Origin of the sequence: Burkholderia sp. AU39826 (assembly GCF_020419965.1) — a bacterium.
Lineage (GTDB): Bacteria > Pseudomonadota > Gammaproteobacteria > Burkholderiales > Burkholderiaceae > Burkholderia > Burkholderia semiarida.
The window spans coordinates 115,344-163,954 of record NZ_JAIZQG010000016.1 but is presented as its reverse complement, the minus strand read 5'-3'; the positions used below and the strand labels follow the sequence as shown (position 1 = coordinate 163,954).

Sequence of the window (48,611 nt, the reverse complement as noted above, 5' to 3'; positions counted from 1 at the left end):
GCGCCGCCTCCGACACCCCGCCGGCTCGCCGCGGCCGCAAGCTGACCGTGCCGCTCGCGGCCGCCGCACTCGCCGCCGCGCTGCTCGCGCTCGGCATCGTGCCGCGTATCGACGCGCGCGCCGCGCAGCGTGCGCAGGTGGCCGCGCAGCAGGCGCTGCCAGTGTCGGTCGTCGTGCCCGGCACGGCGCCGGCCGACCAGACGCTGACCCTGCCCGGCGCGGTGACGCCGTATGCGGACGCATCGATCTATGCGCGCACGAGCGGCTATATCGCGCACTGGAGCGCCGATCTCGGCACGCACGTGAAGGCCGGCCAGACGCTCGCGCAGATCTCGGCGCCCGATCTCGACGCGCAGTTGCGCCAGGCGCGCGCGGACGAAGCGAGCGCGCAGGCGAACTACGACTATGCGAAATCGACCGCGCAGCGCTGGCAGGACATGCTGAAGACGCAATCGGTGTCGCAGCAGGACACCGACACGAAGGTCGCGGACATGAACGCGAAGCGCGCGATGCTCGCCGCCGCGCAGGCGAACGTCGCGCATCTTTCCGAACTCGTGTCGTACGAATCCGTCACCGCGCCGTTCGACGGCGTGATCACCGCACGCAACGTCGACGTCGGCACGCTCGTCACCGCGGGCGGCACGCCGGGCAGCCCGGGCCTGTCCGGCGAACTGTTCCATCTCGAACAGACGGACACGCTGCGCGTGTTCGTCGACGTGCCGCAGGACAGCGCGACGGGCGTGTCGACCGGCACGCCGGTCTACCTGACGACGCCGCAGTATCCGGGGCGGCGCATCGCCGCGCGCGTCGCGCGCAGCGCGGGCGCGATCGATCCCGTCACGCGCACGCTGCGCGTCGAGATCGACGTCGGCAATCGCGACGGCGCGCTGATGCCCGGCGCGTATGCGCAGGCGCATCTCGTCGTGCCGAGCGCGGCGCCGGCGCTCGAGTTGCCGGTCAGCGCGCTGCTGTTCCGCCCGAACGGCGTGACGGTGGCCACCGTCGGCGCGAACGGGCGCACCGCGCTGAAGACCGTGCAGATCGGGCGCGATTTCGGCACGCGGGTGGAGATCGTCGCGGGGCTCGCGGCAACCGATCGCGTGATCGACAACCCGGGCGATGCGATCACGGCAGGGGAGACCGTGAAGATCGTGTCGACCGCGCACGATGCGGCGCCGGTCGCTGCTTCGCCGGCTTCGGCCGCTTCCGCCGTGCAGGCTGCGCAGGCCGCGCAACCGGCGTCTGCGGCCGATGCACGCAACGTGCCGCCGCCGCGCGCGGCCGGCGCCGCACCGGCTACGTCAACGCCCGCTGCCGCGCCCACCCGCGGCTGACCCATCGACGACGAATCACGAGATACCTGCCATGCGCCTCCGTCATCCGCTTCCGCTCGCACGCCGCATCGTCGCGCTCGCCGCCACCGCCGCACTGACCGCCTGCTCGACGCTGCCGCCCTATTCGCCACCCGCCGTCGCGGTGCCCGCGCACTACGCGGGCGCGCCGGCCGCACCTGCCGCGCAGGCCGGCTGGCACGTCGCGATGCCGGCCGACGCCGCCGCGCGCGGCGCGTGGTGGACCGTGTTCGGCGACGCCGCCCTGAACGCGCTCGAAGCACGCGTCGACGTGTCGAACCAGACGGTGAAGAAAGCCGTCGCCGATCTGCAGCAGGCACGCGCGATGGTCGACTATCAGCACGCCGGATTCCTGCCGACGATCACCGCGGGCGTCGCGCAAAGCCGCGCGCGCGTGTCGCAGAACCGGCTCGGCTCGTCGCTCGCCGGCAAGACGACGCCCGACTACCAGGCCGGCGTGGCCGCGAGCTGGGAGCCCGACGTGTTCGGCCGCGTGCGCGATGCGGTGACGGGCGCGCAGGCGAACGCGGCCGCGAGCGCGGCCGACCTGCAGGCCGTGAAGCTGTCGGTCACGGCCGAACTCGCGACCGATTATTTCGCGCTGCGCTCGCTCGACACGCAGAAGCAACTGCTCGACGACACGGTCCGCGCGTACGCGGACGCGCTGACGCTGCTCAAGCAGCAACTCGCGGCCGGTGCGATCGACGCGTCGGCCGTCGCCCAAGCTCAGACGCAACTCGAATCGACGCGCACGCAGGACACCGACATCGACGCGTCGCGTGCGCAGTTGCAGCACGCGATCGCGACGCTCGTCGGCGAAAGCGCGTCGACGTTCGCGCTGCCGCCCCGCGTGCAGGCGTTCCACGTGCCGGCCATTCCGGCCGGGGTGCCGTCGCAACTGCTGGAGCGGCGGCCCGACATCGCGGCGGCCGAGCGTCGCGTCGCGGCCGCGAACGCGCAGATCGGAGAGGCACGTGCCGCGTTCTTTCCCGATCTGGTGCTGTCGGCGAGCGCGGGGCTCGAGAGTTCGTTCTTCGCGCCGTGGCTCACCGCGCCGAGCCTGTTCTGGTCGCTCGGCCCGCAGCTCGCCGGCACGCTGTTCGACGGCGGCCGCCGCAGCGCATCGCTGCGCGGCGCGCATGCGCAATACGACGGCGCGGTCGCCGATTACCGGCAAACCGTGCTCGTCGCGTTCCAGCAGGTCGAGGATCAGTTGTCCGCGCTCGATGCACTCGCTTCCGAAGCCGGCAGCCAGCAACGCGCGACCGACGCGGCCGATCTGTCGCTGCGGCTGACGACGAATCGTTTCAACGCCGGCGCCGTCAGCTATCTCGATGTGGTGACCGCGCAGACGATCGCGCTGACGAACCGGCGCACCGCCGATCAGATCGACGCGCGCCGGATGGAGGCGGCGGTCGGCCTGCTGAAGGCGTTGGGCGGCGGCTGGCAGGCGGGCGCGGAATCAGGCGCGGAATCAGGCGCGGAATCGAACGCCGGCGCGAAGGAACACGCGGGGGCCGTGCGGCCCGAACCCGCCGTCACGCAGCCGGCGGCCGGTTGAACGTGAGCACGAAGCGCGTGCCGCGCGCGTCGCTTTCGACCTGCGCGGTGCCGCCGTGCAGTTCCATCACCGAGCGCACGATCGCGAGGCCGAGCCCTGCCGTGCCGCCCGGTGCGCCGCCGCTGCGCGCGGGATCGCCGCGCACGAAGCGGTCGAAGATCCGCGGCAACAGCGCGGGATCGATCGGCTCGCCGGGATTCGCGACGACGACGCGCACCGCGTCTGCGGTTTCATCGACACTCAGCGTGATGACGCCGCCGGCGGGCGTGTAACGCAGCGCGTTCGCGAGCAGGTTGCCGACCGCGCGGCGGAACAGCTCGACGTCGGCGGTCAACTGCCCGTGCCCGTCGACGCGCAGCGCCGAGCCCGCCTCGTCGGCGAGCCCCTCGAAATACTCGGCGATGCGCTCGAGTTCGTCGCGCACGTCGAATGCGCGCTGACGCGTGACGAAGCTCGGATGCTCGGCGCGCGCGAGAAACAGCACGTTCTCGATCATCCGTGCGAGGCGATCGTATTCCTCGAGATTCGATTCGAGCAGCGTCTGGTACTCGTCGGCCGAACGCGGCCGCGCGAGCGCGACTTCGGTGGCGCCGCGCATGTTGTTCAGCGGCGTGCGCAAGTCGTGCGCGAGATCGGCGCTGAATTGCGACAGATGCGAGAACGCCTGCTGCAGGCGGCCGAGCATCGCATTCTGCGCATCGACGAGCGCGCGCAGCTCCGGCGGCGCGCGCGACGCGTCGAGCCGCGTGTCGAGCTTGTCGACCGTGATCCGGCCGGTGTCGTCGACGATCTCGCGCAGCGGCGCGAGCGCCTTGCGGATCAGCCAGTAGCCGAGCAGCAGCGCGAACAGCGCGCCGACGCCGCCGGCAAGCATGAGCCGGTTGCGGTAGCCGTCGAGCAGTTCGGCCCGGTCGCGCATGTTGCGCGCGATCGCGATGCGGATCGGCGTGCGGTCGCCGAGCGCGGCCTCGATCGCGACGCCGCGCATCGGCGTGCCGCCGGCGGCGGCCCACGTGACGAGCCGGTCGGCCGTGATCCGGTCGTTCGCGGGAACCGGCGCCGCGTGCGGCGCGAACAGTTGCGCGTCGGCCAGCGGAACCGATGCGGCCGCGGGTACATCGTCGAGCGCGGCGAGCCGGACGTTGTGGCGCGCGAGCACGTCGCCCTGCGCATCGACGACGACCATCGACAGCGCCTCGTTGCCCAGCACCTGGCTCGTCAGCCGCTCCGCGTGCGCGCGAACCGCATCGAGCGACTCGAGCTCGCCCGCGAGCCGGCGCGTGTGGCGCGCGGCCAGCACGATGTCGAGATCGTCCTGCGTGTTCACCTGCCGCTCGAGGCCCGCATACACATACGCGCCGACGAGCGCGAACGCGGCCAGCGTGGTCGCGGCGAAAGCGAGCGCGAGTGTCGCCGCGAGCGAGCGCGCGCGCGTCATGCGCCGTCCTTCGGCTCGAGCACGTAGCCGACGCCGCGCACGGTATGGATCAGCTTGACCGGAAACGCGTCGTCGATCTTCGCGCGCAGGCGCCGGATCGCGACCTCGACGACATTGGTGTCGCTGTCGAAATTCATGTCCCACACGTACGATGCGATCTGCGTGCGGCTCAGCACCTCGCCCTGCCGGCGCGCGAGCAGTTGCAGCAGCGAGAATTCGCGCGGCGTCAGGTCGATTCGCGTGGCGCCGCGCTTCACGCGGCGGCGCACCACGTCGATTTCCAGATCGCCGACCGCCAGGTGCTCGGTCTCGCGCGGCGGCCCGCGACGCGCGAGCGTGCGGATGCGGGCCAGCAGCTCGACGAACGCGAACGGCTTCACGAGGTAGTCATCGGCGCCGAGTTCGAGGCCATGCACGCGGTCGTGCACGTCGTCGCGCGCGGTCAGGAACAGCACCGGCGTCGTATGCGTCTCGCGCAGCCGCTTGAGCACGCCCCAGCCGTCGAGCACGGGCAGCATCACGTCGAGCACGATCACGTCGTAACGCTCTTCCTGCGCGAGCATCAGCCCTTCGGCGCCGTCCTTCGCGAGATCGACGCTGAAGCCCGATTCCTCGAGCCCTTTCTTCAGGTACGCGCCCGTTTTCGGTTCGTCTTCGACTATCAGGATGCGCATGGCCGGCTCCGTCGCGTTCGTGGTGACATCCCGCGATGTTACCCGGAAACGGCGACACGGCCGCGCTCCGTGCAGGCCCGAGCGGCGTAGATGACAAAACGGTAATCAGACGGTCAGCCTGGCGTGCGATTGCGGCGCCGGGCGGCGGATCGAGAGTACCCGCCTTCCGGTTGAATGCCTCGAACAGGACGCCAGCCCAGCGAACACGGCCCGGCCTGAGTGGTGGCTTCAAAAAGAGCCCTCTCAAGCATGATCGACAAGCCGTTGATATCCATCAGCGAGTCGACCACAGTCTTCGCCTGGCAAGGTGTCTCGTCCGCACCTCGCCGCAGGCTATCGTCCGCCTAGCGCGACGTAAAGGGCGACCTGATTCGTGAGGATCGAATAGCGTGCGTTCGCGAGTTCGGCATCGGCGTTGCGGCTCGCCTGCTGCGCGTCGAGCCAGTTTTGTAGGGGAATCGAACCCGCCCGGTACTGCCAGCCGATGCGTTGCTCGCTTTGTCGTGCTGCTTCGAGCGCGTCGGCCCATTGTGTGATTTCGACCTGATAGTCGGCGCGTGCAGCAAGCGCATTCTCTACATCGGCGAGTGCCTGATAAAACGTCCTGGCGAATGCGACTGCCGCGGCGTCATAGGCTGTTTGCGCCGAACCCACCTGCGCTTTCATCGTCCAGACATTCAGCAACGGCGCCGCGACATCGGCCGCGATCGTGCCGAGCGGGTTTTGCAACAGATTGCGCAATGCGTCGCTCGCGGTACCGGCCGACCCCGTCAATGTGAGGTTAGGGTAGAAACTGGTCCGTACGGCATCCACCCTTGCGAGCGTGCTTCGCGTGCGCAATTCCGCCGCCTCGACGTCCGGACGGCGAACGAGCACGGAAGCCGGCACGCCCGCGGCGACGGCGGGCAACGGGGTCGTCAGACGCGCCGAAGGTACAACGAAGACTTCGCCTGGTGGCTGACCGAGCAAGATCGCGAGTGCATTTTGGGTTTGTGTCCGCTGCACCAGTAGCGCATTGCGCGACGCGCGTTGCGACGCCAGCGATTGACGGGCGGCAAGCAGGTCCACTGCCGTAATCGCACCCGCCGCATACCGGACATTTGTCAATGCCAGCGTTTGCTCGCCGTAAAGAATCGAAGCATCGCTTTGCTCAATCTGTTCCGTCAGCAGCGCGAGCAACCAGTAGTCGTCGGCAACCAGGGTTGCGACAGTCATCTTGACCGTCCGTTCATCCTGCTCGGATGCCCGCGCCTCCCAGCGCGATGCATCGGTCGAACTCGCCAGCGAACCCCATAGGTCGACTACGTAGCTAGCCGATGCGAGAAGCGACTTCGAGTGCGACACGACGCGCGTACCACGCAGCGAATGAGAATTCGACAACTCCGCACTTGAGCTGATCAGGGGCAATTGATTTGCGCGGGCGAGATCGACGGCAAATTGCGCCGCGCGCAGATTGACGACGGCGGTCTTGAGATCGTGATTGCCAGCCAACGCCCGCTCGATAAGCCGGTTCAGTTCCGGATCGCCGAACGCGTACCACCACGGGTCGATACTCGCATCACCACCGGGGTTCGCTTCCGTGTCTGCCGGCGACAGCCTAGATGCGTCAGGAGCGTCACTTCGACTGTAAGACGCTTCGACCGACACGGAAGCGGGTGTCTGCCCCGCGGTAGCAGACTCTGTCTGCCAATGCCCGGGAATCGAGACGTCGGGCCGCGTCCATGTCGTGCGCGTCAACGTCCCGCATGCGGCGACGCCCAGCGACACGATCGACAAGGCGATCGTGTTGAATCGCGACATCGACCTGGACGCTCGAACCCGCCGTAGGGCCGTACGCGTCAAAACAGCACGAAGTGAATGAGAGAACTTGTTCATTCGCGGGCCAGTGCTTCTGCCGGATTGAGGCGCGCGGCCTGACGCGCCGGGAAGTAGCCGAACACGACACCTACGAGTGCGGCACTGGCGAACGCTGTCACGATCGAGTCGAGCGACAGCACCATGTAGAAGCGACTATGAGGCTCGGAAAAAAACCGGATGACGCCTAACGCGAGCGCCACACCGACCGCTCCACCGGCGACGCATAGCCAGACGGACTCGATAAGAAACTGGTCGCGGATATCGGATCGACGCGCTCCGATCGCCATGCGGATGCCGATTTCATGGGTGCGCTCCGTCACCGATACGAGCATGATGTTCATCACGCCGATGCCACCGACAAGCAAGGAAATGCCCGCAATCGACGCAATGAAGATGCGAAAAGTCTCGTTCGACGCAGTGGCGACCTGAAACAAGGCGTCCGAGTTGAAGGTCGTGAAATCGACGGCGCCATGGCGCATCGTCAGAACCTTGTTAATACCGGCAAGCGCGGCGCTCGACGGTACGCCGTCGGCGAGCCGGACGGTCACGCTCTGGAGGTTGTACGAGCCGGTCATACGCGACATGACCGACGTGTACGGCATATAGAGTCCCAGCGTACCGGGTGCGAACGACATGGCGTTCGAACCCGCCACGCCGATCACATGGCACGGCAGATTTCCGACAAGTAGCACTTTCCCTATCGGCGAATCGGAGCCGAACAGCGTTTTCCGGGTCTTCTCATCGACGACGACAACCGGAGCGTTCGATTCGACCAGCGACGCGTCGAATGGCCGGCCTTCAATCATATGGATGCCATGGACGCGAAAATAGTCGACGCCTGTGCCATGAACCGTCGCGGATACGTCTTTGTTGCCCACGCGAATCGTTCCCGTGCTCGTCACTTCCGGCGTCACGCTATCAATGTAGCTTTGCACCTGCAGCGCGTGCACGTCGCCGAGACTCAGCGTATGAATTGAGCTCGCACGCAAATCGCCGGCCATCCGTCCTGGATAAATGCTGATCGTGTCCGTACCAAACTGCCGTAAATGATCGATGATCGCTCTGCGGCTTCCCTCGCCACGCGCGACCATGCACGCGACTGACGCAATACCGGCAATAATGCCCAGCATCGTCAGGAATGAGCGCAGACGATGGTTCGCCGCCGAGTGCATGGCAAGCCGGAATGCTTCGGTGAGCCGGCCCAATGCGAGCGGCTGCGCATTTTTGTGTCGAAGCAAGAACGGGAACTCGATGGGTAACGCAGATTGCACATTGCCGGGCTTTTCCGATCGCGTCGATTCAGGCCGACTATCTCGGACGATGCGCCCGTCGCGAATCTCGATGATGCGGCGCGCATGCCGGGCGACGTCCATATCATGCGTGACGATGATGATCGTATGGCCCTGCCCGTTGAGCTCGTGGAACAGCGCCATCAGTTCTTCGCCGCTCTGGCTGTCGAGTGCGCCTGTCGGTTCGTCGGCGAGAATGATTTCGCCGCCGTTGATCAATGCGCGCGCGATGCTGACCCGCTGCTGCTGACCGCCAGAGAGTTGCATCGGCCGATGGCTGAGGCGGTCACCCAGACCCAAGCGCTCGAGAAGCTTCCTTGCGCGTCCGCGTCTTTGTTCTGCGTCGAGGCCCGCATAGATGGCGGGTGCTTCGACGTTGGCGAGTGCGGTCAGATCGTTCAGCAACTGATAGCGCTGGAATACGAAGCCGAAATGCTCCCGACGCAACTGCGCGAGCGCGTCTGCGTCGAGCGACTGCGTCTCGACTCCGGCGATCCGGTAGGTACCGGACGTTGGCGTGTCGAGACAGCCGAGGATATTCATCAAGGTCGATTTTCCCGAACCCGATGCGCCGACGATGGCCACCATCTCACCTCGCTCGATGCGCAGACCAATCTGGTGCAAGACAGTAACCGCCGCGTCGCCGGCGCCATAAGTGTGGCTCACACTCTCGAGTTCGATCAGCGCCGGGTTCGACGTCTGTGCGTGTGGCGTGGACATTGCGTTACCCTGCCATGCCGTAAGGATCACGCGGCCCTGCGCCGGACGACTGACCGACGACGACACGATCGCCCGCCCCAAGGCCGCTGACGATCTGCACGACGGTGTCGTTGGCAATGCCAGTCCGTACCATCCGGCTCGTGACGTTGCCGTCGGCCGCCAGCACCCGCACCATCGCGCGCCCGCCGCGGGGCGGTGCGGTCAGTGCAGCAACCGGCAGGACCGCCACGTGTCGCGCCCGCGCAAGCACGACCGACACCTGCGCCGTCATCGAAATGCGAAGTCGATTATCGGGATTCGGCATATCGAGCCGGCCGTTGTAATAGATGGCCGTATTCGTCGCCGACGAAGTTGTCGTGGGACCGGTTGTCGTGTCGGTCATGATCGAGTCCGGCGCGGGCTCGATGGCCTTGAGGGTAGTTTCGTACCGGTGCGATGGGTCGCCGAGAATCGTGAAATAGGCGGGCAGGCCAGGCTTGAGCCGCACGACGTCGGCCTCCGAGATTTGCGCCTTGACCTGGATCGTGTCGAGGCGCGCGATCTTCACCAGATTCGGCGTCGTCTGATTGGCGTTGACAGTTTGGCCCTCGACCGCAAGCACGGCGACAATTTCGCCATCGCTTGGGGCAACAATGCGCGTGTAGCCGAGCGTGACGCGCGCAGTGTCCACGTTGACCTGCGCAACCTTCATCTGGGCATGACTCGTTTCGACATTTGCGCGAGCCACGTCGAAGGCCGCCTGCGCTGTTTCGAAATCGGCATGCGATCCGGCGTCATGTTCAACTAGTTCCTTCTGCCGTCCCAGGGCGAGCCTGGCTTGGACAAGCGACGCCTCGCTCGAATGCACTGCGGCCACCGCGCTTTGCAACTGCGCCTGCGCCGTGTGTAATGCATAGATCTGCGGCTGCGAGTCAATTTCCGCGATCAGCTGACCTTTCCTGACATGGTCGCCGAGCACCACGTGCATCGACTTGATTTGGCCGTTGACCTGCGCGCCGACGCTGACGAGATCCGCTGCGCGGATCGTTCCTACGGCCTCGACGGTGGATTCGATGTCCTGATACGAAACCTGGGCGGTAACGTATTGAATATTTGGCTTGTCGTGCCGTGTATATCTATATGCGACGACAGCAGCTACGGTAATCGCGAAAGCCAAGGTGAAGTACTGAATAATTTTCTTGTTCACGCCACATCTGCCTTATTCTGCGAAGCCTTCGCGTTCTCGCTCGTTGTTGTCTCACCTCCGCTTTCCCGGATCGACGCAGCACCGACGGTCAATTCAGATTTCCGCATTGATCGGCAACCTCGATCGGGACGCCATGGTAACCCGCGGAAATTGGAATAATTTTGCTTTTTCGCCCCCCCGCAAGTGGAAGCGGAAGTGAGCGGGGGCACCAAAGCGTTGGCGTGAAAATGGCACGAGACTCTCACGTTCGGCGCCATTCTTAATTGAGAAATAGACCGGTGAAATAGATAATCTGTCGCTCCCGATGGTCACGTATCCAGACTCGACCACAGCGACGAATGGGCTCGCCCCCAATCTAAAAGCAAAGCAAAGGAATGAATTCTCATTCCTCGATTACAAGTTCGATAAAAAATTCAATCCAAAATCGACATTATCTTGTGCAACTTTTCACCAAAAAACCATCAATCAATGGAAATTTCAGGAACAATCGCGGGCATAGCAAGGAGCGCAAATTCGTAACAATATTGAAAGATAATGCGGTGCACGATTAGCAATTCGTGGCTCGACGTGCATCGAAGGATGAACCCGTCGCCTGGCTCGATTTCGCCGACGCGCACCGACTGCATTCGATGTCGTGCCAGGAAACGGTTTCAAAAGAAGGCACGGCTACCGTTACCTTTCTCCAGCAAGCTGTCAGCCTGATCGGCATCACGAAGGTTCGCAGCCTCGATCGACTCGATGCCGGGCCACGACCGACCTGCCGCCGAATACTCCTGAAGAAAAGCACGTCCGCCTGCCCGCCGCGCGAACCCATCTGCTTGCCTGCTCCGAAGGTCCGACTTGCTTGGGCTCGGCGTCCAGACGCGCCGGGGTGACACTTTCACGCTCGTGGCGTGAAAGCGTCGATCCGGGGCCACATTGCTTTTATTGACATCGCACCATGCGCAAACGATTGCGCGCAAGACGAAAAAAAAACGTTTATGTACTATTCAGATAATAAGGATCACTTCCCGATACGAACACGAACCGTGTCTGACACATGAATTTCATTATGTACTTAAGACGGGGGTGAAACGGAATGCTCGTCGCCCCGCGCCCATGTGGGTGCTTCCGCGCCTCCATCCCCTGGTTATTGCACATACCGCCTGCTCAATTGCTTCGAGCGTGACCGAAATCGGCGCCCTCGTCCGTCGCTCGATCGTGCCGAACGAGGGCGGCAACGCGTCTCGGGCCTGCATCCACACACGATAGGAAGGGCTCGCGGGCAGGCGGTTTGAGTGTGCTGAATTCAATCGTCGTATTGTCTGACAAAACCCGATAAACGAGCGATGCGAGCGCGTCCGGGCCGCATACATCGCATGTTTCAAATACGAATGGCCCGTCACATCGTCCCCACGGCCACCCCATTATTCTCGACCGAACGTCGACGCAGACGCGAACACGATTGCCGTGCATTCCGCAGACCATTTCCCTGAGCACCGCCGTAGCACCATTCAACGCAAGATCATGCCGCTAGTCAGACCGAGGTTTTCAACGCAATTGTCGCTACTCAGGGCACTTGCCGCGGCGTTGTGCGCATCGCTGGTCGCAATCGTCTGGTTAATGGCCAGTTGCGCCGAAGGCCGCCGGATCGCATCCGCCAGGCAGCGCGCGAGCGACGCGTGCGAGGCGATTGCTTCCCACTACATGCTGTCGTTACCGCACGCGACGGAGCCGAACGTTCAACTATTGGGCGCCGAGCGCGCGCGCATCGTCGAACCCTTCGTCAGCGCGCGGCCCGGCGGCTGCGGGCTCGGTCTCACGCTGGTTCGAGAGATCGCAGCGTCGCACGGCGGCAACGCCTGTCACGCCGCCACCCCTACTACTTGCTTTGTCATCGATATCCCATGGCGACCATCCTGCTGATCGACGACGACGATGCCTTCTGCGAAGGATTGTCGGAAACGCTGACCGATCTCGGTCACGAAACCCTATGCGCCGACACGGGCGAGCACGCGCTCGCCCGCATCGAACGAGGTCTGCAACCCGCCTGCATATTCCTCGACATCCGGTTGCCCGACATGGACGGAATAGCCGTGCTCGAGAAACTGCGGCGCGTCGATCGACTCGCGACGGTACCCGTCGTGGTACTGACCGCCTATGCGCGGAGCGGCAACACGATCGCCGCCATGCGCCTGGGCGCGTTCGACCACCTGGCGAAGCCGGTCGGCCGCGACGATATCGCGAGTCTGCTGGAGCGCATCTTCGCGGCCCATTCTCCGTCCGGCGCCGTTACCCATGCGCACGCGAACGTCGATGCATTCGACGAGCCCGTCGGCTTGGAGCCGCGCTTGCTCGGCATCAGCGCGGCGATGCGCGAAGTACAAAAATGTATCGGCCGCGCGGCAGCGTCGGAGGCGACCGTTCTCATCACCGGGGAAACGGGAACCGGCAAGGAAGTCGCGGCCAGGGTGCTCCACGTCGAGTCGTCGCGTAGCACCGGCCCGTTCGTTGCCGTCAATTGCGCCGCCATTCCTCATGAGCTGCTCGAAAGCGAGCTCTTCGGCCACTGCAAAGGCGCTTTCACGGGCGCCACGGCCGCACGGACGGGCCGAATCGTCGAAGCCGATGGCGGCACGCTTTTCCTGGACGAGGTCGGCGACATGGCGACCTCCATGCAGGCCAAGCTGCTGCGGGTTCTGCAGGAACAGCAAGTCACCCCGCTCGGCGTCAACCGGTCCATTTCGGTGAACGTCCGCGTGATTGCGGCCACCCATCGGGACCTGCGAACCATGGTCGCGAACGGAGCGTTTCGCGAAGACCTGCTTTACCGACTCAACGTCATCCCCATTCATCTGCCGCCGCTGCGCGAGCGGCTGGCCGATATCCTGCCGCTCGCCGTCCATTTTCTCGACACGACGTCGAGCGCGACTACGACGAAGCGGCTGTCCGTGCAGGCGGAGCGCCGCCTGATCGCCCATGCGTGGCCGGGCAACGTACGCGAACTGCGCAACGCGATCGCGCGCGTGAGTGCACTCGCGCCCGGCGCCGTGGTCACGGGATGCGATCTCGCGTTCCTCGACGAACAGGGTGTTCCGTCGCGCGATGCGCTGCTGCCTGCCGCGATGCTCAATCGTCCGCTGTCGGAAGCACTCGCCGCCGTCGAGCGCGAGATGATCCTGCGCACGCTGGGACTCACCGGCGACAATCGCGCGGAAGCGGCGAAGCGGCTCGGCATCAGCCGTCAGTCTCTGTACACGCGCATGGCACACCTCGACATCGGCTAGCGTCGGATTTTCAGCCCGGCCTCTACAGCGCTTCACCGCGTCCAAGCTGAAACACCGAGATGACCTCCACCAGTTCCCGTGACTGCTGGCGCAGACTGATCGCCGCCGCCGCCGTTTGCTCGACCAACGCGGCGTTTTGCTGCGTCGTGCGCTCCATCTGGCCGACGGCTTCACCGATCTGGGCCACGCCGAGCGATTGCTCGGTGCTGGCGGCACTGATTTCGCTCATCGTCTCGGTGACGCGACGAATCGAGTTCACGACTTCGGTCATCGCCACCCATGCGCGCTCGACTTCCGTCGAACCTTGAGCGACGCGCCCCACGCTCGAGCCGATGAGCTTCTTGATCTCCCTGGCCGCATCAGCCGAACGTCCGGCCAGGCTGCGCACTTCGCTGGCAACCACCGCGAAGCCTCTGCCCTGCTCGCCGGCACGCGCGGCCTCGACCGCGGCATTCAAGGCCAGGATGTTCGTCTGAAAGGCAATGCTGTCGATAACACCCGTGATGTCCGCGATCTGGCGGGAACTGTCGTTGATGCCCTTCATGGTTTCCACGACCTGGTTGATCACTTCGCCGCATTGCGCGGTCACCGTGGACGCATTCATCGCCAATTGATTCGCTTCGTGAGCGTTGTCGGCGTTCCGTGCCACGGTGGAACTCAGCTCCTCCATGGATGCGGCGGTTTGCTCGAGCGCGCTGGCCTGGCTCTCCGTGCGGGAACTGAGATCGTCGTTGCCCTGCGCGATTTCGGCGCTCGCCGCCGCAAGGTTATCCGAGCCGCGGCGCACGTTGGACACCACGCGAAGCAGTGCAGCCTGCATGTCGCGCAAGCTGCCGAGCAATTGGCCGAGTTCGTCGGTGCCATGAACATCGACACGAACGCTCAGGTCGCCTCTGGCCACGCGATGCGCGACGTCCGTCGCGCGCATGAGCGGCCGGGTAATGCTGCGGGTGATCAGCCATCCGCATACAACACTCAGCAGCATGCCGACAACGCCGAACGCGATCATCAACGTGCGCCCGAATTGATAATTCGCGTCGATCTCGGCCGCGAGTGCGTCGATTTCTTCGCGCTGGTACTTCACCAACGCGTCGACTTTTTCGACAAGTTGCCGCGCGGTCGGTATGAACTGCTGTTCGAGCAACTGGTCGGCCTGTTCCGCTTTTCCTTCCTTCTTCAGCGCATAGATCTGATCCCGGATAGCGAGGAACCGCTTGCGTTGCTCGCCGATGGCGGCGAACAAGCGCTTTTCCGCGTCCGACGTCATCAGCGCCTCGATGGCCGTCTGCTTCGCCGCGGACACTTTCGATGCAGCAATGGCTTCGTCGTTGAAATAGTTGGCCAACCCCGGATCGGCACTCTTGGCAATCGCGGTAGTACGCGTCACCGCGACACTGATTTGCCGGGACCAGTCATTGACCAGCCGCTCGGTCTGCAACGGCCTGGCGACCATGTCGCGGGTCGCCTGGGCAACGGAAGACAGGCGTATCAATCCGATGACGATCCCGATCAACGACATCGCCAATACCGTCGCAAAGCCGAGCCCCAGCCGCTTGCCAATGTTCAACTTCGAAATAGCGGTCAACATACCTGTCACTCGTTCGTGTTGTTGAAGAAATGGATGAATTGCAGATACGTCACTCGCAAGCGCATGTCGCGACATGCCGAAGCAAGACCACTTTCATCGCATTAATAGATCAATAGGTTCTCGGCGATCGCATGCTTCAACGCCTTGAGAACAAGCGTGAGAAGGCGGGATACCTGCATTTCGGCCTCGTCGCCCTCGAAAGTAACGAGGGCACCCACCTTGTTTCCTTCAATGCCGCCGAGCCAGTCGAGGTCTTGCGGGCGTGTCGACCACACTAGCAACGGCACGCCTCGCGGCAATCGACTCAATTGGCAATCCGCGCCCGTCTTCGCCGCATTGGAACCGTTACCCGGCATGAGCGACTCGCGCCATGCACGGTGTGCATCGACGGGATCGTCAATCTGGAGAAGCGCGACTTCCGGCATCGCCGTGAAGCAGGCTACGGTCGCTGAAATCGCGGCCGCGCCGGGGCTCCGATCAATGACGACACACACGCGGGCCCTTTCCGAAGGCGGTAACAGCCAATTGCACGTCGAAGCCCCCGACGATACCGTGTCCAGTTTCGTTGCACTCATCCCGATCACCTCGCATGTCGTCGAAACAGTCTCGGACTGCACCCGGCGAAGCCATCGCTCCGCTGTGCGGGACTCTCTCGATGCACTGCCTTATCGGAGATTCAACATCGATCGACAGCCACGCAATGCAATCAAACTCAGCACGCCGAGCAGCATCAGGTAAAACGCCGGCGATGCCAAATTGCCTGTCTGATGGATCAACGATGCGACGATCAGCGGCGCGAAACCGCCAAACAGCGTGACGCCGATGTTGTAGCTGATGGCCATACCGGTCGCTCGGGTTTCTGTCGGAAATACTTCGGCCATCAGCGCTGGCAGCGCGCCGAAATAGACCGCCTTCAGCGTCCCGATCCAGGCCATCATCGCAATGAGCCGTCCCAGATCGGGATGCGCCCCAAGCAATTTGAAAACCGGATAAATTGTCAGAATGAATGCCATCCCGGCCCAGATCATCAGCCTGACGCGGCCGATCCTGTCCGACAGATAGCCGACGAACGGCGTCACGAACGTCAGGATGGCGCCGGTCAACATCGTTGCAATGAAGCCGAAACTGGCGGGCAGATGAAGCTCACGTACCGCGTAGGTCGGAATATAAAGAATGACGTAACTGGCGCCGGTAGAAAGGACGAGCGTACCGATCGCCAACAACATTCTGGCTTTCTGATTGACGAACACTTCCCTTACCGGGAACGATTCGCGCCTTTCACGCGTTGCGCCGTCGGCCTCATGCACGTGCTTTCGCAAGTACAGGCCGACGGGGCCGATCAACACACCAAAGAGAAACGGTACGCGCCAACCCCATGCGTCGATGGCGTCTGCATCGAGGGTCAAGGTCAGGAGAACGCCGAAACCGGCCGCGAGCATATAGCTCAATCCCTGACTCGCGAACTGGAAGCTGGCGAACAATCCCTTGCGTTCGGGACACTGTTCCACCAGAAACGCAGTGGTACTGCCGAACTCGCCGCCGGCGGAAAAGCCTTGAAGCAGTCGAGCGCAGATGACCAGAATCGGTGCGATCGCGCCGATGGACTCGTAACTCGGCGTCAGTGCGATCGTCGTCGTGCCCACCATCATCGTCACGATCGACACCATCATCGATGCCTTGCGGCCGCGACGATCCGCATACGAACCCAGCACGAGCGCTCCGATCGGCCTGGCCAAATACGAGATCGCGAATGTCCCGAACGTCAGAAGAAGGGATACCCCGCTGCTCGACGCCGGAAAGAAGGCCTTTGAAATCGAGATTGCGAAGAATCCGTAAATCAGTATGTCGAACCACTCCAAAGCATTGCCGACGGTTGCGGCGGACACCAATCGCAACACGTTCGGCGCCTGTTCTCTTGTCGGCGCGGCATCCACCATTTCCATAGTACGCATCTCATTCTCCGTTAGCTGACGATAACAAGTGCATTAAAAACTGGCGTCTTATGCCTGGACGACAAGCGCGCCTTCCTTGCGCCGATCCCGGACGGCGGATGCCGACTCCCCGAGATCCCAAAATATGCCGGCCATGATCTGCAGCGCCTCACGCGCGACGCTTCCAAGCAGGTGTTCGTTCGGCGCATGCTGGGAGCAGGCTCCGTATGAGTGCGGAATCCAGACCGTCGGAAGGCCTAGCACCTCGGAAAAGACGTCGTTGGGCAGCGACCCGCCAAGATTGGGAAGCAAATCCGGATGCTCTCCGGTCGTGCGCTCGATCGAATCGAGCGCCCATGCGACCCACGGATCTTCCGGCGGCAGACGCGTGGCACCCATCCGCTCGCCGATTGCCACCTCGACGCTAGCGAACCCGCATTCGTCGAGGCGATGCCGTAGAACTTCTTCGATACGCTCGCAATCCGTACCGACGACGTATCTGAGTTGGCAGTGCGCGTGCGCAACGGGCGGAATCGCGCCGATCGGGCTGGTCGGGTTACCGGTGGTAAAGGCCAGTACTTCCAGCGCGTTCCATGCATAGACACGCTCCTGGGCCGTCAAGCCAGGGTCGCCCCAATCGGCATCGACGTGAGGATCGTTGGGCCCGCCCCCGACGGTAATATTCTTCAGCGCCGTTCGTACCGCAGCCGGAATATGCGTCGGCAACAGCGCGTCGACGAGGATCCGCCCACGCCCGTCGACGAGCGACGAAATCGCGTTCGCGAGTACGGTTCCGGCATTGCTGAGCGCCCCGCCCCAATTTCCGGAATGATGTGCGCCCGACCGGAGCCGGACGGAAAGCGTGAAGTTGACGAATCCGCGCGACCCGAGAAAAACACAGGGGACGTTCGATCTGGCCCGGGGGCCATCCGAAGCGATCAGAATGTCGGCGGCGAGAAGGTCCTTGTTCTGCTCGCAGACCGCGCGTAGCCCGGGCGATCCCGTTTCTTCCCCCATCTCGAGCAGCAGCGTTGCATTGAAACCCAGACGTCGATTCCTGGCCTCGATGACTTGCTCCAACGCGGCCAGGTTGATCGTGTGTTGCCCTTTGTTGTCCGCCGTGCCCCGCCCAAACCATCGGTCTCCTTCGACCGTAATGTTCCATGGCGACATCTGGTCCTTCCACTGTCCGTCATAGCCACGGACGACATCGCCGTGCCCGTACATCAGGATCGTCGGGAGCGAGGGATCCTCGATACGCGTCGCAATCAAAAACGGCGCATTCCCCGCAACCGGATTCTCGACGATACGAGACTCGAAACCCATACGGTCGATCGATGGGGCGATCTCGTCGACGAGGTAGGCTCGAAGCTCGCCGGCCCTTCCGGAATCCTGACTTTCCGTCATCATGTGGACGCGGCGTGCGAGGTCTTTCAGGAAGCCACCCGAATCGAAATATTTTGTGGCAGAGTCGATTGCTTGGTGGCGCGTCATGGTGATCCTCGCGTGTATCGTGGAAGAGCGGTTTGTTCAACGCTGATGGATCAAGCGTACGGAGCCAAAACGCGCACTACAATTGACTTTTTTGCGTGCCCTGCTTTCCAATAACGCAAACTTGGCGGCCCGTCATGCACAACGCTGCACTCCGATACTTCCTTGCCGTTGCCAACACCGGTTCGCTGAGCGAGGCGTCCGAGAAGCTGCACGTTTCGATCTCGGCGATCAGCCGTCAGATTACGAAGCTCGAGGAGGAGGTTGGCTGCCCGCTGTTCGAGCGTCAGGCGCGTGGCATGGTCCCCAACAAGGCCGGGGAGCTGCTGGCGGCGCATGTCCGGCGAACCCTGCTCGAAGGTCAGCAGGTGATCGAGGAGATCAAGGCGCTGAACTCATTCGATCGAAGCACGATCCGCGTCTCGACGTCGGAGGCGTTTGCCCGAGATGTTCTCCCTCGCGCCATCACGCAATTTCTGGAAAATTCGCCCGGTACCCGTTTCGAGGTGGTGGTGACTGCGCCGGGAGAGGTGACGGCACACGTCCGGAGCGGCGAAGCGGATATCGGCCTGACGTTCGGTGTCGTGCGAGAGCCGGAGATCAACGTCGAGTACACGCAGAGCGCGCCCATTTGCGCCGTCATGCCGCGTTCGCACGCGCTGGCCGGTCGTGCGACGATATCGATGGCCGAGTTGCGGAATTACCCGATTGCCTTGCTTGACCGCGGCACGACGATCCGTCAGTTGTTCGATACGACGGCGAGCCTCGAGAATCTACTCTTCGAGCCCGTCCTGACCTGCAACAACTCGAGCACCCTATATGCATTCACTCAAATGTCGGGGGTAGTGTCCCTGACCAGCCGCCTGACGGTGCAGACGCGTCTGACGACGGATGGCCTGGTAGCGATACCGATCGATCATCCGGGCATGTCGTTGCGTGCGATCCAGATCCAGACCCTGACCGGAAGAGTGTTGTCGACCGTATTGATCGACTTCGTTGGCGAATTGGTGAAGCAGCTGCATACGGCCGACTAGATACGCGACGACTTCGTACCTGTTGCCCCAGTGCCGGCCATACCACGAACTACGGCAGCAAAAAGACCACGAACCTGAGCAGAACCTCCTTTGCCGTCCGCCCAAGGACGCGCCTTTCTTTTGGTTACTTTTCTTTGGAAGACAAAGAAAAGTGACCGCCGCCCCGCGCAGGGGCGACGCTAACAGACCGATAGCCAAACAGGTTCAACGACAAGCGTGTGGAGAGCTGCCTAAAACAACGACCCACGAACTTATTCAACAGAGAGCCCCACGTTAGTGCGCCACCAACCCGATGACATTAGAAGATCCCGGTTGCTCGCGAACCTCATCGCCCGCCACCTGCCCCTCAAGAGCCCGCAAGCTTGCCTGCACGATGGCTTGAGCATCCACCTCAAAATACCGCCGCAACTGCGCGCGCGAATCGCTCCGCCCAAACCCATCGGTCCCAAGCGTGACATATCGCCGTCCTTCCGGAATATACGCACGAACCATTTCCGGAAGCGCTTTCACATAGTCCGACGCGGCGACAATCGGCCCGACCGTCGCGCGCAGCTGGCCAGCAATCCACGACTCCCCGATGTCGCCAGCACCAAGCCGCCATTCCCGCTCGCATCGCGCACCATCCCGCCCCAGCTCGACGTAGCTGGTAATACTCCAGACGTCGGCGGACACCCCATGTAACCGCTCGAGCTCGTCCGCCGCCTTGAGCACCTCCCCCATGATCGCGCCGCTGCCGAATAGCTGAACCCGCCTGTGAAAGCGGCCGCCTTGTCGGAACAGATACATGCCTTTCACGATACCTTCATGCGACGCATCGGCAATACTCGGTTGCGCGACGTTCTCATTGGTCACGGTAACGTAATAGAACTCGTCGTGCGCATCACTGAGCATGCGCCGCAGCCCATGGTCGATCAACACCGCCAGTTCACCGGCAAAGGACGGATCGTACGCCCGACACGTCGGTATCGTCGACGCGAGAAGATGACTCGAGCCATCCTGATGCTGCAATCCTTCCCCTCCGAGCGTCGTGCGGCCCGACGTAGCGCCGACGAGAAAACCTCTGGCTCGCTGATCTGCAGCCGCCCAGATCAAATCGCCGATACGCTGAAAGCCGAACATGCTGTAGTAAATATAGAACGGCATCATCGGAATACCGTGCACGGCGTAACTCGTCGCAGCGGCCGTCCACGACGAGATGGCCCCCGCCTCCGTGATACCTTCCTCGAGAATTTGACCATCGGACGCTTCACGATACGAGAGCATCGATGAATTGTCTTCCGGATCGTACAACTGCCCGAACGGCGCGTAGATCCCGACCTGACGGAAAAGATTCGCCATGCCGAACGTTCTGGCCTCGTCGGCCACGATCGGAACCAATCGCGGGCCCAGATTGGCGTCCTTGAGCAGTGCACCGAGCTGCCTGACGAAGGCGGTCGTCGAACTCATGACCTTGCCGTCCGCATTCAGGGAGAAGCCCGCGACGCTCGTCAGTTCGGGCACCACGAGTCGCTCGGATGCCGCACGTCGCTGAGGGAGATAGCCGCCGAGCGTCTCGCGACGCTTGCGTAAGTACCGCAGTTCATCGCTATCGTGCGGCGGCCGATAAAACCGCGCTTCCGATGCCGCTTCGTCGGAAAGCGGTAGCGCGAATCGATCCCGAAAGGCAATCAGGTCGTCCCGCTCCAGCTTTTTCTGCTGGTGCGTCGTCATGCGCCCTTGCGCGATCGTGCCCATGCCATAGCCCTTCATGGTCTTGGCGAGCACGACCGACGGTCGACCATTCCTGACCGTCGCCGCGGCAAAGGCGGCATGGATTTTCACGGGATCGTGCCCGCCGCGCCGAAGCATCGCGATATCGTCGTCGGACAACGAATCCACCAGCGCTCGCAGTTCCGGCGTCCGACTGAAGAACGTCTCGCGATTGAACGCGCCGTCATTGGCCGACAATGTTTGAAAATCGCCATCGACGGTGTTTGCGAAAGCGCGCTCGAGCACACCATCATGATCGCGGGCGAGCAACGCATCCCACTCGGAGCCCCAGATGCATTTGATGACGTTCCATCCGGCGCCGGCGAACAACGCCTCGAGCTCGTCGATGACCCGGCCGTTGCCGCGAACGGGGCCATCCAGTCGCTGGAGATTGCAGTTGATGACGAATATGCAGTTGTCGAGCCGCTCGCGCGCCGCGAGCGTCAACGCGGCGATCGACTCGGGCTCGTCCATTTCTCCATCGCCGAAAAAGCCCCACACGCGACGGTCGCCGTGCTGCTTCAGTCCGCGATTTTCCATGTACCGCATGAACCGCGCCTGATAAATGGCGTTGAGCGGCCCCAGCCCCATCGAGCCGGTCGGAAACTGCCAGAAGTCGGGCATCAAAAAGGGATGAGGATATGAACTCAATCCGCTGATGCCGGCAGCCTCCGCCACGATCTCCTGGCGATAATGAGACAGCGATGCTTCCGACAGTCGTCCTTCGAGAAACGCCCGAGCGTAGACGCCCGGCGCGGAGTGGGCCTGGAAGAACACCAGATCGCCGCCGTGCACCGCATCCGGGCCGCGGAAAAAATGCTGGAAGCCGACCTCGAACAGATCCGCGGTGGAAGCATAGCTTGCAATGTGTCCACCCAGTTCACCCTGCGCACGGTTGGCTCGAACCACCATCGCGAGCGCGTTCCACCGTATCAACGCCGCGATCCGCCGCTCGATTTGCAGATCGCCCGGATAGGCCGGCTGCTCGTCGGGCGCCACGGTATTGACGTACGGCGTGACCACCGGCGGCCTCCACGCGACGCGACGGGCCTGTGCGTGCGCCAACAGCGAGTCGAGAAGATGGCGTGCACGTGCCTTGCCTTGATCGCCGCCCCACGCATGCAACACGCCATCGAGCGCATCGCACCACTCCCGGAGCTCCTCCGGGTCGGGATCCGTCATCGTGGTCGGAAAACTATTCTGCATGTCCATACTTGGCACCCCGAATTGGCGATATGCGCACCGCGTCCCGGCTCCACTTGCAGCCAGAACGCGGCCAGGCCTCAACCGTTCTTGAACAGGAAGCTGTATGCGTTCAATGCGGGGACGCCGCCGAGGTGCGCATACAAAACCCGAGACCCTTCCGGAAACTCGCCCCGACGCACCCTATCGATCATTCCGTGCATCGACTTGCCTTCATAAACCGGGTCGGTCAACATCCCCTCGGTCTTCGCGCACAGTCGAATCGCTTCGAGCGTCCCTTCCGACGGAAGACCGTATTCAGGGCCGCCGTAGCGGGTGTCCAGCACCACGTCAGCGTCCTCGATCGGCCGATCGAGCTCCACGAGGTCGGCGGTCTGGCGTGCGATGCGAAGAATCTGCTCGCGCGTCTGCCCGGGTTTGGCCGATGCATCGATACCGATCACGCGATCCGCGCGCCCGTCCGCCGCGAACCCGACGACCATGCCGGCCTGCGTGCTTCCGGTCACCGAACACACGACGATGTAGTCGAACTTGAATCCGAGTTCCGCTTCCTGGGCGCGCACTTCCTCCGCGAAGCCGACGAACCCCAGGCCGCCAAGCCGATGCTCCGAACACCCGGCGGGAATCGGATACGGCTTCCCGCCCGCGTCGCGAACACTCTCCATCGCCTGTTCCCAGCTCGGGCGAATGCCGATGTCGAAGCCGTCGCTGACCAGCCGAACGTCGGCGCCCATCATGCGGGACATCTGAATGTTGCCGACGCGGTCATACACTGCGTCCGAGTAGTTGACCCAATTTTCTTGAACCAGCACGCATTTCAGGCCAAGATGAGCCGCGACTGCCGCGACCTGACGCGTCTGGTTCGACTGGATGCCGCCGATCGATACCAGCGTGTCGGCGCCGCTCGCCAGAACGTCCGGCACGATGTACTCGAGCTTCCGGGTCTTGTTGCCGCCGAACGCCAGGCCGCTGTTGCAGTCTTCGCGTTTTGCATAGAGATGAACTTTGCCGCCCAGCGCCTTGCCGAGGCGCGGCAACTCATGGATGGGGGTCGGTCCGAAGGTCAGCTTGTGGCGAGGAAAGCGATCGAGGTTCACGGAGGTTCTCCGAAAGGTGGGCGGTGGATTCCGACGCCCGATGTCGTCAGCGCGACCGGGCACGAAGAAATTCTAGTGAAATACCCACGAAACGTGGTTGCAAACATATTTGCATTGCCGCGCTTTGAAATACAATTTTCGTCATCTCCACGAATGTAAATTTTTTCGAATCGATGAAATCGACAACAAAATTTCTCGACAAATCGCGCCCGGACGACGCCGGCCACGTCGAACTTGACCGTACGGACAAAGCGATCCTGCGCGCCCTTCAGAAGGACGCATCGATCTCGAACGTCGCGCTGGCGGCGAAGGTGAATTTGAGCGCGCCGGCCTGTTTGCGCCGCGTCGAACGGCTCAAGAGCCTGGGTTTGATCCGAGGAATCGTCGCGTTGCTCAACGCGCCTGCCCTCGACGCAGGCATGGTCGTCATCATCGGGGTCGTGCTGGATCGATCGACCCCCGAATCCTTTGCCGCGTTTGAAAAAGCGGCCCAGAACGTATCCGGCTGCATGGAATGCCACGTGGTGACCGGCGAATTCGACTACTTCATGATGCTGCGCACGCGCGATAGCGAAAGCTTCAACCGACTCCATGCCGAGCAACTGCTTTATCTGCCCGGCGTGCGTCAGATTCGGACTTTCATGGTGCTCAAACAGGTTTTTTCTTCGACGCAGATCGCCATATAGCAGCTGAGCAAGACAGCCGTTTCCTGCTCACGCCGGAACTCGCCGGCGACAATCGCGCGGAAGCAGCGAAGCGGCTCGGCCTCGGCCGCCCGTCTCCGTACACGCTCACCGCGAACCTCGACATCGGCTAGCGTCGGATTTCCGGACACGCGTGTCCGGGCGCGTTGACACTCCCGCTGCCGCACTGCCGACAAAGCCTTGTCCGACAGTCTCCTTTATGTGGCACACCACTTGCATGTATTGCCCGGAACGATCTCGCAGATCGCACCGGGCAGGCGGCGCTCATCCTTCGCGAAACGGCACGCGAAGACATCGAAGCCGGTACCGGTCCCTGCGTGGTCGTGATTCCAGCGACGGGACGCGGATGAGCTTCGACGCATGTCGACCCCTTCCCGAACCGACGTTCATAACAAGCACAACGACAACCGCTCGACCCGGGCGAACGACAGGGGAAGACCAAACATGAGCTTCGGACAATTGACGGTGCGAATGAAACTCGCGTCGACTTTCGGCATGATGGCTGCGCTGGTGATGCTTGTTTCAGCGCTCGCGCTCAGTGCGCTCGGGGATGCGAACGACAGCTTCGCCAGCTACGTCGACGGCGCGCGCGCACGCGCAGCGTTGACGGAGAATATTCGTACGGCCGTACTTCGGCGTGCGGTCGCCGTCCGTAATCTCGTGCTCGTGACGAAGCCCGACGATATCGAAGCAGAGCGCGTTGCGATGACCCAGGCGCATGAGGAAGTGCAGGCACGGCTTCGCCAGCTGAACGAAGCAATCGCCACCAACCCCGACGTAACGGCGAAAGCCCGTGCGCTGGTGGCCGAGATCAACCGTATCGAATCGCGATATGGCCCGGTGGCCGTCGCGATCGGCGACGCGGCGTTGCACGGCCAGCGAGACCAGGCGATCGCGATGATCGGCGATCAATGCCGGCCGCTGCTGAACGAACTCGTCGCAGCAGCCGGCGCCTACGTCGATTTCGCGAGCAATCGCGCGGCTGAAAGCAAGCAGGCGTCCGTGCAACAGTACGGCAGACACCGCGCGCTGCTGATCGGCATCTGTCTCGCTGCACTCGCGGCAGCCATCGTTGCGGCGTTCCTGATCACGCGCAGCATGACCCGCGCACTCGGCGCGGAACCCGGCGACCTGAGCGACATCACACGCCGCGTCGCGGCGGGCGACCTCGGCACCGTCGACGGCGCCGCAGCCGCGCCGCAAGGCAGCGTGCTCGCGTCGATGGGAGAGATGCAGGCGAGCCTCGTCCGGCTGATCGGGCAAGTCCGCACCGCCGCCGACAGCATCGCGACGGGATCCAGCCAGATTGCGTCGGGCAACCAGGACCTGTCGTCGCGCACCGAGCAACAGGCGGCGTCGCTGCAGGAGACGGCATCGAGCATGGAACAGCTCACCGCCACCGTGCGGCAGAACGCGGAGAGCGCGCAACATGCGAGCGCCCTGGCCGGCGGCGCGTCGGACGTCGCCCACAAAGGCAGCGCGGTGGTGAGCCAGGTCGTGGAAACCATGACCGACATCAGCCACAGCTCGTCGAAGATAGCCGAGATCACCGGGATCATCGAGGGCATCGCGTTCCAGACCAATATTCTCGCGCTGAACGCCGCCGTGGAAGCTGCCCGTGCGGGCGAACAGGGTCGCGGCTTCGCCGTCGTGGCGAGCGAAGTGAGAAGCCTCGCGCAGCGTTCATCGAGTGCAGCCAAGGAAATCAAGGCGTTGATCGGCGCATCCGTCCAGAAGATTCGGGACGGTTCGCGTTTTGCCGACGATGCGGGCCATACGATGGCTGAAGTGACGAAGACCGTGGCGCGCGTGACGGACATCATGGGTGAAATCGCCGCGGCGTCCGCGGAACAAAGTCGCGGGATCGAACAGGTCAACATCGCGATCACGCAGATGGACGAAGTCACGCAACAGAACGCGGCACTGGTGGAAGAAGCGGCGGCCGCGTCGAAGTCGCTCGAAGACCAGGGCCATCGATTGACCGAGGCTGTCTCGTTCTTCCGCGTCGGGCCCGCGCAGAGCCGTGCATACGACCAGCCGGCGGCGCACCGGGGCGCGACAACCACGGCGGTCGCGCCACGGCCGGTGCGACCCGGCCACACGCCCGTGACGCAGGCAAGAACGCCGTCGCCCCGTGCCGAGATGGACGCTGCAGCAGACTGGACCGCCTTTTGATATGGCGCGAACCGTCCCGCTTTCGGAGCATGCCATGACAGAACCCAAAACGACCGTATCGGATGCGCCGCTCTGCGACGACGATGAAGAAACCGTCGCACCGGTGCCCACCACGTCCCTGCGCGGCGATGAGGAGAACGGTATCGAGATCGCGTTTCAGACGCGCCTGATCGAGCTCGCTGCCGCGGTGGTCACCGCTTGTGCCCGCGCAACCAGTCGCAGTGTCGAGGAAGCGGCAGCCGAAGTGAGCCGGCTCGTACAGCGTGCGCCAGATGAAGCGAAAGCAATCGAGGGCCAGCCTGCCCCCTCCGCGCAGGAAATTCGTGTCGACGCGCCTCTCGCCGACGACTCCATCCGCATGACGATCCAGGCCGCCGGCACGGCGGCGCGGGCGGCAGGCACCGCAGACCGGTTCGCCACGACATCCGCGAACAGCACAGCGGCCTCGAGCAGATCGACGACACGATCCCTCTGGCAGGCGCGGTCTCATGGCCGAACACGGCATGGATGGAAGAGGCGGTGGTCGGCTCGAAGCCCGTCGAATCCTTGATCGCGACGAGAACGACATCCTCGCATGTGTGAGCGCATGCGACGGTCAACTGAAAATGCCATTCGATTCGGCACGAACCATCCATTTTCTGGAGCATGACATGACGCAAGCAGTTGACATCGCGGCGAGCACACCCGTATGCGATAGCGCCGGCGACGCGACCACGCAGGTATTTGTCGCTTTCGTGCTCGGCGACGACGAATACGGCATCGATATCATGAGTGTCCGCGAAATTCGCCCTTATGTAGAACCGACGCCCGCCGCCGATGCGCCGCCGTTCGTCAGAGGCACGATCGACCTGCGCGGCCTCGTCATGCCGATCGTCGATTTGCGCATGACGTTCTCGCTGGACCCCATCGGCGCCACCGTACCGACCGCCATCATCGTACTCAACGGTGCAGAACAGGCGATCGGCCTGATCGTCGACTCGGTGAGCAGCGTCGTCGATGTCGCTCTCTCTACCCGCCGCCCGGCGCCGGAAGCCCGGACCGCGATGCAAACGGAACTCGTCACGGGCCTCGCCACCTATGAAGGAGACGACGGCGAACAGATGCTGGCCCTGCTCGACATCGATCGACTGATGGAAACGATCGATGTCGGCGCGCGCTGGAACCGTCCTAGCGGAGCCTGATCGACATTCAAACGATGACGAAAGACACGCAACGGCCGCCGGTATGGCGGCCCATCGAGTTTTTGCCGATCCTGTTCTATCTGGTCGACGCTCAACTGGACGAAGCCCGCGCGACCTTCGACAAATTGACCCGGCACACCGCGGAAGGACGCATGCCGGACCATGCGATGCACAAGCGAGTCAGGCATCACTACACCCATCAACGGAAGCTGTTGCCGATTCAATACGAGCAACTCATGCGTTGGCAATGGGAAGCCACGACTGCGGAGCAACGGGACATGTTGACGCGGGTCGGTGCGCGCGCCGACCACCTCGCCGCGCTGTACGATTCGATCATCGCGTGGCTCGACGAATCGTCCCGGGCAATATCCGGTGTCAAGCAGCCGAACGATTCATCGACGCTCGCCTGACCTCGATTCGAGCCCTCCCTTTCCAAACTATTTCGGTTGATTGCCAATAATAAAACAACACCCACTTCACCCGCGATCGGCGTCCAATTTGTTGACGCCAGTGTATCGATTGATTGACACATCTGATTTCGCGCTGCCGGCAATGCCTTGCCCGGCATAGGCCTTGATGTGGCACGTCGCTTGCATATTTCGCGCGAACAGGAGGCGGTCAATGCAACGGCGGACGTAGTCGAAAGCGGGCTGGATAGTGCGGAGAAATACCGTAGGGTTTTCACACAGGTGCCAAGGATGAACATGCAACCGATCGAGAGCACGCTACCCGTTTTGACGGATGCGGGCACGTTGCAATTTTCCGCGTATGGATTGGGTTGGGGATATCGTTCGTTTTCGTTATTGCGCGAGACGGTCCGCGCGTGCCTCGGCGCCCGGGATACGAGCGAACAGCAGATTCTGCTGGCCTTCGAACTGAACCGGCACCGGATTCTTCGCGCGGTCGGACCATGCTCGGAGATGCCGTATCGAGGCGAGACCATCCCCGTTCCGGTCGAGAATCTGTAGGGGCCTAGGGCGTGAACACGCCCTAGGCGCCCCCTCGCGTCGACTTCCGGCGGAGCACCGAGATTCGAGTCCGTCAGTGCGCGAGCGCGCGTCCCACCCTGAATACTCCGACCACCTCGCGCAACGTGATGGCTTGCTGCGCCATCGCCTGCGCGGCTGCCGATGCCTGCTCCACGAGCGCCGCGTTCTGCTGCGTGACCGAGTCCATCTGGCCCACGGCGACGTTGACCTGCTCGATACCCGTTCCCTGTTCGTCCGACGCCGATGCAATTTCATTCATGATGTCGGTCACTCGCCGCACGGACTGCACGATATCCGACATCGTCGCGCCCGCGCGTTCGACCTGCTGGGACCCCTGCGCCACGCTCTCCACCGAACCCGTGATCAGGTCCTTGACTTCCTTGGCCGCGTTCGCGCTGCGTTGCGCCAACGTGCGCACTTCGCCGGCCACCACCGCAAATCCGCGACCCTGCTCGCCCGCACGCGCGGCCTCGACTGCTGCGTTCAGCGCGAGAATGTTCGTCTGGAACGCAATCCCTTCGATCACGGTAATGATTTCGGCAACCTTGCCCGAACTGCTCGAAATCGCGCGCATGGAGTCGACCACCTGGTTCACCACTTCGCCGCCGCGTACCGCGACCTCGCAGGCGCTGCCCGCAAGCGCATTCGCCTGCCTGGCGTTTTCCGTATTCTGACGAACCGTCGCGGTCAACTGCTCCATGCTGGCCGCCGTTTCCTCGAGTGAAGCCGCCTGCTCTTCCGTTCGCTGCGACAGATCCAGGTTCCCCTGCGCAATTTCGCCGGCCGACGTCGTGATCGATTCCGCGGTCGACTGAATTTCCGACACGATGCCGCTCAGTTGCCGCCGCATCGATTCGAGCGACGCCATCAGGCTGCCGCGATCGTTCGGCGCGACCGGCACGGGTGCTTCGAGATTGCCTTCGGCAATCCGCCCGGCCACGACCGCGGCGTCGGCGGGCTCGCCGCCCAGCGACCGCATGATTCCGCGCGTGATGACGGTTCCCAGCACGATCGCGAGGATGACGGTGATGACGCCTGCTGCCGCGAGCGTCAACTTGGTCAACGCGGTCAAGCTCGCCACGTCCCCTGAACGCTGATCGAGCAGCGACTGCTCGGCCTCGTTCAGTTCGGCGGCCACGGCGCGATAGCGATCCATGAACTGCTTGTCGTCGCCCTGCTTGAAGTAGTCGATCAGCACGTTGGCGGGCTGCGTACCGGCATTGACGTCACGCCGCATGGCGATCAGCTTGTCGTCGATCTCCGCCACCTTCCGATGCATGTCGCGCAGTGTCTCGAGACGACGCTGTTGCGCTGCATTGTCCGCCGTGAGGCTGCGCACGACATCGAGCGACGTGGCGAACTGCTTGAGGCCGGCCTTGTAGGGCTCCAGAAACCGGTCATCCCCCGAGGCCACGTAGCCGCGCACCCCTGTCTCCATGTTGACCATGCTGGTCAGCATGTCGTCGTTCGCTCGCAGCACCTGGTAACTATGAACGTTCCAGCCGTTCGCCTGGTTCAGCTTCAGAAAATTGACGATCGAGATCGCGCTGCCGATCAACGATATGAGTACGACGATACCGAATGCTGCGCCCAGCTTCCTGCCGACTGTCATGGAGCCCATGCTTACTTTCCCCCGTGTGTTGTTGTTCGCTATGTCGGCACGCAAGCAACCTTACTGTAATGGTCGCACTCGCAGACGGAAGAGACATTTCTCAAGATGGTCGGATATATCGGTTGGCTTGCCCCGACACGCAGCCGCCTCAGGTGACTATCCGTCCTCGCAAACGATCAGGGGCGTATTATCTTTTTATCGATTTCCGCGAAAAACATTGCGTCGGGCGTGATGGAAATGCTGGACGTTCTCGTCATCGGGGAAACGGGAACCGGCAAGGCGGTCGCGGCCGGGGTTCTCCCTGTCGTGCCGTCGCGTACGGATTTCCATACACCGGTGTCACGATCCGTTGACACACGGGTTGCAGCACTGCCCGCAAACCCTTGCCGGAACGAGCGGACCAAATGGCATACCGATTGCGTATATTGCGCGGTCGATGTCGGCCCAGGGCGTTCAATATCGGCTCCCGCAGCGTGATGGCCTCTCGACACAGATCGACAAAACAGTCATCCCGGCGGATTTCGAACGATGAACGACACCACGCGACAAGCGCCGATATGGCGACCGATCCAGTTTTTGCCGACCTTCCTTTATTTGTTCGACGCTCAACTGGACGAAGCGCGTGGGATACAGGTCAAACTCGTCACGCACAAAATGGAGCCGCACGTTCTGGATGGCGCGATGCTTGGACGAATCCGGCATTACTACGCGCGGCAACGGAAAACGTTACCGATTCAGGACGAGCAGTTCATGCGCTGGCAAGCAGAAGCCACGACCGCAGAGCAGCGAGAAATGCTCGCTCGCGTCAGTGTGCACGCAGACGAACTCTCCCGGCTGTTCAATTCGATCATTGCGGCAATCGACGCGCTGTCTCGAGATGCGCTCGACAGCAGTAGGCCGAATGCGTCAACCGCCGCCCAACCTCGCATCGCGGCATCGCCATGATGCCGTCGCATCGGGGCCCGTGCCGACGGTGCGCAACGCTCCATCGGTCACGTACGGAATGAGACCCGTCGCGCGAATCTTCGCGGCGATCGTGCTGCGGCACGCCGCGTCGTCCGGCGCGCAATAGTCGATCGAGATGACCGGTAGCGCGTAGCGCGCTTCAATCGCCTTTGCTTGCGCGAGCAGCCAGTCTCGATCCGCTGCAGGGACAGCGCCGTAACGCCGGTTGCGCTGATCCCAATTGCCGAACAGCGATTCGAATGCAACCGCGGCGACCGCGTCGTGCACCTTCGGCAAGATCTCGAAGCCGCGGTTCAGGATCAGTTGCGCAGTCGGATAGCGCGATTTCGCGGCGCGGATCACCGCAACCAGGCCGGCCTCCTGCTTCGCGCGCGCCGCTTCCGTCTTCGCGACGAGCTGGTATGAATCCAGCGTATCGAAAAAGAAACCGCGGTAACCGCGCGCCCACAGCGGGGCGATCACCTGTTCGACGAAAAATGACGGCCACCCCGGCGCCGACTGATCGACGACCGCCGACGCCCATGTCGTATTACGCCCGAACAACCACTGTTTCGGCATCCTGCGCGCATAGTCGCGCTCATGCGTGACCTCGCCGACGCTCACATAGGCGAACCACGCAGGGCGCCGCACGTCTTGCGCACGTGGATCGAAGCCGCTGTCGGGTTCGATTACCGCGATATCGAATTTTTCCAGCTGGCGAACCGGCACGTCGTTGCCGTAGAAAAACGCGACGGCGTGCGGACGCATCGCATCGGCCGGATCGCACGCGTCAGGCGACGATACGGGCGGTGCGGGCTGCGCACGCCCTGCCGGCCCGTCCAGCGCGCCGATGATGACGAATACGATGACAGCCACGGACGACGCGGCCGCCCTCATCGGCGTCCTGCGCGACGGACGAATGCGGAATGAAAACATATCCCCTCAATGACGCAACATATGGGTTTCGTATTCGAGGCGGCCGAACTTGCGGTCGAGCAGCAGCACCGCCGCGACATCGAGAATGAGCAGCGCAAGCGCAAAGCCGTAGCCGTATGCATCCGGCGTCATCCATAGCGTGATGCCGGTCAGCACGCCGTTGAGCGCGACGAAAGCCGCCGACAACGCCACGACCAGCCGGCGCGCGTCGAGATAGAAGAATACGTTCAGCAAACCCAACAGCAGCACCTGCAGACTCGCGGCGATCACGTCGACGAGCAGAAGCGGAAGGTACAGCGTCGAGATATGCAGGGCCGCCAGCAGCCAGTGACCGAATGCGACGATCAGCACCAGCACGGCGGCCTGCACCTTGATGATTTCATACAGCCCGGCGCGCACGCTGCCGACCATCATGTCGCGCATGTCGTTGATGTGCCGCAGCGTCGCACCGCTGCGCACGGCTTCGTAGAACGCATCGTAATACTCGACGAAGTCCGCCTCGATGCGCACCAGGAACGTCGCCATCCCGGGCATCACGCAAACGTACGCGATGAACACGGGAATGTCGTAGATCACCGATGCATGCAACGGCCCGATCACCTGCGAGCCCGTGCCCGGTGCATACCAGAACATGAACTTGTCGAGCCATACGCCGAGATTGAACAGCAGCCCGACGAGCGCGAGCGTCGGATACGCGAAGCGCCGGTCGAGCATGTCGAACGAGACGAAGCGATCGCTGCGGTAGTTTCGGTAGATCAACCCCGAAAGCCCGGTAAGCAGGACGAGATGCCCGGCGACGAAACCGCCGAGCAGGCCGCAGATGCCCTGCCGGTTCAGCAGCAGCGCGAACGCGACCGTGCAGCCATATCCGACCAGGAATACAGCAAGAATCTGCCGATACTGCTTCACGCTCGACAAAAAGATCACCGCGATCCAGATGTTGCTGACGATGACGAATCCCGCGACCATCAGCAGCCGATACAGCAGCGGCTCGCCGCGAAATCCCGACGCCACCGCGATGAAGCCGACGCATCCCGATGCCGCCGTGGCAATCAGCGCCACACCGTTATAGTTCGACAGCACGAGATCGTCGCGCTTCTCGAACAGCCGGTCGGAGATGAAGCGCGTGAACGACAATTGCAGCGGCCCGGTCAGAATCAGACTGCACGCGATCAGGTAAGTCACCGACACCTGAAACTGGACGATCGCGTATTTGGGTATCACGAATGCGACGCTCATCACGCCGATGATCAGAATGCCGAATATCGACAGAATCAGCGGCCCGGAGCTGATCAGCCCCGCATACGCGTATGCGCGTGCGACGCCGAAGAGCGTCTGTTGCCGCAGGATCTTGCGCAACTCGAAGCCAATGCCGGCCATCAGCGGCCCTCCTTGCGCGAGACGGATGCAGCCACGCCCGCACCCGCATGGTGCACCGGGCAGCCGGCTTCGAACGGCCGCCCGCGACACATCCGGTCGGGGGCGATCGCGAGCGCATCGTACAACGCCCGATACCGGTCGATCATCTGCGCACGCGTGTAGAAGCGTCGGACCCGGGAGAGGCCGGCTTGCTGCGCGGCCTGCCAGCGCTGCGCGTCGCCGAGCAGGTCGAGCGCCGCCTGCGCGAACGCGGCCGGATTCGCGATCGGCACGACCGCACCGGCGGGCCCGAACGCGCGGTCGTCCTCTCCGAGCCCTTCGATCAGTTGCCGGCACGACCCGACGTCCGTGGTAATCGACGGCACGCCGGCCGCGAAGCCTTCGAGCACGACGAGCGGGAGCGCCTCGCTGATCGACGTCAGCGCGATCACGTCGACTTTCGGCAAAATGTCGTGAATCCGCTGGAAGCCGAGAAAGCGCACCGTCGTCGCGAGCCCGAGGCTTTGCGCGAGCGCCCGGCATTCCAGCGCATACGCGGGATCCTCTTCTTCCGGCCCGACGATCCAGCCTTCGATTTCCGGCATCGTCCGCGATGCGATGAACATCGCGCGGACGAACGTCTTGATGTCCTTGATCGGCACCACACGGCCGATCAGCGCGACGACGCGGCGCGGGCCGTCGTCCCGCTTGTCCAGCAGCGGCGCGAAGCCGTCCACGTCGACGCCGTTCGGAATGTTGCGCGTCCGGGCGGCATCGGCGCCGTCGGCGATCTGACGGTGTCGATTGGCCTCGTAGAGCGCGACGATCTCGTCGGCCGCGTCGTATGCGAGCTTGCCGAGCGCTTCGAAGAAACGCACCCACAGCGCGCGGAAATAGCTGATCGTCGATACGTCCCGCTCGAACGCGCCCCGGTTGTCGCGGATCCACTCGCTTTGCAGCAGATCGATCTTGCGTTCCTTGGTATAGATGCCGTGCTCGGAAACGAGCAGCGGCCGGCCCGTGCGGTAATGCAACAGCGCACCGAGAAAGCCCGCATAACCCGTCGATACGGTGTGATAGACGCGCGCCGGCGGCAGCCCGCGTGCGATCCGCGCAAGCTGCCACAGCGGCTTGTGCATGATCCGCACCGTCCAGAAGTAGTCGGTGAAGGAAGGGTCGGTGCAGTAGCGGTGATAACGCTCGACGATGAAGTCCCACGCCGCGCGGCTGGTGGAAAACTGCTGCTCGTTCAGCGGTCCGTCGTCGCCGATCAGTTGGACCAGGTCAGCCATCAGCGCAGCCGGGTTCGCCGCGACGCCGTCCGTACCCAGCCCGCGCCACGCATCGTGCAGTGCAGCCGAACGCTTGAACGCTTCGGGGTCGCCGGGAATCTCCCGTGCGCCGCCCGTATCGGCAGGCACGTCGCCATACAGGTAATGGGATTCGAAGTGGACGACGTTGTCGGGCAACGCGTATGCGGCGCCATGATAGTCGTCTTCCCGGCTGCCGATGAACACGATCGCGAAATGCTTGTTCGGGTATGCACGAATCATCTCGTTGACCCAGCTCGATACGCCACCTCGCACATACGGGAACGTGCCTTCGAGCAGCAGGCAGACGTCGATCGCGGTCGACGGGCCGGCACGGCGGTGAATGGACGGTTTCATGACGACCAGTAACGAACGACGGGATTGAGAACGGGCAGCGCGGCCGCGTTGCCGAGCGACGCGAGCAGCTCGGCCGCACGCGAATACTCGCCGCGCAGAAAGGCGGCCTCCGCAAGCCACGGCACGAGACGCTCGCGCGGAAAGCCCCATTCGAGCGCGCGGCTCATGTATCGCACGGCTGCGTCCGCGTCGCCGGTCGCGAGGGCGAGGCGGCCGCGAACGAGCCACATTGCTGCGTCGCCTTCGTCGATCGCGAGCGCGGCCTGCGCGTGGCGATCGGCCTGTTCGCGTGTATGCCCCTGCACCGCCCCGAGCACGAGATTCTGATAGACCAGCTCGAAGTACAGCTCGGCAAGCCGGCGATGGGTCGCGTGGCGCGTTGCGTCGTCTTGGGCGGCGTCGAGCGTCTGCTGCGCGCGGAAGATGTTCTGCGCGATCTCGTTCTCGGCGCGGTCGAGCGTACCGTATGCAATGAGCCGCACGTCTTCGAGAGGATCGGCGAGCAGATCGCGCAGCAGCGTGCCGGTCGTGCGCGTCGGCATGCTCTGGATCGCCACCAGCGCGGAAAGACGATCCGACGCGGCCACCCGCGTATTCACGAGACGCGCCTGCAGACGCGCGCCGCCGCCGGGCGAGACGCGCGACACGAGATAGGTGACGAATTCGGGCAAAGGCACGTCGGCGTATGCGTCGTCTTCCTGCTTCGCGGGCCAGCAAGCCGCCCACACGCCACTCGCCAGCACGACGAGGCCGCCGCCGACGGGCACGAACGTACAGGCGAGCCAGAGCGCCGCGAGCGTCCCATTGCGCGGCGTTCGGTAACGTTGCGGCAGCAACCGCCGGTACAGCACCGCCTGCGCCGCGCCGCCTGCCACCATCGCGCCGAACACGGCCCACAGCGGGTCAACCGGCGGTGCGGGCGCGGGCATCGCCGCCCCCGCCTCGGCGAACCCGTCGAGCTGCGCGAGCACGGCATACTGTAGCGCCGCGACGATCGCAATGCCGACGCACGACGCGAGTGCAGCCAGCATCGACGCCGGCGGCACCCGTAACGCGCGCCGCCCAAGACCGGGTGACCACGAACCGGATCGCAGCCTACACATGAATGCCGCTTCCCTTCAGCAGGCGCTGCAATGCCGGCCCCGGTTCGAGGCTGCCCAGATGCAGCGTATGCACGCCGATCCGCGCGCCTTCGAGATCGAGACCGAACTGCGCCGCGAGGCTCGCCTCGATGCGTGCGAGATAGCCGTCGACGCCGGCCGTATCGGTCGCCGGCATCAGGTTCACGAGCACCGATTGCGTCGGCGTCCTCAGCGGCCATATGAGATCGAGTGAACGGCGCCCGCGCATCACATGCTCGAACAGCGAATCGTCCGCCTCGTCGTGCTGGAACACGAGCGCGACCAGCGACGATGCGATCCCCGACTCGCGCTGCAGGCGCGTCAGACGCGCGATGTCGAGCGCGAATTCGTACGGGCATGCCGGTACTGCCGCCACCACGTCGCGCACGCACGCCGCATGCTCGACGCCGTCCGCGTAATAACCGAGCAGCACCAGCAGCAGTTGCAGATTGTCGAAGTTCAGCGACAGAAACGGCATGCGCTTGATCGCGAGCAACGCGATCAAGCGGCCGTCGGCGCACACGACCGGCGCGGCGACCAGCAGCGCCGTATTCGGCGCCACGTCGCCGCTGCTCTTCGGATGGGCGATGCACTTCGTCTCGAGCGCGCGGGCCACGAGGCCGTCGCGCGGGTCGAAATCGAATGCATCGCCGAGCCGCGCAACCGGTTCGCACACGATTCTGGGCGAGTTCGTCGTGCCTCCGACCGGATACAGCGCCGCCACCTCGATCTGACACGCCTGTGCGACGAACTCGAGCAGCGCGTGCGCACCGGGTAGCCGCACCTTGCTCGCCGCGCCCTGCGCCGGCGCATCGAATCCGTGTGCGAGCGACAGACGGCGCAGTTCGGTGATCGAATCCCGCAGCGTGGTCGGCTTCGACAGCAGATCCTTCTCCAGCCGCTCGTGCGACAGACGCATCAGGTAGTGGCTCTTCGTGATCGCGACGAGCCGATCGTTCAGATAGTCGCTGAGCGCGTTCGCCCGATTCGCGCGAGCACCCCACGTGTCGCCGAAATGGCCGACGACGATCGTCTGCAGCAACCCGCCGGCGAAGCGCTGCGCCGGCCACGCGGCGCCCGCCGCGGCAGGATGCAGGTGGGCGACGCATTGCCATGCACCGATCATCAGCGCGTTCGCGAGCAGCCCGAGCAGCGTCCCGTAACGCAGCGCGACGATGAGCGGACCGAACCACAGCCACGGAAAATCCGCACGCAGCAGCAGTGGATCGCTCGGGTCGAAGTGCCATGCAAGCGCAAGCACGATCAGCATGAACACGATCGTTTCCACGACCGATATCGGCCGTGCGGCGGCAGGCGCGACGAGACGGCGTAGCGCGCTCAGATGGCCGAACGGATTCGTCTGGCGCGATCGCAGCGACGCCGGCGCCGGGCCCTTTCCGCCGTGACGGTTGCCGGTAGCGTTCGCGGCGCTCATGGCCGTCCCCCGGCCCGGTCGTGTCGGGCGCGCATCACGAGCGCGGCCGCAACGGCGCGAGCAGGCGGCCGACCAGCGCATTCGCGACGCTCGACAGGCTCGAACGGCTCCAGCCGCTGCGCGTGCCCGCCGCGCTCCAGACGACCCGGCCCGACTCGACGTCGACGAGTTCGAAGGTCAGGCCCGCGACCGGCTCGCCGTCGACGCCCACCTTGTAGCGCCACTCCTCGACGGCGCCGGCCAGCACGTACTTCACGCGATGCTCGCGTGCCCATGCGAGCCGGCGCTCGCCCGTGTCGCGCTGCGCGGTGTCGAACATCGCGTTGCCGTCGCCGTCGGCCGGCGCGAGACGCACGTCGGCCAAACCGTTCGCACGCAATACGGTCGCCGCGAGCGCCGCGGCGCTCCCGCCCGCCGCGGGCGTTTCGGTGAAGTTCGCAATCGGCGCGATCGCCACTGCATCGCTGGCCGCGAGCGTCGGCGCCGCGGTCTGTCGCATCGAGCCGCAGCCGGCGAGCACCACCGTCGACAGCGCGATCGCCGCGCCCCAGCGGACGAGCCGGGCTGCCTCCGCGCAGCGCAACCATCCGGACCGTACAGCCGCTTCGTTCATCTCGTTCATCGAACCACTCCCTACTCACTTTGTTGTATGCATCATCGTGTGCGTCGTTCCGTTCGCCCCGCGCCACGATGGAAACCGGAATCAATAAAGCCAGCGGTATTGCGCGCCGACCACCGTCACGGGCGTACCGAGGCGTGATACACGCTGATGCTCGATGAACAATGCGGCGTGATCCCCGCCGAGCACCGAACCCGCGATGCCGGCATCGATGGCCGCTCCGCCGCCCTGGATCGAATCGTGCACGACGCCGACCTCGAGAAACGGCCGCCACCGATGCGTGTACCGTTCGCGCAGATCGGTCCCGAACCCCGCGAACAATCCGTATTGCGTGTATGTGGCCGGCATGAAGTCTCCTGCGGAGGCCGATCGGCTCGCGGCGGGCAGAAGCGACGAAATCAGCGCGTCCGCCCGCCCCCCCGCACCATAATCGCCGTGCGTGCCGACAACGCGGATCGTATAGTCCGGGTACGCCGTACGAATTCGGTAGCTCAACTGCGCGGTCGACAGCACGCCGCTGCCGAGATAGGTGCGCGCCTGGCTGTAGAAGCGGTCCATCTCGACACGGCCGGACACCGTCACGCGTTCGTTCGCCTGCCAGCTTCCATCGGCGATCAGGTTGTCCTTCATCCCGCCGATACGCAACGTCGGCAGTTCGTCGGCGACCTGATCGCGGCCCGCGCGTATGCCGAACTGCAGTGGTCCGTTGCGTCCGAATTCCGCACCCAGTCCGATCGTATAGAAGGCGTCGAGTCCTTCGCGGCGGCCCGCACTCACCGTGAACGCGTCGTCACGCGTCTGCCGCCTGGCATGAACGACCAGCGAGCGGTCCGCCGACGGCACATTGACCAGTTGCAACGCGTCCGTCGATCGCTGGAGGTCCAGCGTGGCGGTCATGCCGATCAGGTAGTGCCCGGCGATCTTGCGGCTTGCCGCGATCGTCTGCTCGCTATAGTCGAGCGGATGTTCGGCGTAGCGTGTCACGGTCGCGTCGAGCGACTGAGGCCACGCGAGCGCGGTTTCGACGAAACGCCGATGCATTTCACTGTCATCGGGCGCGCCATCGAGGCCGTCGAACGCGAGCGCTTGCGCCGGACGGTCGACGGCTTCGGCCGCATCGATCCGGTCGTAGCGCGGCAGGTGCACGCCCTGATCGAGCAGACGCTCCATCGTCCCGATGTCGCCGTCGGCAAGCGCGACGGTCAATTGCGCGGACGCCGGCCGTGCGAACAGGTTCGCCGCCTGCAACGCGAGCCACCGCTTCGCAAGCGGATTCGCCTCGTGCGACAGCGCCCAGCTAATCGCCACCTCCTGCGCGACCGCGGCGTACGCACGGCGGTCTTTTTTCAGCATGTCCTGCGTCGATTTCGTGCTGCCCCGCGCCGACGATTCGAGCGGCGAAAGACCGTGTGCATCGCCGAGCAAGGTACGGCGTTCGCTGATGAAATCGGCAGCCGCCGAGCCGTCCTTCAGCAGTTCGTCGAGCAGCGCGACCGCGTGGTCGGCGTTCGAATATTGCGCAGCCAGATCGACGCCGCGGCTGCGCAGCTCCAGGCGTGTCTCGATGTCCTGCGATGTACGTGCCGGAACACCGCGTTGCATGGGTTGCGCGGCTTGCCGCTCCTGCGTCGTCCGTCGCAGCGGCGAGGACGGTGCATCGCGGTCCTGCGGCGTCTGCCGCGCCTGCGTCCGGCCGAATGCGCCGATCTGCAGCCACACCTTGCGACGAATCGACCACGCGAGATCCGGACGTCCCGCCATTTCCTGCGCATCGGCGTACGTGAGCAGCCACAGCGGATCGTGCGACATCATCACGGCCTGACGACGCAGATATTCGAGCGCATCGACGGGCCGGTTCAGGCGCAGTTCGGCCGCGGCATACGGTCCCCACAGCGGCGCGTCAGCCGAAGCCTTGTCGCGCCAGCGGTCGAGCGCCGCGCGCAACTCGGCATCCGTGCCGTAATCGACCAGCGTCCACAGCAGCGCCGCATCCAGATCCGCCGATGCGCCCGGCAGATCGACCGCACGCTGCAGATCGTGCAACGCATCGAGCGGACGGCCCGCTTGCCGTTCGTACTCGGCACGGACGCCGAGAAACCCCGGCGACGCCTCGGCTGCCTCGCGCTCGTGCGGCGTGAGGCTCGCGAGCAACGCGTCGATGCGTTCCATCGCACCGGCCGCGGTGTAGTAGTAAACCGCCTGCTGCAGCGCGCGCACGGTATGGTCGCGCCGGTAGCGCAGCGCCGAGATGCGGCCGGCGTCGATCGGGTACGCATCGTAGAAGTACGACATGTCGGCCAGATCGTCGGGCGTTGCCGCATCGCTCGCCAGCAGGTGACGATACGCGTCGTGCGCCGCGTCGTCGCGTTGCAGCAGGCGCGCCAGTTCGCCGTAGTTGCGCCAGAACGCCACCTCGCCGTCCTGCGCGTAACGGCTCGCGTTCGTCATTGCATCGAGCGCGCCCGCGTAGTCGCCGTCTCGGTAAAGGACGTTGGCGGTGTGCAGCGCGTAGCGCGGATTGCGCGGCTCGCGCCGTTGCAGCCGACGGTAGATCGCGAGCGCCTCGTCGTCGTGGCCGGCCCGTTCCGCGAGCGCACCGGCGCGTTCGTCGAGCGCGTTCGCTTCACGGCCGTGCGGCAGGCCGTCGAGGAATGCAATTGCGTCGTCCGGCCGCCCGAGGCGCTCATACGTTGCGGTGACGGAATCGACGAGCTTGAGATCGTCGGGCGTCGCCCGTGCCGCCCGCAGCAAAGCGGCCAGGTAGGCGTCGTCGTCGTCCAGCATCGGGGCGATGCGCCGAACATTCCGCCAGCCGACGGGGTCGCCCGTTTGTCGCGCATAGTCGAGCCACGACTTCAGCGCGAGCTGCGACGACCCGTTCCATTCGGCCACCGTCGCCAAGCGCTTGCGCCACAGCGCCGAATGCGGTTCCTTGGCGAGCTGCGCGAGCGCGACCTTCTGCGCATTGGCGGGATCTGCCGACTCCAGGAACGACTGATAGAGGAGATCGGCAACGTCGGACTTGTCGGCAGCCGGCGGCGATGGAAGTTGCACCGCTCCCGCGTGCTTCGATACCTGCGTCGCGGCGACGAAGCGCATCATTGCGTCGCGTCGTTGCAGCGAGACCTTCACGATGTGCGCCCGCGGTTGCGTCTGTGCGATGCGTTGCGCGTGGGCCGCATCGATGAACGGGCCGTGGCCGTCATGGCCTGCCCGGAGCTGCCGCGCGACGCTACCGCGACGTGCGCGGCCCCATACGACCGGGCCGTCCAGATACGCGTACGCCTGCGGCGTCGAACCCGATCCGTGAACCGCCGGCATGGCGAGCACGCGCCCCGCACGCCTGCTCCGATAGGCAATCCCGCCGATCCCCGCGCGCCGCGCCAACGCCTTCGCATACCGCTCGATCAGGTCCGGCCGCTGCGCCGCCCGTGCGAGATCGAGCAATGCGACGAGCGTCGGCTGATCGTCGATGAACGCGTCGTTCTGGCGCTGCGCAACCGCGATTGCATCGGCGGTCAGATTGCCGGCCTGCAGCACACGAATGCCCGCGACGAAGCAGCGTCGCTGCGCGCCGAGCGTCGTCGCGTTCTGCTGACGCCGGAACCAGCTGTCGGCCGCCTCCTTGTAGTCGCCGATCTGCAACGCATAGCGCGACACGTATCCGTCCCACGTATCGCGATGCACGGCGTCGCGTCGCGCGAGGCGCGCATAGAAACGCAGCGCGAGCGCGGGTGCACCGACCGATGCCGCGGATTGCGCGAGCCATTCGAGATCGCGATCGGACCAGTCGAGCGCGGCCGCGTCGGAAATCTGCCGGCGCAGCGCGGCAAGCACAGCGGAACGGCGCGGATCGTCGGGCTGCATCTCGTTCGTGCGTTGCTGCGCGATCGCGAGTTGCAGCTTCATCGCGGCCTGCCGCAGTGACGGGGAAGCCGCCTCGTCGATCCGTTGAACGACCCGCCCCGCATCCGCGAGCCGGCCCAGCGACACATATTGCTCACCGAGCATCGCCAGTAGCGCTTCGTCGCGCGGCCGCACTTTCAGCCACGCTTCGAGATACGCGGCACTCAGATCGCTCGGGGCGCCCACCGCGGCCATCCGCTCACGCAGCCCGCCATGCGGCGCAACCGCATAGCCGGCCAGCAGCACGACGCCGGCCAGCACCAGCACGAGCCATGGCGGCGCGATACGCGGGCGATTACCGGTCACACGCAATCTCGACCGACTGGTAGCGCATCGGCTGACGAACGTCGGCCGCCGTTTCGAAACGGAGAACCGTTCCGTCACGCCGTGCGTCGATCGGTCGGCCCGCGACGCGCACACGGCAGCGCTGCGCGTCGGCGAGTTCGACGAACGGCTGGTAGTAGCCGCCGAACTCGAACGACATCCCGTCCGCGGTACGGTGAAAATTCCGGACGAATCCGTTCGCTTGCACGATATACGGTGCCCCACCAGGGCCATGCGGTTGCGCTCCACCGCGCAATCCGTCCTGCGCTTCGCGCTCGAACACGACACGCGCCGCGCCGTCGGCAATATGGATATAGAGGCCGTCCGGGCCGGGCGCATAACCGGTCACGCCCTGCGATGCATGCAGGTCCGGCACGTCGTCGCGCGGCCAGTGCAACTCGCGCACGTCGCCGTTGCCACGCACGACCCATGCGCCGCCGGCCATTTCGCGCGCGACCGCGAAACCGCGCCAGTCCAGCACCTTGTGCGTGTAGTCGGTGATGTAGACGGGCAGCACCGGCTGCTTCAGCACGGTCGAGTAGATCTGGTCCAGCGCGCGCAGCGACGCGATCTTCGTGCCGCTGTACATGTGGTAGTACACGTCGATCGGTTTGAAGCGATACGGATGCTCCGTCATGTCATAGGTTTCGAGTACCTGCGTGAAACCATAAAACGGGCCCTGCCAGTTGTTCGTGTAAACGTTCTCGTCCTGGTCCGGCGCGTATACCTGGTACGCACCCGGCCCCTTGTCGACGCCAAGCGGCGCGATATGGGTCCAGCTGTTCACCGACTTGCGAATGATCGTGTCGCCGCCGTTGATGTTCTGCACGCCGGCCGCATAGGCCTTGCGCACGGCGATCGCAGGCGGCTCGCAGTCGCCCGGCCATTGCAGCACTTCCGTACGCTTGCCCGGCGGCGCGAGACGCGAGTCGATGTAGGCGATCGAGCCGGCGATCTCGCGGTCGAGATCGAACGCGTAGCCCGGGATATCCAGCGAGAACGCCGTGTCGCCGCCGTTGCCGCGCTCGACGTTGGTCCGGTGGTCGACGCGTGCGCCCGTCGTCGCATCGAGGTCGGCCATCTGGAACGGATGCGAGTACGTGTGCGAGCCGATCTGCACCCACGGTAGCGCGAACATCTGCCGCGCGAGCGCTTCGAGGCGCGGCGACAGTTTCGGATACAGGCCGGTCGGCCCCACTTCGCCTTCGATGACCGACAACGTCATCGGCACCTTGTAGTGCGTGAAGACACGTCGATAGAGTGCGTCTCCCGAATAATCGGCGCCGGGGAATTCCGCGCGCGATGCGTAGCCGTCGCCGTCGACGTGCGTCATGAACAGGCGCCGGCCGTTCTCGGTCGTGACGCTCGGCGACGGCATCCGCACGAGACGCAGCGCGTCGGTCACGAACGCGATCGGCTGGATCGCCCAACGCGTCTGCCCGATGCCGTTCAGCGAAACGACCGTGTACGGACTCAGCGTATAGCCGCCCCACGGCGTGATCGCGGCCGCGTCGACGTTCGTGCCGGCCGCCGCGAGCCGCAACAGCACGCGGCTGCGCGATCCGACGCGCATCCCGACGAGATCGCGCGCATCCGGCCTCGGATCGATCTCGAAGTGCATCATCGGATCGCGCGTCACGACGCTGAGCGGCGCCGTGAACGGGCCGGGCACCGGCTGCAGATCGAGTGCCGCGCCCTCTTCCTGCGCGGCGTCGAAACCGAACTTTCCCATGAAGGCGACCGGCACGTGATCCGCGATGCGTGCATCGATCCAGCGCCGCCATCTCGCGGGGTCGGCGGGCTCCGCGCCTTCGATCCAGGCGACGACGCCCGCGTAACGGTCCGGTGTGATATCGGCCGGCAGCGGCGCGTCGAGATCCGCGTATTCGACGTCGTAGCCGAGATAATTGAGCGGCATCGCGAGGTCGCGCACGCCGCGCGTTTCGTCCACGGGCGTATCGGCGTCGCGGTTCTGTACGATCAGCACCTTGCGCGGCAGCACTTCGATCGCACCGATGCCGACGACGTCACGGCCGGCGTCCGTCACGTACGGCGTTACGCCGGCCGCGACGACCTGAGCGGCCGTCGCGCGTGCACATGCCCGGTCGGTGCGCTCGCAAATCTCGAGCGACAACACCGGCACGTGCGTCTCACGCATGAAAGTCCGCGCCGCGTCGACGCGTGCGGCGCGGTCTGCGGCGGCGACGTCGCGTACCGTACCCACATCGTCGCCGTCCATGAAACCGCGTACCAGCGGCGGACCGAGCACCGCGTAAAGCACATTCGCATGCGATTGCGCCGCGCGCAGCGCATCGTGGCCGCCGACGATCACCCGCGCGTCAGGATAGGCCGCATGAATTGCCTCGCTCGATGCGATCGCCTCCGGCGTGTCGAGCAGGAAGCCACGATAACCGCGGGCCCACAGCGGCTCGATGCGTTGCGAGACAAACGCAGCCGGCCCAAGGGCCGAGCCCGACGCATCATGCGGTACGTGCGCGATCCAAACGGTATGCGCGAGCGGGTCCGTCGCCGGATCGAAGCCTCGGGCCGGATCGAGCACCACCGCGTCGAACGCTTGCAGCAGCGCCTCGGGGGGCTGCGCGCCGTCGAAAAACGCGACGTTCGTACGTGGCGCGCCCGGCGGGGATGGAACTGCCGGGGTATCGGCCGCCATGACGGGCAGCGAAACGAACGCAAGCGCCGCGATGCACAGGGTCGCGGCAACGCTGCCGCGGACAGCGAGCACGGAGGCCGTGCTTGCTCTGGGTGGGTGATTCAATTCGTGTCGTTCCGGACGTAAAGCAATGCCGGCGCACGCCGCCCCGGCACAGCACAGGTAAGACCTAACGGATGGTGTCGAAAGTCGACGGACGTCCCCCCAGCTGCACGCGGCCGTCGCGCTCCACCGGAGCACGCACGTGCAGCAACCACGATGACGGGGAGGCCTTGTGCGCACTCATCGTTTGCCGACGCCCATGCCTGCTATGGCCCGCGTCCGTGATACGCGGCATCTGCAAGCGCGTGGCGATTCTGAAACCGGCGGCCTTGTCGGCAGCCAGTACGAGGGCGGCTTGAAGCGCGCCCATGCCGTGTATGTCCGAGCGATATTCGAGGCGATCCGCGCTCTCGGTCTTCGCTCCGAACGGCACCATTTCGCCTCGATAGACGACGAAAAAACAGCACGTGATTGCCAGCACACACAAGACCCGCACCGCAAATGGCTGCAAGCGCAGCGCATTGCAGCCATTGATCGCGGAAGAGCCGATGGAACTAGCGACAAGCATCAACCCCGATGCTTTTTCCGACTTGGCCATACTTATTATTTCCCCGTTTGTTCTTCTTTTTAAAATTACCATGCCCACTGGTAAATTTTATGTCCTTACATAAATTTATGTTTTTGATGCGACATCGTAAAGATGGCGAAGGCATTTCGACGGACATTCGCAGCGTGACGGGATGACGCCCCATCGCCCAATCGAATCAGAGCCATATACCAAGATCGAACTCACCGGCGGAGTTTCTGGATTATCCCGGCCCAAGATGACCTGCGTATGGCATTCGACTCCTTCGATACGTCGCAACAGGCGTGACGCGCGCCACGGCCGCACACGTTTGCGGCGCCGCGCTGCGATGGGTATCGATTGCCTTGAATATCGAATTCAATTGCCGTACAGCCTGTCTTTAACCGCGATTTACCCACGCCGCAGCACATGCGGTTGGCGTGCCTACGCGCGAGCACGCCCGCATTTGCCTCGATCGATAAAATCGCCGATCGGGCGCGACCTGGCCATCTTCATCGCGTATCAGGCATATCGATGCCGCCGGCGGTCCTCGGCATCACCGCGGCAACGCTATCGGGCGACGCGGTCGACCCACCCCCGGTAGAACGCGCGGTACTTGAGCACGAGCTTGTCGTACTTGCTGTACGCGCCGCCGCCGTCCGGCTTCATCCCGTTCCAGATCTTGACGTCGTACCCCGCGGCCTGCCGGGTCTGGAGCCCGAACAGCACGTAGTCGGTCGCGCGGCGCAGGAGGCCGCCCACCTTCCTGATCGAGATCAGCATGTGCATGACGTTCTTGCCGTCGCTTATCGGCGTCACGCACTGGAGCAGCTTGTATTTGGCGTCTCCGTCCAGCGCGACGGTCATCACGCATCCGCCGGGATAGCCGTCGAAGTGCAGGTTCATCTGCGACATGTTCAGGCCCAGCGCGCGCGACAGCATGCCGAGCGGCCCGAAGTACCGGTCCACCGTGAAGTCGATCCCGGCGCCGAACCACGCGCCCGCCCGCGCCAGCGGCTCGACCTCCGGCCATTCGCGCCAATCGTCGAAGAGCTTGAGCTCGAAGGCCGAGACCGGGAGCGCGTGGACGGGCGTCGCGTGCTGCGCGTCGTAGAAGTTCTCGACGATTCGCAAGACCGCCGTCGTCGTCTCGAACGCGAAGTGCAGATGCATGAAATCGTCGTTGTCGACGTCGGCCGCGGCAATGTCGGGCAGCGGGTGCAGCGGCTGCGCGGAACCGTACCAGACCCACACGTAACCGTACCGCTCGGCGGTGACCCACGTCGGCTGGCGCGCGCCGCGCGGAACGGGCTCCAGCCGGTGCACCGCCGGGCTATGGCCGGGAATGTGCACGCACTGGCCGCGCTCGTCGTATCGCCAATGGTGAAACGGGCACTGGATGCACCCGTCCCTGATCTGCCCGTCGGCCAGGTTCGCGCCAAGGTGCGCGCAGTGGCGGTCCATCACCACGGCCCGTCCCGACGCGCCGCGCCACGCGACGCACGGCCGGCCGAAGAGCGTCAGCGCCGTCGGTTTGTCCTTGAGGTCGGCCGAGCGCATCGCGACGTACCAGCTCGCGGCCACGCGCGTGGTCGCGCCGTACGCTGCCGCGGGGCGCTCCCTGGCCCCCGCCTCGTTCAATTGAATGTCTTCGATCATTTTCATTCCGGAGGTCGGCCGACTACTTCAGCGCCAGGCCGATGCGGGTCGTGATGTACGCCCTGAGCAGCGCGAACATCGGGTTGTAGTCGAAATACCTTTTCACCTCCGCCGGCGCGCTGGTCTGCGTCCAGTGCAGCAGCTTCATCGCCGGCAGCAGGCTGTACTTCGAGTTGTTGAGCTGCGGTTTGGCTCCCGTGATGCAGTACCCGAAACCGAACATCGGCTTCGCGAACTCCCGTTCGTCGATGAGGGCGTGAATGCGCGCCGCGGCCTCCTCGGCCGGCTTGCGCCCGGCGCTCACGGCTTCGACCTCGGCTTTGGCGTCGTTGAACAACTGGTAGTACCCCTCCATGTCCGCGCACAGGTACCCGAGGTACGGGGGGTTGTCGTCGAGGTGATCGAGGTCGCGCTCGTCGCGCGACGCACGGAACCGCGCATGCGCCTGCACCAGCCGGAACTGCCCGAGGATCGTGCCGACCGCCCACAGTCGATGGAACGCATCCCACAGGCGGAAGTCCGAGAACGCCGTGTAGCAGCAACTGACGAAGTCGTCGTTGTGGTCCAGAAGCTTCTGCTGCAGACGCTCGATGTACTCGAAGCGCTCGGGGGAGAAATCGTCGTCGCGCAGCGCCTTGATCAGGCGCGCCGCGAGCGCGTGGATGGTCACCGCGGTGTTCTCGAGCCCGCGGGAAAAAAGCGGATCGATGAACCCGTTCGCGTGCAGCATCAGGCAGTAGCGGTCGCCGACGCAGGCGCTCGACGAGAACTGCAGGCGATCGGTCCTGACCCAGTCGCGCACCGGCACGGCGTCCCGGAACTGCGCCGCGATGCTCGGGAACCGCGCGAGGAATGCGTCGAATTCCTGCTGCGCGGAGATGTCCGTTTTCGGATGGATCCGCGGGTCGAGCTGCAGGCCGACGCTCACCAGGTTGTTGGTCGAACGCGGATGATTGTTGAACGGAATCACCCAGAGCCAGCCGCCCTCGAACATGTGGTGCAAGGTGCCCTCGTGCCAACGCCAGCGCTGCCCCTTGACCTTGAAGATGTCGTCGAACGGCTTGACGCCGAGCATGTGCGTATAGAGGCTGCGCGAGTGCGTCTTGAAGCGGCACGGCTCTTCGCGGAGATTGAACTTGGTCGCGAGCGGCGCGCGGGGCCCGCCGCAGTCGATCATGTAGCGGCCGGTGAACCGTTCGCCCTGCGCGGTCGCGACCGCGACGCCATCCTTGTCGGCGTGGTATTCGGTCACGCTCGTCTTC

The 48,611-nt window shown here is 64.2% G+C and carries 35 protein-coding genes (1 of these 35 only partly in view); 12 read left to right on the top strand and 23 right to left on the bottom strand.

Going from position 1 to position 48,611, the window contains the following annotated elements; translation table 11 throughout:
* Together LGM42_RS24195 and LGM42_RS24190 are read left to right on the top strand one after the other, a co-directional pair.
* Positions 1 to 1,334, top strand: a 1,334-nt coding sequence (locus LGM42_RS24195; protein ID WP_226233420.1) for an efflux RND transporter periplasmic adaptor subunit, incomplete at its 5' end; no start/stop codon positions are given.
* 31 nt (positions 1,335 to 1,365) lie between these two features.
* A complete protein-coding gene (locus LGM42_RS24190) occupies positions 1,366 to 2,913 on the top strand; it encodes an efflux transporter outer membrane subunit (protein WP_226233418.1) in 1,548 nt (515 codons plus the stop codon).
* On the opposite strand, the gene LGM42_RS24185 is transcribed toward LGM42_RS24190, so the two are convergent.
* The 5 genes from LGM42_RS24185 to LGM42_RS24165 all read right to left on the bottom strand — a co-directional run bounded on the left by LGM42_RS24185 (position 2,891) and on the right by LGM42_RS24165 (position 10,077).
* Entirely contained in the window at positions 2,891 to 4,351 is a 1,461-nt protein-coding gene (locus tag LGM42_RS24185; protein WP_226093964.1) for a heavy metal sensor histidine kinase, read from the bottom strand. The two genes, LGM42_RS24190 and LGM42_RS24185, sit on opposite strands and share 23 nt — an antisense overlap.
* Positions 4,348 to 5,025, bottom strand: coding sequence for a heavy metal response regulator transcription factor (locus tag LGM42_RS24180; RefSeq protein ID WP_060314447.1), 678 nt, complete (start codon positions 5,023 to 5,025; stop codon positions 4,348 to 4,350). Before LGM42_RS24180 ends, LGM42_RS24185 begins: the two co-directional genes overlap by 4 nt.
* A gap of 333 nt (positions 5,026 to 5,358) precedes the next feature.
* Complete coding sequence (locus LGM42_RS24175) at positions 5,359 to 6,825, bottom strand: efflux transporter outer membrane subunit (protein ID WP_226233417.1); 1,467 nt, start codon at positions 6,823 to 6,825, stop codon at positions 5,359 to 5,361.
* Positions 6,826 to 6,896: 71 nt separating this feature from the next.
* Positions 6,897 to 8,891: a MacB family efflux pump subunit gene (locus tag LGM42_RS24170; protein ID WP_226233415.1), complete on the bottom strand. Its 1,995-nt coding sequence runs from the start codon at positions 8,889 to 8,891 to the stop codon at positions 6,897 to 6,899.
* Between the two features lie 4 nt (positions 8,892 to 8,895).
* The gene (locus tag LGM42_RS24165; protein ID WP_226233414.1) at positions 8,896 to 10,077 is read right to left on the bottom strand and encodes an efflux RND transporter periplasmic adaptor subunit; all 1,182 of its coding nucleotides are present in this window, start codon (positions 10,075 to 10,077) and stop codon (positions 8,896 to 8,898) included.
* 1,539 nt (positions 10,078 to 11,616) lie between these two features.
* Between LGM42_RS24165 and LGM42_RS33270 the strand changes: the two genes are divergently transcribed.
* Both LGM42_RS33270 and LGM42_RS24155 read left to right on the top strand, forming a co-directional pair.
* Positions 11,617 to 11,982, top strand: a complete 366-nt coding sequence (locus LGM42_RS33270) for a hypothetical protein (RefSeq protein ID WP_319001461.1) — start codon at positions 11,617 to 11,619, stop codon at positions 11,980 to 11,982.
* Positions 11,964 to 13,343: a sigma-54-dependent transcriptional regulator gene (locus LGM42_RS24155; RefSeq protein ID WP_226233413.1), complete on the top strand. Its 1,380-nt coding sequence runs from the start codon at positions 11,964 to 11,966 to the stop codon at positions 13,341 to 13,343. The genes LGM42_RS33270 and LGM42_RS24155 overlap by 19 nt, the downstream gene beginning before the upstream one ends.
* Positions 13,344 to 13,365: 22 nt before the next feature.
* On the opposite strand, the gene LGM42_RS24150 is transcribed toward LGM42_RS24155, so the two are convergent.
* The 4 genes from LGM42_RS24150 to LGM42_RS24135 form a co-directional block, all read right to left on the bottom strand.
* Positions 13,366 to 14,931, bottom strand: coding sequence for a methyl-accepting chemotaxis protein (locus tag LGM42_RS24150; protein WP_226233412.1), 1,566 nt, complete (start codon positions 14,929 to 14,931; stop codon positions 13,366 to 13,368).
* A 101-nt stretch (positions 14,932 to 15,032) separates the two neighbouring features.
* Positions 15,033 to 15,506: a hypothetical protein gene (locus tag LGM42_RS24145; RefSeq protein WP_226233411.1), complete on the bottom strand. Its 474-nt coding sequence runs from the start codon at positions 15,504 to 15,506 to the stop codon at positions 15,033 to 15,035.
* Between the two features lie 90 nt (positions 15,507 to 15,596).
* Positions 15,597 to 16,883 carry an MFS transporter gene (locus LGM42_RS24140; protein WP_226233409.1) on the bottom strand — a complete coding sequence of 429 codons (1,287 nt, stop codon included), beginning with the start codon at positions 16,881 to 16,883 and terminating at the stop codon, positions 15,597 to 15,599.
* 48 nt (positions 16,884 to 16,931) lie between these two features.
* Positions 16,932 to 18,356 carry a M20 family metallopeptidase gene (locus LGM42_RS24135; RefSeq protein WP_226233407.1) on the bottom strand — a complete coding sequence of 475 codons (1,425 nt, stop codon included), beginning with the start codon at positions 18,354 to 18,356 and terminating at the stop codon, positions 16,932 to 16,934.
* Between the two features lie 134 nt (positions 18,357 to 18,490).
* Here LGM42_RS24135 and LGM42_RS24130 point away from each other — a divergent pair, with 134 nt between their 5' ends.
* The gene (locus tag LGM42_RS24130; protein WP_226233405.1) at positions 18,491 to 19,387 is read left to right on the top strand and encodes a LysR family transcriptional regulator; all 897 of its coding nucleotides are present in this window, start codon (positions 18,491 to 18,493) and stop codon (positions 19,385 to 19,387) included.
* 273 nt (positions 19,388 to 19,660) lie between these two features.
* Here the strand turns inward: LGM42_RS24130 and mdeB are convergent, their stop codons facing one another.
* Both mdeB and LGM42_RS24120 read right to left on the bottom strand, forming a co-directional pair.
* Positions 19,661 to 22,348 carry an alpha-ketoglutarate dehydrogenase gene (mdeB, locus tag LGM42_RS24125; RefSeq protein ID WP_226233403.1) on the bottom strand — a complete coding sequence of 896 codons (2,688 nt, stop codon included), beginning with the start codon at positions 22,346 to 22,348 and terminating at the stop codon, positions 19,661 to 19,663.
* 71 nt (positions 22,349 to 22,419) lie between these two features.
* On the bottom strand, positions 22,420 to 23,436 hold the full coding sequence (locus LGM42_RS24120) for a 1-aminocyclopropane-1-carboxylate deaminase (RefSeq protein WP_226233401.1): 1,017 nt from the start codon (positions 23,434 to 23,436) through the stop codon (positions 22,420 to 22,422).
* A gap of 173 nt (positions 23,437 to 23,609) precedes the next feature.
* On the opposite strand from LGM42_RS24120, the gene LGM42_RS24115 reads away from it, so the two are divergent.
* The 6 genes from LGM42_RS24115 (at position 23,610) to LGM42_RS24090 (ending at position 28,464) form a co-directional block, all read left to right on the top strand.
* Complete coding sequence (locus LGM42_RS24115) at positions 23,610 to 24,122, top strand: Lrp/AsnC family transcriptional regulator (RefSeq protein WP_105787079.1); 513 nt, start codon at positions 23,610 to 23,612, stop codon at positions 24,120 to 24,122.
* A 462-nt stretch (positions 24,123 to 24,584) separates the two neighbouring features.
* Complete coding sequence (locus LGM42_RS24110; protein ID WP_226233399.1) at positions 24,585 to 26,315, top strand: methyl-accepting chemotaxis protein; 1,731 nt, start codon at positions 24,585 to 24,587, stop codon at positions 26,313 to 26,315.
* Between the two features lie 34 nt (positions 26,316 to 26,349).
* Positions 26,350 to 26,865, top strand: a complete 516-nt coding sequence (locus LGM42_RS24105) for a hypothetical protein (RefSeq protein ID WP_226233397.1) — start codon at positions 26,350 to 26,352, stop codon at positions 26,863 to 26,865.
* Positions 26,804 to 27,496, top strand: coding sequence for a chemotaxis protein CheW (locus LGM42_RS24100; protein WP_226233396.1), 693 nt, complete (start codon positions 26,804 to 26,806; stop codon positions 27,494 to 27,496). Before LGM42_RS24105 ends, LGM42_RS24100 begins: the two co-directional genes overlap by 62 nt.
* A 14-nt stretch (positions 27,497 to 27,510) precedes the next feature.
* Positions 27,511 to 27,906, top strand: a complete 396-nt coding sequence (locus tag LGM42_RS24095; RefSeq protein WP_226233394.1) for a hypothetical protein — start codon at positions 27,511 to 27,513, stop codon at positions 27,904 to 27,906.
* Between the two features lie 288 nt (positions 27,907 to 28,194).
* Positions 28,195 to 28,464 carry a hypothetical protein gene (locus LGM42_RS24090; protein WP_226233392.1) on the top strand — a complete coding sequence of 90 codons (270 nt, stop codon included), beginning with the start codon at positions 28,195 to 28,197 and terminating at the stop codon, positions 28,462 to 28,464.
* Positions 28,465 to 28,537: 73 nt separating this feature from the next.
* On the opposite strand, the gene LGM42_RS24085 is transcribed toward LGM42_RS24090, so the two are convergent.
* On the bottom strand, positions 28,538 to 30,106 hold the full coding sequence (locus LGM42_RS24085; protein ID WP_226233428.1) for a methyl-accepting chemotaxis protein: 1,569 nt from the start codon (positions 30,104 to 30,106) through the stop codon (positions 28,538 to 28,540).
* Between the two features lie 519 nt (positions 30,107 to 30,625).
* On the opposite strand from LGM42_RS24085, the gene LGM42_RS24080 reads away from it, so the two are divergent.
* Positions 30,626 to 31,042, top strand: coding sequence for a hypothetical protein (locus LGM42_RS24080; protein WP_226233390.1), 417 nt, complete (start codon positions 30,626 to 30,628; stop codon positions 31,040 to 31,042).
* Here LGM42_RS24080 and LGM42_RS24075 read toward each other — a convergent pair.
* The 11 genes from LGM42_RS24075 to LGM42_RS24025 form a co-directional block, all read right to left on the bottom strand.
* Positions 31,004 to 31,918 carry an endo alpha-1,4 polygalactosaminidase gene (locus LGM42_RS24075; RefSeq protein WP_319001460.1) on the bottom strand — a complete coding sequence of 305 codons (915 nt, stop codon included), beginning with the start codon at positions 31,916 to 31,918 and terminating at the stop codon, positions 31,004 to 31,006. The two genes, LGM42_RS24080 and LGM42_RS24075, sit on opposite strands and share 39 nt — an antisense overlap.
* Before the next feature lie 66 nt (positions 31,919 to 31,984).
* Complete coding sequence (pelG, locus tag LGM42_RS24070) at positions 31,985 to 33,358, bottom strand: exopolysaccharide Pel transporter PelG (protein ID WP_226233389.1); 1,374 nt, start codon at positions 33,356 to 33,358, stop codon at positions 31,985 to 31,987.
* Positions 33,358 to 35,004 carry a GT4 family glycosyltransferase PelF gene (pelF, locus tag LGM42_RS24065; protein WP_226233388.1) on the bottom strand — a complete coding sequence of 549 codons (1,647 nt, stop codon included), beginning with the start codon at positions 35,002 to 35,004 and terminating at the stop codon, positions 33,358 to 33,360. Before pelF ends, pelG begins: the two co-directional genes overlap by 1 nt.
* Complete coding sequence (locus LGM42_RS24060; protein ID WP_226233387.1) at positions 35,001 to 36,035, bottom strand: hypothetical protein; 1,035 nt, start codon at positions 36,033 to 36,035, stop codon at positions 35,001 to 35,003. The genes pelF and LGM42_RS24060 overlap by 4 nt, the downstream gene beginning before the upstream one ends.
* 64 nt (positions 36,036 to 36,099) lie before the next feature.
* Positions 36,100 to 37,560 carry a PelD GGDEF domain-containing protein gene (locus LGM42_RS24055; protein WP_226233386.1) on the bottom strand — a complete coding sequence of 487 codons (1,461 nt, stop codon included), beginning with the start codon at positions 37,558 to 37,560 and terminating at the stop codon, positions 36,100 to 36,102.
* 34 nt (positions 37,561 to 37,594) lie between these two features.
* Positions 37,595 to 38,182, bottom strand: coding sequence for a penicillin-binding protein activator LpoB (locus LGM42_RS24050; RefSeq protein ID WP_226233385.1), 588 nt, complete (start codon positions 38,180 to 38,182; stop codon positions 37,595 to 37,597).
* A gap of 81 nt (positions 38,183 to 38,263) precedes the next feature.
* Positions 38,264 to 42,391, bottom strand: coding sequence for a tetratricopeptide repeat protein (locus tag LGM42_RS24045; protein WP_226233384.1), 4,128 nt, complete (start codon positions 42,389 to 42,391; stop codon positions 38,264 to 38,266).
* Positions 42,381 to 45,155 (bottom strand): sugar ABC transporter, encoded by a 2,775-nt coding sequence (locus LGM42_RS24040; RefSeq protein WP_413227425.1) that lies wholly within the window; start codon positions 45,153 to 45,155, stop codon positions 42,381 to 42,383. The genes LGM42_RS24045 and LGM42_RS24040 overlap by 11 nt, the downstream gene beginning before the upstream one ends.
* A 97-nt stretch (positions 45,156 to 45,252) precedes the next feature.
* A complete protein-coding gene (locus tag LGM42_RS24035; RefSeq protein ID WP_226233383.1) occupies positions 45,253 to 45,723 on the bottom strand; it encodes a hypothetical protein in 471 nt (156 codons plus the stop codon).
* 537 nt (positions 45,724 to 46,260) lie between these two features.
* Positions 46,261 to 47,346, bottom strand: coding sequence for a Rieske 2Fe-2S domain-containing protein (locus LGM42_RS24030; protein ID WP_226233424.1), 1,086 nt, complete (start codon positions 47,344 to 47,346; stop codon positions 46,261 to 46,263).
* Positions 47,347 to 47,371: 25 nt separating this feature from the next.
* A protein-coding gene (locus LGM42_RS24025) for an NAD(P)/FAD-dependent oxidoreductase (protein ID WP_226233382.1) crosses the window boundary here: on the bottom strand, positions 47,372 to 48,611 show its 3' portion. It continues 461 nt past the right edge of the window; the window shows 1,240 of its 1,701 coding nt (coding positions 462-1,701); the start codon falls outside the window, past its right edge; the stop codon is at positions 47,372 to 47,374.

Excerpts from the sequence above, each read along its gene's own strand:
- LGM42_RS24190 (WP_226233418.1), top strand. The coding sequence starts at position 1,366 with ATGCGCCTCCGTCATCCGCTTCCGCTCGCACGCCGCATCGTCGCGCTC.
- LGM42_RS24185 (WP_226093964.1), bottom strand. The coding sequence starts at position 4,351 with ATGACGCGCGCGCGCTCGCTCGCGGCGACACTCGCGCTCGCTTTCGCC.
- LGM42_RS24180 (WP_060314447.1), bottom strand. The coding sequence starts at position 5,025 with ATGCGCATCCTGATAGTCGAAGACGAACCGAAAACGGGCGCGTACCTG.
- LGM42_RS24175 (WP_226233417.1), bottom strand. The coding sequence starts at position 6,825 with ATGTCGCGATTCAACACGATCGCCTTGTCGATCGTGTCGCTGGGCGTC.
- LGM42_RS24170 (WP_226233415.1), bottom strand. The coding sequence starts at position 8,891 with ATGTCCACGCCACACGCACAGACGTCGAACCCGGCGCTGATCGAACTC.
- LGM42_RS24155 (WP_226233413.1), top strand. The coding sequence starts at position 11,964 with ATGGCGACCATCCTGCTGATCGACGACGACGATGCCTTCTGCGAAGGA.
- LGM42_RS24150 (WP_226233412.1), bottom strand. The coding sequence starts at position 14,931 with ATGTTGACCGCTATTTCGAAGTTGAACATTGGCAAGCGGCTGGGGCTC.
- LGM42_RS24145 (WP_226233411.1), bottom strand. The coding sequence starts at position 15,506 with ATGAGTGCAACGAAACTGGACACGGTATCGTCGGGGGCTTCGACGTGC.
- LGM42_RS24140 (WP_226233409.1), bottom strand. The coding sequence starts at position 16,883 with ATGCGTACTATGGAAATGGTGGATGCCGCGCCGACAAGAGAACAGGCG.
- LGM42_RS24135 (WP_226233407.1), bottom strand. The coding sequence starts at position 18,356 with ATGACGCGCCACCAAGCAATCGACTCTGCCACAAAATATTTCGATTCG.
- LGM42_RS24130 (WP_226233405.1), top strand. The coding sequence starts at position 18,491 with ATGCACAACGCTGCACTCCGATACTTCCTTGCCGTTGCCAACACCGGT.
- mdeB (WP_226233403.1), bottom strand. The coding sequence starts at position 22,348 with ATGGACATGCAGAATAGTTTTCCGACCACGATGACGGATCCCGACCCG.
- LGM42_RS24115 (WP_105787079.1), top strand. The coding sequence starts at position 23,610 with ATGAAATCGACAACAAAATTTCTCGACAAATCGCGCCCGGACGACGCC.
- LGM42_RS24110 (WP_226233399.1), top strand. The coding sequence starts at position 24,585 with ATGAGCTTCGGACAATTGACGGTGCGAATGAAACTCGCGTCGACTTTC.
- LGM42_RS24105 (WP_226233397.1), top strand. The coding sequence starts at position 26,350 with ATGACAGAACCCAAAACGACCGTATCGGATGCGCCGCTCTGCGACGAC.
- LGM42_RS24100 (WP_226233396.1), top strand. The coding sequence starts at position 26,804 with ATGGCCGAACACGGCATGGATGGAAGAGGCGGTGGTCGGCTCGAAGCC.
- LGM42_RS24095 (WP_226233394.1), top strand. The coding sequence starts at position 27,511 with ATGACGAAAGACACGCAACGGCCGCCGGTATGGCGGCCCATCGAGTTT.
- LGM42_RS24090 (WP_226233392.1), top strand. The coding sequence starts at position 28,195 with ATGAACATGCAACCGATCGAGAGCACGCTACCCGTTTTGACGGATGCG.
- LGM42_RS24085 (WP_226233428.1), bottom strand. The coding sequence starts at position 30,106 with ATGGGCTCCATGACAGTCGGCAGGAAGCTGGGCGCAGCATTCGGTATC.
- LGM42_RS24080 (WP_226233390.1), top strand. The coding sequence starts at position 30,626 with ATGAACGACACCACGCGACAAGCGCCGATATGGCGACCGATCCAGTTT.
- pelG (WP_226233389.1), bottom strand. The coding sequence starts at position 33,358 with ATGGCCGGCATTGGCTTCGAGTTGCGCAAGATCCTGCGGCAACAGACG.
- pelF (WP_226233388.1), bottom strand. The coding sequence starts at position 35,004 with ATGAAACCGTCCATTCACCGCCGTGCCGGCCCGTCGACCGCGATCGAC.
- LGM42_RS24060 (WP_226233387.1), bottom strand. The coding sequence starts at position 36,035 with ATGCTGGCTGCACTCGCGTCGTGCGTCGGCATTGCGATCGTCGCGGCG.
- LGM42_RS24055 (WP_226233386.1), bottom strand. The coding sequence starts at position 37,560 with ATGAGCGCCGCGAACGCTACCGGCAACCGTCACGGCGGAAAGGGCCCG.
- LGM42_RS24050 (WP_226233385.1), bottom strand. The coding sequence starts at position 38,182 with ATGAACGAGATGAACGAAGCGGCTGTACGGTCCGGATGGTTGCGCTGC.
- LGM42_RS24035 (WP_226233383.1), bottom strand. The coding sequence starts at position 45,723 with ATGGCCAAGTCGGAAAAAGCATCGGGGTTGATGCTTGTCGCTAGTTCC.